General features: G+C 42.9%; 55 protein-coding genes (1 of these 55 running past the window's edge). 16 read left to right on the top strand and 39 right to left on the bottom strand.

The genetic code is table 11. The features are described from left to right. Window positions 1–638: the 3' portion of a helix-turn-helix domain-containing protein gene (locus tag IQ31_RS14410; RefSeq protein ID WP_145328416.1), read on the top strand. The gene continues 268 nt to the left of window position 1, outside the view; only the last 638 of its 906 coding nucleotides appear in the window; the start codon falls outside the window, past its left edge; the stop codon is at window positions 636–638. 182 nt (window positions 639–820) lie between these two features. Here the strand turns inward: IQ31_RS14410 and IQ31_RS14405 are convergent, their stop codons facing one another. From IQ31_RS14405 to IQ31_RS14325, 17 genes are all read right to left on the bottom strand, one after another. After that, complete coding sequence (locus IQ31_RS14405) at window positions 821–1,105, bottom strand: molybdenum ABC transporter permease (protein ID WP_145328415.1); 285 nt, start codon at window positions 1,103–1,105, stop codon at window positions 821–823. Between the two features lie 125 nt (window positions 1,106–1,230). Continuing rightward, a complete protein-coding gene (locus IQ31_RS14400; RefSeq protein WP_145328414.1) occupies window positions 1,231–1,677 on the bottom strand; it encodes a DUF3872 domain-containing protein in 447 nt (148 codons plus the stop codon). A 12-nt stretch (window positions 1,678–1,689) separates the two neighbouring features. Further along, on the bottom strand, window positions 1,690–2,250 hold the full coding sequence (locus IQ31_RS14395) for a conjugal transfer protein TraO (RefSeq protein ID WP_145328413.1): 561 nt from the start codon (window positions 2,248–2,250) through the stop codon (window positions 1,690–1,692). Window positions 2,251–2,273: 23 nt separating this feature from the next. Then, on the bottom strand, window positions 2,274–3,173 hold the full coding sequence (gene traN / locus IQ31_RS14390; protein WP_145328412.1) for a conjugative transposon protein TraN: 900 nt from the start codon (window positions 3,171–3,173) through the stop codon (window positions 2,274–2,276). Window positions 3,174–3,197: 24 nt separating this feature from the next. After that, window positions 3,198–4,454 (bottom strand): conjugative transposon protein TraM, encoded by a 1,257-nt coding sequence (traM, locus tag IQ31_RS14385; protein ID WP_244294494.1) that lies wholly within the window; start codon window positions 4,452–4,454, stop codon window positions 3,198–3,200. A gap of 55 nt (window positions 4,455–4,509) precedes the next feature. Continuing rightward, a complete protein-coding gene (locus tag IQ31_RS14380) occupies window positions 4,510–4,794 on the bottom strand; it encodes a nitrogen regulatory IIA protein (protein ID WP_145328410.1) in 285 nt (94 codons plus the stop codon). A gap of 20 nt (window positions 4,795–4,814) precedes the next feature. After that, a complete protein-coding gene (locus IQ31_RS14375) occupies window positions 4,815–5,252 on the bottom strand; it encodes a hypothetical protein (RefSeq protein ID WP_145328409.1) in 438 nt (145 codons plus the stop codon). 11 nt (window positions 5,253–5,263) lie between these two features. Beyond that, the gene (gene traK / locus IQ31_RS14370; protein WP_145328408.1) at window positions 5,264–5,887 is read right to left on the bottom strand and encodes a conjugative transposon protein TraK; all 624 of its coding nucleotides are present in this window, start codon (window positions 5,885–5,887) and stop codon (window positions 5,264–5,266) included. 24 nt (window positions 5,888–5,911) lie between these two features. Further along, window positions 5,912–6,904, bottom strand: a complete 993-nt coding sequence (traJ, locus tag IQ31_RS14365) for a conjugative transposon protein TraJ (RefSeq protein ID WP_145328407.1) — start codon at window positions 6,902–6,904, stop codon at window positions 5,912–5,914. A 2-nt stretch (window positions 6,905–6,906) separates the two neighbouring features. Next, complete coding sequence (locus tag IQ31_RS14360) at window positions 6,907–7,539, bottom strand: DUF4141 domain-containing protein (protein ID WP_145328406.1); 633 nt, start codon at window positions 7,537–7,539, stop codon at window positions 6,907–6,909. A gap of 26 nt (window positions 7,540–7,565) precedes the next feature. Continuing rightward, entirely contained in the window at window positions 7,566–10,070 is a 2,505-nt protein-coding gene (locus tag IQ31_RS14355; protein WP_145328405.1) for a TraG family conjugative transposon ATPase, read from the bottom strand. Further along, window positions 10,067–10,396, bottom strand: coding sequence for a DUF4133 domain-containing protein (locus tag IQ31_RS14350; protein WP_145328404.1), 330 nt, complete (start codon window positions 10,394–10,396; stop codon window positions 10,067–10,069). The genes IQ31_RS14355 and IQ31_RS14350 overlap by 4 nt, the downstream gene beginning before the upstream one ends. Window positions 10,397–10,407: 11 nt before the next feature. After that, on the bottom strand, window positions 10,408–10,713 hold the full coding sequence (locus IQ31_RS14345; RefSeq protein ID WP_002979435.1) for a DUF4134 domain-containing protein: 306 nt from the start codon (window positions 10,711–10,713) through the stop codon (window positions 10,408–10,410). Window positions 10,714–10,922: 209 nt separating this feature from the next. Further along, on the bottom strand, window positions 10,923–11,558 hold the full coding sequence (locus IQ31_RS14340; protein WP_145328403.1) for a conjugal transfer protein TraD: 636 nt from the start codon (window positions 11,556–11,558) through the stop codon (window positions 10,923–10,925). Window positions 11,559–11,561: 3 nt separating this feature from the next. Then, window positions 11,562–11,834 (bottom strand): DUF3408 domain-containing protein, encoded by a 273-nt coding sequence (locus tag IQ31_RS14335; RefSeq protein WP_145328402.1) that lies wholly within the window; start codon window positions 11,832–11,834, stop codon window positions 11,562–11,564. Between the two features lie 11 nt (window positions 11,835–11,845). Beyond that, window positions 11,846–12,256: a DUF3408 domain-containing protein gene (locus IQ31_RS14330; protein WP_145328401.1), complete on the bottom strand. Its 411-nt coding sequence runs from the start codon at window positions 12,254–12,256 to the stop codon at window positions 11,846–11,848. Between the two features lie 11 nt (window positions 12,257–12,267). Continuing rightward, window positions 12,268–13,035 carry a ParA family protein gene (locus tag IQ31_RS14325; protein WP_145328400.1) on the bottom strand — a complete coding sequence of 256 codons (768 nt, stop codon included), beginning with the start codon at window positions 13,033–13,035 and terminating at the stop codon, window positions 12,268–12,270. Between the two features lie 675 nt (window positions 13,036–13,710). Between IQ31_RS14325 and mobA the strand changes: the two genes are divergently transcribed. Continuing rightward, on the top strand, window positions 13,711–14,148 hold the full coding sequence (gene mobA / locus IQ31_RS14320) for a conjugal transfer protein MobA (protein WP_145328399.1): 438 nt from the start codon (window positions 13,711–13,713) through the stop codon (window positions 14,146–14,148). 2 nt (window positions 14,149–14,150) lie between these two features. Beyond that, window positions 14,151–15,437, top strand: coding sequence for a conjugal transfer protein MobB (mobB, locus tag IQ31_RS14315; RefSeq protein WP_145328398.1), 1,287 nt, complete (start codon window positions 14,151–14,153; stop codon window positions 15,435–15,437). 31 nt (window positions 15,438–15,468) lie between these two features. On the opposite strand, the gene IQ31_RS14310 is transcribed toward mobB, so the two are convergent. Next, entirely contained in the window at window positions 15,469–15,831 is a 363-nt protein-coding gene (locus IQ31_RS14310) for a DoxX family protein (RefSeq protein WP_145328397.1), read from the bottom strand. Window positions 15,832–15,934: 103 nt separating this feature from the next. Here IQ31_RS14310 and IQ31_RS14305 point away from each other — a divergent pair, with 103 nt between their 5' ends. After that, window positions 15,935–16,294 (top strand): winged helix-turn-helix transcriptional regulator, encoded by a 360-nt coding sequence (locus IQ31_RS14305; protein ID WP_145328396.1) that lies wholly within the window; start codon window positions 15,935–15,937, stop codon window positions 16,292–16,294. Window positions 16,295–16,459: 165 nt separating this feature from the next. Further along, window positions 16,460–18,460, top strand: a complete 2,001-nt coding sequence (gene mobC / locus IQ31_RS14300; RefSeq protein WP_145328395.1) for a conjugal transfer protein MobC — start codon at window positions 16,460–16,462, stop codon at window positions 18,458–18,460. 86 nt (window positions 18,461–18,546) lie between these two features. Here the strand turns inward: mobC and IQ31_RS14295 are convergent, their stop codons facing one another. Continuing rightward, the gene (locus IQ31_RS14295) at window positions 18,547–19,272 is read right to left on the bottom strand and encodes a LytR/AlgR family response regulator transcription factor (protein WP_145328394.1); all 726 of its coding nucleotides are present in this window, start codon (window positions 19,270–19,272) and stop codon (window positions 18,547–18,549) included. Continuing rightward, window positions 19,269–20,345: a sensor histidine kinase gene (locus tag IQ31_RS14290; RefSeq protein WP_145328393.1), complete on the bottom strand. Its 1,077-nt coding sequence runs from the start codon at window positions 20,343–20,345 to the stop codon at window positions 19,269–19,271. The genes IQ31_RS14295 and IQ31_RS14290 overlap by 4 nt, the downstream gene beginning before the upstream one ends. 170 nt (window positions 20,346–20,515) lie before the next feature. On the opposite strand from IQ31_RS14290, the gene IQ31_RS14285 reads away from it, so the two are divergent. The 6 genes from IQ31_RS14285 (at window position 20,516) to IQ31_RS14260 (ending at window position 26,606) form a co-directional block, all read left to right on the top strand. Further along, window positions 20,516–20,947, top strand: a complete 432-nt coding sequence (locus IQ31_RS14285) for a hypothetical protein (RefSeq protein WP_145328392.1) — start codon at window positions 20,516–20,518, stop codon at window positions 20,945–20,947. Window positions 20,948–20,988: 41 nt separating this feature from the next. Continuing rightward, window positions 20,989–21,957, top strand: coding sequence for a hypothetical protein (locus IQ31_RS14280; protein ID WP_145328391.1), 969 nt, complete (start codon window positions 20,989–20,991; stop codon window positions 21,955–21,957). A 3-nt stretch (window positions 21,958–21,960) separates the two neighbouring features. Beyond that, on the top strand, window positions 21,961–22,170 hold the full coding sequence (locus tag IQ31_RS14275; protein WP_145328390.1) for a hypothetical protein: 210 nt from the start codon (window positions 21,961–21,963) through the stop codon (window positions 22,168–22,170). Between the two features lie 110 nt (window positions 22,171–22,280). Next, the gene (locus IQ31_RS14270) at window positions 22,281–24,533 is read left to right on the top strand and encodes a patatin-like phospholipase family protein (RefSeq protein WP_145328389.1); all 2,253 of its coding nucleotides are present in this window, start codon (window positions 22,281–22,283) and stop codon (window positions 24,531–24,533) included. 112 nt (window positions 24,534–24,645) lie between these two features. After that, window positions 24,646–25,746: an adenylate/guanylate cyclase domain-containing protein gene (locus IQ31_RS14265; protein ID WP_145328388.1), complete on the top strand. Its 1,101-nt coding sequence runs from the start codon at window positions 24,646–24,648 to the stop codon at window positions 25,744–25,746. A 32-nt stretch (window positions 25,747–25,778) separates the two neighbouring features. Continuing rightward, window positions 25,779–26,606: an RteC domain-containing protein gene (locus tag IQ31_RS14260; RefSeq protein ID WP_145328387.1), complete on the top strand. Its 828-nt coding sequence runs from the start codon at window positions 25,779–25,781 to the stop codon at window positions 26,604–26,606. Between the two features lie 9 nt (window positions 26,607–26,615). On the opposite strand, the gene IQ31_RS14255 is transcribed toward IQ31_RS14260, so the two are convergent. The 11 genes from IQ31_RS14255 to IQ31_RS14205 form a co-directional block, all read right to left on the bottom strand. Further along, window positions 26,616–32,048, bottom strand: a complete 5,433-nt coding sequence (locus IQ31_RS14255; protein WP_145328386.1) for an N-6 DNA methylase — start codon at window positions 32,046–32,048, stop codon at window positions 26,616–26,618. Further along, complete coding sequence (locus IQ31_RS14250) at window positions 32,035–32,472, bottom strand: DUF1896 domain-containing protein (protein WP_145328385.1); 438 nt, start codon at window positions 32,470–32,472, stop codon at window positions 32,035–32,037. The genes IQ31_RS14255 and IQ31_RS14250 overlap by 14 nt, the downstream gene beginning before the upstream one ends. A 196-nt stretch (window positions 32,473–32,668) precedes the next feature. After that, window positions 32,669–33,550, bottom strand: coding sequence for an ORF6N domain-containing protein (locus IQ31_RS14245; protein ID WP_145328384.1), 882 nt, complete (start codon window positions 33,548–33,550; stop codon window positions 32,669–32,671). Further along, window positions 33,550–35,637: a type IA DNA topoisomerase gene (locus IQ31_RS14240; RefSeq protein ID WP_145328383.1), complete on the bottom strand. Its 2,088-nt coding sequence runs from the start codon at window positions 35,635–35,637 to the stop codon at window positions 33,550–33,552. The genes IQ31_RS14245 and IQ31_RS14240 overlap by 1 nt, the downstream gene beginning before the upstream one ends. 3 nt (window positions 35,638–35,640) lie before the next feature. Further along, window positions 35,641–37,104, bottom strand: coding sequence for a DUF3945 domain-containing protein (locus IQ31_RS14235; protein WP_145328382.1), 1,464 nt, complete (start codon window positions 37,102–37,104; stop codon window positions 35,641–35,643). Window positions 37,105–37,204: 100 nt separating this feature from the next. After that, window positions 37,205–37,486: a helix-turn-helix domain-containing protein gene (locus IQ31_RS14230; RefSeq protein ID WP_145328381.1), complete on the bottom strand. Its 282-nt coding sequence runs from the start codon at window positions 37,484–37,486 to the stop codon at window positions 37,205–37,207. Between the two features lie 26 nt (window positions 37,487–37,512). Continuing rightward, window positions 37,513–37,866 carry a helix-turn-helix domain-containing protein gene (locus tag IQ31_RS14225; protein ID WP_145328380.1) on the bottom strand — a complete coding sequence of 118 codons (354 nt, stop codon included), beginning with the start codon at window positions 37,864–37,866 and terminating at the stop codon, window positions 37,513–37,515. A 271-nt stretch (window positions 37,867–38,137) separates the two neighbouring features. Beyond that, entirely contained in the window at window positions 38,138–38,983 is an 846-nt protein-coding gene (locus IQ31_RS14220; RefSeq protein ID WP_145328379.1) for an RteC domain-containing protein, read from the bottom strand. A 403-nt stretch (window positions 38,984–39,386) separates the two neighbouring features. After that, window positions 39,387–39,578 carry a cold-shock protein gene (locus IQ31_RS14215; protein WP_070566563.1) on the bottom strand — a complete coding sequence of 64 codons (192 nt, stop codon included), beginning with the start codon at window positions 39,576–39,578 and terminating at the stop codon, window positions 39,387–39,389. Between the two features lie 665 nt (window positions 39,579–40,243). Beyond that, the gene (locus tag IQ31_RS14210) at window positions 40,244–40,495 is read right to left on the bottom strand and encodes a hypothetical protein (RefSeq protein ID WP_075992363.1); all 252 of its coding nucleotides are present in this window, start codon (window positions 40,493–40,495) and stop codon (window positions 40,244–40,246) included. Between the two features lie 201 nt (window positions 40,496–40,696). Further along, window positions 40,697–41,791 carry a S41 family peptidase gene (locus IQ31_RS14205; protein ID WP_145328378.1) on the bottom strand — a complete coding sequence of 365 codons (1,095 nt, stop codon included), beginning with the start codon at window positions 41,789–41,791 and terminating at the stop codon, window positions 40,697–40,699. Between the two features lie 284 nt (window positions 41,792–42,075). Here IQ31_RS14205 and IQ31_RS14200 point away from each other — a divergent pair, with 284 nt between their 5' ends. Next, entirely contained in the window at window positions 42,076–42,531 is a 456-nt protein-coding gene (locus IQ31_RS14200) for a DinB family protein (RefSeq protein WP_145328377.1), read from the top strand. A 386-nt stretch (window positions 42,532–42,917) separates the two neighbouring features. On the opposite strand, the gene IQ31_RS14195 is transcribed toward IQ31_RS14200, so the two are convergent. Continuing rightward, a complete protein-coding gene (locus IQ31_RS14195; RefSeq protein WP_145328376.1) occupies window positions 42,918–43,214 on the bottom strand; it encodes a hypothetical protein in 297 nt (98 codons plus the stop codon). Window positions 43,215–43,372: 158 nt separating this feature from the next. Next, the gene (locus tag IQ31_RS14190) at window positions 43,373–43,552 is read right to left on the bottom strand and encodes a hypothetical protein (protein ID WP_145328375.1); all 180 of its coding nucleotides are present in this window, start codon (window positions 43,550–43,552) and stop codon (window positions 43,373–43,375) included. A gap of 621 nt (window positions 43,553–44,173) precedes the next feature. On the opposite strand from IQ31_RS14190, the gene IQ31_RS14185 reads away from it, so the two are divergent. From IQ31_RS14185 to IQ31_RS14175, 3 genes are all read left to right on the top strand, one after another. Beyond that, window positions 44,174–47,530, top strand: coding sequence for a SusC/RagA family TonB-linked outer membrane protein (locus tag IQ31_RS14185; RefSeq protein WP_145328374.1), 3,357 nt, complete (start codon window positions 44,174–44,176; stop codon window positions 47,528–47,530). A gap of 332 nt (window positions 47,531–47,862) precedes the next feature. After that, window positions 47,863–49,569 (top strand): RagB/SusD family nutrient uptake outer membrane protein, encoded by a 1,707-nt coding sequence (locus IQ31_RS14180; protein ID WP_376747258.1) that lies wholly within the window; start codon window positions 47,863–47,865, stop codon window positions 49,567–49,569. Window positions 49,570–49,683: 114 nt separating this feature from the next. Next, window positions 49,684–50,793, top strand: coding sequence for a glycoside hydrolase family 88/105 protein (locus IQ31_RS14175; RefSeq protein WP_145328372.1), 1,110 nt, complete (start codon window positions 49,684–49,686; stop codon window positions 50,791–50,793). Between the two features lie 29 nt (window positions 50,794–50,822). Here IQ31_RS14175 and IQ31_RS14170 read toward each other — a convergent pair whose 3' ends face one another. The 5 genes from IQ31_RS14170 to IQ31_RS14150 form a co-directional block, all read right to left on the bottom strand. Next, the gene (locus IQ31_RS14170; protein ID WP_145328502.1) at window positions 50,823–51,230 is read right to left on the bottom strand and encodes a DUF6265 family protein; all 408 of its coding nucleotides are present in this window, start codon (window positions 51,228–51,230) and stop codon (window positions 50,823–50,825) included. A gap of 239 nt (window positions 51,231–51,469) precedes the next feature. Further along, a complete protein-coding gene (gene msrB / locus IQ31_RS14165; RefSeq protein ID WP_145328371.1) occupies window positions 51,470–52,111 on the bottom strand; it encodes a peptide-methionine (R)-S-oxide reductase MsrB in 642 nt (213 codons plus the stop codon). A 234-nt stretch (window positions 52,112–52,345) separates the two neighbouring features. Next, the gene (locus IQ31_RS14160; protein ID WP_145328370.1) at window positions 52,346–54,145 is read right to left on the bottom strand and encodes a chloride channel protein; all 1,800 of its coding nucleotides are present in this window, start codon (window positions 54,143–54,145) and stop codon (window positions 52,346–52,348) included. Between the two features lie 132 nt (window positions 54,146–54,277). Next, entirely contained in the window at window positions 54,278–55,453 is a 1,176-nt protein-coding gene (gene nhaA / locus IQ31_RS14155) for a Na+/H+ antiporter NhaA (protein WP_145328369.1), read from the bottom strand. After that, the gene (locus IQ31_RS14150; RefSeq protein WP_145328368.1) at window positions 55,437–56,894 is read right to left on the bottom strand and encodes an alanine/glycine:cation symporter family protein; all 1,458 of its coding nucleotides are present in this window, start codon (window positions 56,892–56,894) and stop codon (window positions 55,437–55,439) included. Before IQ31_RS14150 ends, nhaA begins: the two co-directional genes overlap by 17 nt. Window positions 56,895–57,073: 179 nt before the next feature. Between IQ31_RS14150 and IQ31_RS14145 the strand changes: the two genes are divergently transcribed. Continuing rightward, complete coding sequence (locus tag IQ31_RS14145; protein ID WP_145328367.1) at window positions 57,074–57,259, top strand: hypothetical protein; 186 nt, start codon at window positions 57,074–57,076, stop codon at window positions 57,257–57,259. A 97-nt stretch (window positions 57,260–57,356) separates the two neighbouring features. Here IQ31_RS14145 and IQ31_RS14140 read toward each other — a convergent pair. Continuing rightward, on the bottom strand, window positions 57,357–57,671 hold a 315-nt coding region (locus tag IQ31_RS14140), incomplete at its 5' end, for an integrase core domain-containing protein (RefSeq protein ID WP_145328366.1).

Genomic DNA, 57,671 nt, shown 5'->3' with positions numbered 1-57,671 from the left:
TGGAAGCAGGAAACTCATCAAAAATTGAAGGTTGGATGTTGGTTTTCCACCCCGATTTTATTCAGAACTATGAATTGGGAAAACGAATAAAGGAATACGGTTTTTTCTCTTATGCAGCGAATGAGGCATTACACCTTTCAGATAAAGAAGAAACCGTTATTTCGGGATTAGTGCATAATTTGCAACAAGAAATCGAAGCAATGATAGACAATTACACACAAGACGTTGTTGTTGCCCACATTGATTTATTACTGAACTATTGCAACCGTTTTTACAATCGTCAGTTCATCACACGAAAAAAAGCGTCAAATGATTTGTTCTTAAAGTTTGAAGAACTGCTCGTTGCTTATTTTCAAAATGAAACATCGGGCTTACCAACGGTTCAGTATTTTTCGGAAAAGTTGCTTGTATCGGCCCATTATTTAAACGATATGCTGAAAAACCTTACGGGGCAAACCACACAACAACATATCCAGAACCAACTCATCGAAAAAGCCAAAGAACTTTTATCAACGACAAATTTATCCGTTGCCGAAATCGCATATCAGTTGGGCTTTGAATATCCGCAATCGTTCAGCAAACTATTTAAGAACAAAACGAACCAGACACCTTTGGAGTTCAGACAATCGTTTAACTGACCAGCCGGCATAAAAAGGGCAGCCACCAAAATCGGTTTTGCGTAATGGCGGGTTATGTGCTAACTGTGGCAGCCGTTGACATTGAAAGGCAGTGTTTGGCGGTTTGCTTACGGCACAAACAACAAAAACGGATAACCTTTTGGGCTATCCGTTCTTTATCGAATACATTGGAAGAATGAGTTTCAGCGTTGGGCAGGCTGTTCGGTTTTTACTTCCTGTTGCTGTTTTTCCTTGTCTTTTTTCTCACGGGAATACACCCACAAAGATAGTAGCCCGAAAATAATCAGTGCATAAGCTATCCATTTGCCAACCCTTTCAATAAATTTAATGAAGACCGAACTTTCATAAGAGGAAAAACCCTCTGCTCCGGTGTCGCTTCTCCTGTAAAACTTTCGGCGGTTAATCCAGTAACGAAGTCCCAAGCCCGCAACCAAAAATATTATTCCTATAACCAATGACGAAACCATATTTTCACATATTTATTTTCACGAGTATAAATTTAAGAAATATTGATAACCCGGTAAAATGACACGCTGTAAATAAAAAACGGCTTATCATTGGGATAAGCCGTTTTTGCGAATTGAAATCCCACTCAATCACTACTGTTGAACTCAAAGCTCAATTGCTTTTCATTCCCGAAGTTGTCCGAAATCCACACGTCAAAGGATTGTGATACCGTTGATGTGGAAGTGTAATACAACCTGAACTGCGTGGAAGCCAACGGGTACAAATCATTGGGCAGGTACGGCGGTTCGCTGTAATACTGCAATGTTCCCGTACCATCGAACTGAAAGTAGCGGAGAGAATACGCTGTATTGGCATAATTTCCTGTCGGCTGTATGGTAATACGTATTTCCACCGTCTGTCCGTTTGCCACTTCGCCAGGTACAGGCATTACGCTTACTTCAAACGGAAAGTTCTGTTGTATTTCCAAATCGTCCTTGTCGCAGGACGTAAACAAAAATGCGCTTAACAAGACCGCCAGCAACGCCCATACGGATTTCAGGCGGGGTCTGTTGTTATCAAAAATTCGTTTCATTGTCGTTTGCTTTTAAAGGTTAAATCTTAATCCCACTCCGGCGGCAGGGCGGAACTTTTCCAAAGGAGTTCCCCACATCATTTTGGCACGGCCCTGTACAAAAAGCACAAACCTGTTGGACAGGTAGGCTTCAATGGAAATCCTGCCGCCTGCACCGTAAATGACCTCATCATCGTATGGTAATTTTGCACCGTCATATAATAGCTGTTCGCCACGGTTGACCGTTTCATAACCCACCACTCCGGTAATCCCCAGGTTTACCGAAACGCTTTTTACAGGCGTTCCGAAAAGGTAAATGCTGTAACCGCCCTCTGCCGTGTAGGTTTCCTGCGGAATGTTTATGCCTTTGTACCGATGATACTGGTGCATATATTCCAATGCCCATAGCTGGTAGTTGCCGTGCTTTCCGTTTACGGTCAAGCCGACATTCACGAAATAATTACGTGCCGGCTTTTCATCGGACAGTGTTCCGGTACTGATTTCAATTCCTTTTTGTCCGGGCAGCATCCTTTGTGCCTGTGCTGCTGTGATGCCCATTACAAAGAACATCACGGTATAGATATACTTTTTCATTTCTATTCTCTTTTAGTTGTTATTTAAAATTTCAGGTGCATATCGTTGATGACCTTTGCCCTTATCAGGTCGGAGTTTTCTACCTGAAGCGTTTGCTGACGACCGCCGTTTTTCTCGTAAATCTCAATCAAGAGTACCTTGTCATCGCTGATGGTAAACTGGTCCAGCAGGAACACATTCTGGTCGGTGGTCTGCCCCGAAATTTCCGTAAGCGGCTTGTAGGTGCGAAGCGGTATCATCGGTCGTTCCTGTACCACGGTGCGTTTGGCTACCTTTTTATCCACCACCTTGAAATTGACAAAATCAATCTGGAAAGGCACATTGGTACGGTTTCTCAATTCCGTATGGAAATAGTATTTGCCGTTGTGGATGTAAATGCCTTTCAGCGTGAACTGTATGCCGAAGCTCTTTGCCCCGATATGCTTTACAATACGTTTGTCTTTCTTGTAAATGGTTTCCAGAAGCAAGCCCGCCAATGACGGGGAATTGTTGCCCAGTTCCTCAAAAAGCACATCGTTACCGTTTGCTTTGTCCACTGCCTTTTGCATGGTCAAGAGGTCATAGCTCAACGCTTCGGGATATGCACTGTAATACACGTTGAAACTGTAAAAACGTCCGTCATTCGTGATAACGGAAAAGTTTGTTTCCGCTTCAAAATCCCTTACCGATGCTTTTATACGCAGCACGTTTTCCGCATCTTCCGCTTTTCCTGCAATCAGGTATTCACTTCCCAAGTCCACATAGCGTATGGCGGTAGGGAAAATCAGGTGCGAGGTTTTGTCGTAAGTTACCTGCATATTGTACGGTTCTATCTTACCCAGGGCAAGCGGTGTTTTTGTATTTGCATTGTCCTGTGCAAAAGCTGTTACGGCAAAGCCGAGTATCAAGGCTAAAGCCCAAAAGGTTTTTAAATGATTTTTCATTGTTCTATTTATTTGAGTTCAACATTATTGTTTGGAAACGAGGAAGACCTGATGCCCTGCCTTTAAGGTTACTTTCGGTGTTCGTATCTTTTTGGCGAAATACCCCGAAATACCCTGCACCACACCACGGCTAAGGTCTGCGGCAACCTGCTGTCCGGCAGACTGCGTAAGCATTACGCTTGTTCCACCTGTCTGGCTCATATTGCCCGCCATTTCGGTGAGGGCGTTCATTTCGGGCGAATACGGAACATACAAGCCCTGCTGTCCGTCCATATCGTAAATGGTTATATCCACCGGAATGATATTGCCCTCCAATTCGATAGAGGTAACTTTTAGCTGTAAACGTCCGCCCTGGTATTTGGCATTGGCGGTTACGACCGTTCCTTTCGGAATGGTACGCTGTGGTGTCTGGGCTTCTTCCAACAGGCGCAAACGCACCCCTGTTTCGCCGATGACGGTCTGTGTTTCGTAAACACTGGCTTTGATGCTGTTTTTCGGTTGTACCATCTGCTCTGCCTGACCTGCGGTATAAAAGCCACGGTTTTTGGACTGGCTCCAATCGGCCAAGAAAGCACTGTCGGTAGGTTCACGGTACAGGGCAGACACGGTGTTCTTCCTTGCAGGCGTGAACGCCACGAAATATTCTTTCTGCATATTGGAGGCAGAAGTCCGGGCTGCGCTGTCCGTATTGGCAGGTTGTGCGGGGTTTGTACCCGTAGGCAGATACTTTGCCGCCATTTGGTAGGACTTTTCCATCAATGCCAACTGGTCATCAACCGTTACAGGCTTGGGTACATCCTTTTCCGCCAATTGCTCTTTAAGCTCGTCCAACTGCCTGCGGAGTTCCATTGTTTCCGAATTGTTATCCTGATAAAAGGAACCCAATGTACTTTGGGCATTGCGGTAACTGTTCAGTGCGGGATTACCGGACGGTCTGCCGCCACCATAACCGTAGCTTTCTTCTTCTTCGGGAATATTCTCCTCACTGCCCTGTGTGCTGTCGGTGTTCCAATAATCGGAGAGCGTAGCCAGGGCATTGCGTTTTTCCTGCTCTTTCTTTTCCAGCATTTCCTGTTCGTATGCCTTGCCTTTATCATCGGGCATTCCTGCTCCGGTAGCCTGTGGCACGGCATCGTTCAGCCCGATGTTTTCGATTTCCTTTTTGTCTGCGGACGGTTTAAATATGAGGTACATACAACCGACGAAGACAATTCCCATCAAGCCGAATATGAGCGGTTTTTTGAGCTTTTCGGCTTTGTTCTGCGTGCCGTCTTGAAGCACATCAGCGGTTGCTTCCGGGGTACCTTCCGTTACCCGAACAACCTGTTTTTTATTCTCATTTTCTTTCATAAATCTGATTTTTTAAGATTGTTGATACACTGTCCTGCAACCTTGCAGGATTTTTACTTTTGAAGACAGGGTTTTCGATATGCTCGATGACCATACCGTTAGCGGATTTTTGGGTATCGTACCACACTTTGCCGATGACCCCTGCGGTTAGCAGCAGATAACCCACAAAAAAGTAAAGGGTATATTGGTGCTGTTTCCGCATAGGCAATGCCCGCCAGCGTTCGTCCAGCTTGTCAAAGTACCTGTCCATATTTGCTCTTAATTTTTTCATACCTTAATGATTATCGGTTATCACATTCTAAATCCTCTTTTGCGGGGAGCAACCTGTTCTTTGGGCTTTTCGGACACTTGGGCAATGGCTTCTTTTACGGTCGGAAACGAGCTTACCGAGAGATTGGTCAGCTTAGATTGCTTCATTAACCCTCCGTATTGGTCTGTCCTCCTGATATACATTTCTGTTTCCTGTAAATTGAATTTCCCGTTCTCGTACCTTACCCACATATTGCACTCAACCTTTGGCTTGTCCTCGCCGTTCCCTTCGAGGTAAGTAGATAAATGCAGATGATTGGCTAATAAGGGTGCTTCTTTACCATTGTTCCAAGCCTCCAAAAATTCGCTGATGCTGTCCTTTAGTTTGTCTGCACAACAGCTCTCCGTATGGAAATAACCGTCATATCCCTTGTCAGTAAGGATTTTGGCAAACGTGTCTAAATCAAATTGCTGTTCCATATACTTGGTTTTTAGCGTTCAATGACTTCAATGTCCCTGTTTTCCACCACCGCAAATTTTTCAATGTTGAAGCCCTGCGGGTTGTTGTCCGAACGGACAGAGTTCACGAGGAAGCAGGAGGTAACCAGGTTACGCCTTGTTACATTGCTTGACCGGATAATGAACTGCTTGGCGTAGGTGCGTACCGCATAGGGATAGTTATCGAAGTTGCACACCACACTATCTACCTCAATACGTTGCTGTACGTTGCCCGATATGATACGGCTGTAATAGCCCTTTTCAGACAGGTCTTTGTAATAATCGAAAGCACTTTTATCAGCAAGATTAAATGCCCTCGCCATATTGCTTTCAATAGCATTCTTGTCGGGAGCCAGCGTAAAGAACAGTTCGTGAAAACGTCTGACGTGCTCCCTTGCTTCAACAGGTCGGTTGATACTTGCATCTTGCGACAAGGCAAGCATCAGTGATTTGCCATTGTCCAGCACATAAATTTTTTGGCGTTGTTCTTCTGCAAAGCGGTAGGACTGCCACAGGGCATATCCTACCACGCTGGTGCAGAGAACCGCAAACACAATGGCATACAACCGTATCTGCCTAAAGCTGTTTTCGATATTTCTTAGCGTTTTAAATTCCATTTCTAAATGATTATTGGTTTTACATTATTTCAATAGCTGACCACCGATGTTTCCTGCTGCCGAACCTGCACCTGCCCCGGCAATGTTTCCGGCTTTCATGGCGGTCTGGTTTACGTTGCGTGTAAAGTTTCCTGCACCTCCGGCCTGGATAATCCAGCCTGTTACCGTTGGAATAGTGAAGTATCCCACGATACCGATTATCATAAAAATGATGTACACGGTGTTGCTCGTATCAGGGATAAAGGTTGGGTCAGACAACATCTGGATGTCCCTTTCGATAATCAGCGATTGTATCCTTGCCAGCATCGAGCTGAACAAATCCGAAACGGGAAGCCACAGGTAAACGCTTATGTATCTGGTAAGCCACTGCGTGAGCGTACTCTGAAAGCCGTCCCATACGCTTATCGCAAAGGCAATCGGCCCGAGTATGGACAGGACGATGAGGAAAAACGTCCGTATGGTATCAATGACGAGTGCCGCCGCCTGAAAGAGTATCTCCAGCAGATTGCGGAACCAGTCCTTTATGGCTTTTTCTGTCCGATAGGCAGCCCTGTCCATATACATTCCGGCCATTGTTCCAATGTCGGAGGGCGACCAGCCCAATTCGTCCAGCTTTTTATCAAACTCTTCGTCCGATACCATATAGGCGGTTTCGGGATTTCTGACCATTGCCTCGTATTCCAACTGGTCTTTCTGCTGTTGCAGTTCGTTCAGGTCAAGCACCTGGTCTTGGAGGATTTCGTGGGTTCCCACGACCACGGGGCTTAAAACCGCATTGATGGTTCCCAATACGATGGTCGGGAAAAACATAATGCAAAGCCCCAAAGCAAACGGTCGTAACAAAGGGAACACATCAATCGGTTCGGCACGGCTTAAAGCCTGCCAAACCTTTAATGCCACATAGAACAAAGCACCCAATCCCGCCAGACCTTTTGCCACTGCCGCCATATCCCCGGCAAGGGGCATCATATCGTCGTAGAGCGAACGCAGGAGTTCGTGAAGATTATCCCATTCCATTTTTACCAGTATTTTTGGTTAGCAGTTCCGTAGAGTTCAAGCACTCTTTGGGTGTCGTTTTTCTTTTTCGCCCGCAGGTAGCTTACGGAGATGTTCTTATTGGTATAGTAGCGTACCAAGCTGTGGTAGTCCTTTACTTCTTTGTACACACGGTCAATAATATCCATACGCTCCTTGTCGTTCAGCGAAAGGCTGGAAGCCGTTATAATCTGTTTCAGCTCTTTCAGCAGTTCGGTACTCTCATTGAGCAGTGCCGCATAACCGTTGCCGATGGCAACCAGTTCCTGCGGTTTGAAATTGGGGTCGTTCATCATCTTTCCGAAATTGGTTACATACATTTCGGACACATCGCCCACCAGCAAAACCGTTTGCTGCACCTTGCGGGCATCTTTCACAAGGTTGTTGATGGCTTGCAGCTTGTCATAATATTCCTTGCCCTGCTCATACACTTTCTTAACCTCGTTGAAGTTTTTAATCACATTGCTCACGGTGGAAGAAGTCTGCACGATTTCATTCGCACTGTTGAGAATACCCGATGCCAGGTTGGTCGGGTCGGTTACTACCCATTGGGCTTTTGCAGACGGTGCTACGGCAAATAGCAGTGCCGTACACACCATAAAAAGAAACTGTTTCATTGTTCTGAATTTTAAAATGTTAATGACTATTGATTTACTTTGTCCCGCCTTTGCATAGCGATATGCTTGATAGCGAGTTCTACGTTACCGTCGAGTTCTGATGCGAGCTGCATCACTTCCATCTTTTCGGTTTCTTCGGTTGTGTAGGCGAGGTATTCCTCCAAACTCACTTCGGTGGCATAGACTGCCGAGTGCGTACCACCTAAGCCAATCCAAACCTCTTTGTACAGTCGGCTTGGGTCATTGTTCATATTGATGGAAAGTACCTGCCCTTTCTCCTTGTCGGTCAGACCGAGCATCGCCTGTATATCATCGAACTTGTTCATATACTTGCGCTGGTCCAAGAGGATTTTACAGTCGGAGTTGTTGATGATACTTTCCTTGACGATAGGCGACTGGATTATATCATCGACCTCCTGCGTGACGACTATGGCTTCCCCGAAAAATTTTCTGACAGTTTTAAACAAATATTTTATGTATTCTGCCATTCCCTCTTTGGCTATCGCTTTCCACGCCTCTTCAATCAGGATGAGCTTGCGGATGCCTTTAAGCCGGCGCATCTTGTTGATAAAGACCTCCATAATGATAATCGTGACGATGGGAAAGAGGATTTTGTGGTCTTTTATCGCATCAATTTCAAACACAATGAAGCGTTTGGATAAGAGGTCTAACTGCTTGTCGGAGTTCAGCAGGTAATCATACTCGCCACCTTTATAATAGGGTTCGAGTACGTTGAGGAAATTGGCAATGTCAAAGTCTTTTTCCCGTACCTGTTTTTCTTCGAGTACCTTACGGTAGTCGCCCTGTACATACTCGTAAAAACCATTGAATGACGGGTACACATCGTTCGTTTTGATACGCTCGATATAACCGCTTACCGCATTGGACAATGCTACTTCCTCCGACCTTGTGGGCGGCTCGTCATCACGTTTCCACAGCGTGAGTATCAAAGTCTTGATACTTTCCCGCTTTTCGATGTCGAACACGCCGTCGTCCGTGTAAAAAGGGTTAAAAGCAATGGGGTTATCTTCGGTATAAGTGAAGTAAACGCCGTCTTCGCCTTTGGTCTTTCCCTTGATGAGTTCGCACAATCCCTGATAGGAATTACCCGTATCCACGAGCAGTACGTGAGCACCCTGTTCAAAATACTGTCGTACAAGGTGGTTTGTGAAAAACGATTTACCCGAACCAGACGGACCAAGAATGAACTTGTTGCGGTTCGTGATAATCCCACGTTTCATCGGCAAATCGGAAATATCCAAATGGATTGGTTTTCCTGTCAGGCGGTCAGCCATTTTGATACCGAACGGCGAGGGCGAATTGTGGTAGTTGGTTTCTTCCGTGAAGAAACACAACGCAGGCTCAATGAATGTGTAAAAACTTTCCTCACTCGGAAAGTCGCCCGCATTGCCGGGCATTCCTGCCCAATACAAGGTTGCCACATCCGTAGTATTGTGACGTGGCTTACACTCCATCAGTGCCAACGCGCTACCGCAATCGTTCTTCAACTGTTTGAGCTCCGCAGGGTCTTCCGACCAAGCCATAATGTTGAAGTGCGCACGGATAGAAGAAAGACCGAACGAATGTGCTTCATTCAGATACCGTTCTATCCACTCTTTGTTGATTTGGTTAGCACGGCTGTATCTTGCCAAAGAGTGCATATTCCTTGCGGACTTCTCAAACTTTTGCAGGTTGTCTTCGCTGTTGTCCAGAAACAGGTATTGGTTGTAGATGTGGTTACAGCTAAGGAGCAAGCCCACTGGTGCTGCAAACGACAAACGGCAGTCGCTCCGGTCGGTGGACAATTTTTCAAAACGGGTATCTGCCGATACGGTTCCGGGCAAATCGTCCGTGTCTGATAAGGTATGCAATGACAGCTTTTTGTTTCCGATACGGACTTCTTCCGCTCCCAACCCGATGTCCTGCATCGGAGTTCCGGCTTCCCTTGATAACGTAAGGTATTGTTCCAGCAATCCCTGTTTTTCATCTGTACCGATGATGTCATCTTCGGTCAGGCGTTGCAGGCTTACAAAGCCGCTGTCGTTTACGATACGCTCAAACTGTGCCACCGCTTCCATAAAGCGGTGTATCGTTTCCTTGTTCCTGATTTCCTTTGGTATCAACGTGCCTTTGCAAAGCGATGAAAAATTGCTTTGCATACGCATACGCTCTTTGGTGGTCTTGGTCAGGAACAAATAACAATAGTGGTTCAGGAACGGCCGCTCATTGAAATGACGTTGGTAGGACTTAGCCAAAAAGCTCTGGTCTTCCTTTGCCAAATCGGGAGCGTAGCTCTCTTTGATGTACCAATCTTGCTTATGGATTACCGTAAAATCGGGCAAGGTCTTGATAGCCTTGTGCCAGGCGGAGTGTATGGCTTCGTATTCGGCAGAAGCCACCGTAAACAATTCGGGCAAACGCACTTCAAAACAGGCGGTAATGTCCGCATCTTTGGAAAGGATGCAATTGTTCTCTACTGCCAGGAGTGGAAATTTACTTTCCAGCGTGGTGGTTTTAGATACATTTCTCATACGGCTTTCTGTTTAGGCGTGAATTTTAAATAGCGGTGTACAGACTTGCGGCAGATGATGTAGCGGGGATGCCGTTTATTGGCTGCGATTTTCATCAAACCGTGTTCACCGTACTTCCTGTTTAGCGAAAAGGTCTGCCACACAATGAGCGAAGCACCGCCCGCACCGAGCAGCAGGCAGATGTAAGAGTTTACGCCCGCCATATACAGTATCATCACGAGGATGAGTGTACCGAGCAGACCCCCTGCGAAGATGAACAGGTATTGTGCTTTTAAGCCTTTAAATTCCACAGTCCTGCCAATGCCTTTATTGATATTGTAATTCATAAGGCAAAGGATTAAAGGAAGAATGAACGCAGAATGGTAGCCGCAACAATCAGGAAGATACACGCACCGAACCAGCTTGCCGCCGTTTTGGAGGTGTCGGGGTCGCCTGAACTGAACTTGTTGTACACCTTAACGCCGCCGATTAACCCAACCACAGCCCCGATTGCGTAGATTAATTGGGTTGCGGGGTCGAAGTAGCTTGTTACCATTTGGGTAGCCTCGTTGATACCTGCCGAGCCGTTTCCCTGTGCGAACGCACCAATTCCTGACAGCATCGCTACGGCTGCCAGCAAAACTTTTTTTCTCTGTTTTTCCATAATTGAAACACATTAATTTGTTAAGTCAGCCCACACCTTGCGGGCTTTTCGCAACAAAGGTGTTCCGGAAAAAGAGGCGTTACCGTAAAGTGGCAGTCAAAGGAAGTGTTTGGCTTTCAGTGGCTTTACAGTGAATGTATAGGGCATAAAAAAACGCCAAACTTTTTAGGGTTTGACGTTTCATTGTTTGAGGATTTTATGGGTGGTTTTCATATAAACTCCCCAATGTCAAAATCACTCAAATCATTTTTCTGCAAGGTGGAAGAACCGGCTTCCGTTTCAGTAGAGAGTGTGCTGTCCAAAAGCTCGGCAATTTTTCGGGAAGCACCCTCAATGGAATTTTCCAGCAGGCTGAATAATTCGGTTCCCTGTAATCTTTGAACTATGGCTGCCGCTGTTTCCTTTTGGGCTGCTTCCAATTTTTCTTTTTGGAGCAACACCCCCACGGAGCTTAGTTCTTCAAAGGTAACCCCCTGGGCAAAACCGTCATCGCCACCGGATGTTCCGTACCTGTTCCATTCTTCTTCCTCTTCCTCAAAATCAGGCATATTACTGAAAACTTCGTCCAGCTCTTCCTGCGGAATTTGAATACCGACGTTTTCATTTTCGTCGTATTCGATGTCTAAATTAGCGGGGCCGAACGCCTGTTCCTCTATTTGGCGTTCATTGGCAGTGTTTGGCGGCGAAAGTCGTATTACGGGTTTGGGCTGCCCCATAATATCGGGCAGTTTCGGATTGACTTTTTCCTGTTTGGGCTTTTGTTTCGACCTTTTATGAATGACAATCTTATCCTGCAACAGCAGGGCAATGACTATCAGCAGGCATATCACGATTAGTATTTCCATAGCCTAAAAATTTAGCTTCTCTGAATTGTTATAGACTTCCCTCATTTCAGCCCCGAAATCATCAAAATGATGTTGTAGCAGATTGTGTAGATAATCCGCAAGCGTGAGCTTTCCGCCACCGAGCATAAACACGAGCTGGCTTAGTTTCTGATGAAATTCTTTGCTGATATATACTGTTTTTCCGTTCCGTGCCAAAAATGTTGTCGGAGTAAGAAATTTGGATTTGTATTGAGCCGTGCGTAATGCTTTTTCCAGCTTTTGCTTTGCATTTTTCATAATCGGATATTTTATAAAATGGGTTTAAAACGTTCGTTGAAATAATCTGTAATATCATCGCCAAACTCCCTGAAGTGGTGTTCAAGGATGTTATCAATGTACGAGTAGAGGGTTGTTTTTTCCTCCCTTGTCAATTGTACGATGCGGAGCAACCGTTCGTGGTATTCCGGACGAATGTAAACGACCTTGCCACTACGACCGGACGGAAACCGATTGACCAGAAATGTTTCCTCGTAGTCCGCTTTCTTTGATGTGCTACTTCTGATTTTTTCTTTGGGCTTTGCCTTGATTTCCTTTGGCTCTGGCTCTTGCTGATTATTTTGGATTGGAACAACAGGCTCATCGCCACTGATGATATTCATTAAATAATCCTCATCGACATCAGGCTTTTTAAAATCGTTGTTCTTGTTATCTGTACTCATAGTTATCGCTTTTATAGATGAGTGATTTTTAAAAATTCCTCCATAAACAAATCCATTTTCGTTGCTTTCAACAATTGCGGTTCGGCTGGCAGCAAACTTGACCTGAACACATAAGTTTCGGTGTCGTCCGTTTCCTTCCGGAAACGCTTGCTGTCCATTATCCTGGTTTCCATTATGGGCAGGTTGAGTTGTTTGATGACACTTTGATAAGCCTCATATAATCCCGTTTTTTCCCTGCCGTCCACCTGGTTCCAGAACAGCCATAACTCTTGCTCATCATTACCCTCAATGGTTTTCGGAAGTTCAAGAAAGGCTTTGGTAAAGCCCAATGTGCTTTCCACCACTAAGCGGTCGGCGGTTATGGGCGAAAAGATAAAATCCATCATTTTCAAGGTGGTCAGTACACCTTTGGTATTGGCAGTTCCAGGCAGGTCAAAGAAAATAACATCGGGGACAATAGCCGACTGTCCGATATACTCTGATGCTTTTTCCAAAGCATATTCGGCTTTGCTTTTGATAATCGGGTATGCCTTTTTGTTAATGGTCTGGAACTGCTTCATTGCAGCCTTTTTATGATACTCATTCTGCATTAAGGTCTTCTTATCCCGTTCACGCATATTGGTAAGGCTGTGTTGCGGAAAGTCGCAATCCATTACCAAGACATTATAACCTAACCGGTAGTGCAGCACACTTGCCAGCAAGGTGGTCATCGTAGATTTTCCCACACCGCCTTTTTGGGTGGAAAAGCTGATTTTTAAAGTTTTCTTTGTTGTTTCCATTATTTAAAAATTTATTGTTACATACTTTATTTGTTTAGCAGGTTTGAATATTCCTTTGTTCCAATATTCCTGCGTTGTTTTACAGGAATAAGCCTGCATGTTTTTTTGCTTTTCTTACAGTCTTGGCAGGTATGTTTTTGGGCAAATGGTAAACTTCACAAAAGGCAAAATGCTTTACCGCTTTTATGCTTTTATAGTTTTATGCTTTTAAAACCTTATGCTTTTATTCCACACTACCTGTACGCAAATCCTGCTTTATTCCCTGTTTAAATACATTTTTTCCTGCCTGCTCTAAAACTATAAGGCAAATAAAGCGAATGATTGGCCTGCTGCTTGAAGTGTGGCAGTGTTTGGCGTTCAAAGGCAGTGTTTGTCCGGGTATTGCCTTGCAATACTCTCTGGAAGAGGTCATTACTTTGTGTAATGAATTTAATTAACGGATTTATGCAAAGGCATCTTGACAAAATGGACACGAAACAGGACGGCATCGGGCCGTTTTTCCCTGTTACATTTAATCCGTCACGTAGTGCGGATTTTTGTGTTCACCGGAACACGGCAAGTTGTGTTTTGAGCATCTCGAAAAGATTTCCGATGCTCAAAACAACTTGCCCTTGCAGGGGGCAGAAAACGTCCTCCGAAGTCGGCGTTTTTGTATGAATTATAAATGGATTAGTGATGAATGATAACAGCAAAAAGCAGTTAAAAAAGACCGGACGTCCTCTTAAAAACGACCCTGCGAAAATCCGGTACACAATTTCCTTTAACGAGGAAGAACACGCCCGCTTTCTTGCCCTGTTTGACCAATCGGGTATGCAGGTTAAGGCACATTTTATTACGTCCTGCATCTTTGACAAGACAATAAAATCCATAAAAATTGACAAAGGAACGGTTGATTTTTATATGCGATTGACTTCGTTTCACAGCCAATTCCGCTCTATCGGGGTAAATTATAACCAGGTTGTAAAGCTGTTGTACAAGAATTTTTCGGAGAAAAAGGCATCGGCTTACCTGTACAAATTAGAAAAACAGACGGCTGAAATGGTAGAACTGTTCAAAGAAATTGTGGAGATAACAGCGGAATTTGATAAAAAATACCTGAAAAAACAGCCGTAGAAATGATAGCGAAGATTGGTAGAAGTGCAAATTTATACGGTGCGTTGGCGTACAACAATCTGAAAGTAGAGAATGAAAACGGGAAGATTTTGTTTGTCAATAAGATTATTGAAACCGCAAATGGTCAATATTCCGTAGCACAATTGGCTCAATCTTTTGCTACATATCTGTTGGCAAACCTCAATACAGAGAAACACACACTGCATATTTCGCTTAATCCCGACCCGAAAGACGAGGTTAGCGATGACAAGTTTCGGGAAATGGCACAGCAGTATATGCAGGAAATGGGCTACGGCGAACAGCCTTTTGTAGTGTTCAAACACACGGATATTGACCGAAGCCATATCCATATTGTATCGGTTTGTGTGGACGAGCAGGGCAAAAAGATTTCGGATAAATTCGAGAAAATGCGGTCTATGAACCTATGCCGTGAATTGGAAAGAAAGCACGGATTGTTACCCGCAACGGATAAAGAACATAACCAGACCGACAAGATTTTTAAACCTGTGGATTATCGGGCTGGCGATGTAAAGAGCCAGATTGCTTCAGTTGTTCGCCACCTGCCAAACTATTATCAATTTCAGACGTTGGGAGAATATAATGCCTTGCTTGCCCTGTTCAATATTACCACTGAAAAAGTGGAGGGCGAACTGCATGGGAAGCTCCAGCAGGGTTTGCTGTACATTCCCTTAAATGAAAAAGGCGAAAGAGCCGGACACCCATTCAAGGCTTCGCTTTTCGGAAAAAACGCAGGGCTTCCGGCTTTGGAACGGCATTTTGAGAAATGCAACACCGCTTTGAAAGACCACCCGACCAAACAGACCCTAAAAGCTGCCATTACCATTGCCCTGAAAACCACGAGCGATGAGCAGCCTTTTAAAAAGCAATTGGCAGAACAGGGTATTAACGTAGTAGTGCGCAGAAACGATACAGGTCGTATTTACGGTATGACGTTCATTGACCACAATTCCAAAACGGTGTGGAACGGCTCGCGATTGGCAAAGGAACTTTCTGCCAATACCTTTAATAACTATTGGAACAATAACATTAAGCCCGACATCAAAGAGCCTCTTACACTCCAACCGAAAATATCAATACCAAAAGATACGGACGATTTACCTGCCGAAGAACCACACCATTTATTTGACTTCTTACATACCGAAAAACACGAAGACGGTTTGATTGAAGCATTGGGCGGCTTATTGCCCGAAGCCCAGGGTGAAGATTACGAGGAACAGGACTTTGCCAATAAGATGAAAAAGAAACGAAAACACAAAAGAAGTCGATAGTAGCCAATTGGGCTGACCATTTGAAAGGAAATCATTTGATGTCAGACAGTTTACGATAGCTCAGGTATGACACTACCAGTATAGCCAATACCACAATGGGTGCAACGGTATGGAAAGCATTATCGCCAACCACGATATGGGCAATAATTGCTGAAACAAAACTGATTGCCAAACCAATGTAAGACACATCTTTCGCTAAGCGAAAAGGCAGCCAAATGGCAATTGCTGCAAGGAATTTGGCGATGGCCAATTCTATCCTGAAATAATCGGGAAAACCTAAATGCTCAAATGCCCATTTCAATTGGGGATTTGTCAGATAAGCATAAGTAGAAAAAAGCATAGCGAAAGATATAAGCCCAGTCGTAGCATAGTAGATAGTTTTTGTTGTCTTCATTTTTTATCTGATTTGATAATACAAATTTACGTATATTTACTAACTAAACATTAGTAGTAAACTAAAGGTTAGTAGTAATATTAAGGTTATTACAAATGAAATTATGGAACAAAAAATAATGTATTCAGATACGCAGTGTGCAAAAAATATAGACGCAGTTGAAGACGCCCTGTATGTATTGGGCGGAAAATGGAAATTGAGGATAGTGATAGCACTAATAAGCGGGCATAACCGATTTAATGAACTGCAAAGGATAATCAAAGGAATTTCGGCAAGGGTGCTTTCCAATGAGTTGAAGCAATTGGAATTGAACGGTCTTGCAAAAAGAGTGGTACAAGCCGACAAAACACCCGTTGTAGTAGAGTATGTTCCCACAGAATATGCGGAAACCCTCAAAGACGTAGTTGCTGCATTAGCCGATTGGGGTCAGAAACACAAAAAAAAAATTACTTCTCACGAATAAATGTAAAGTGAATGATGCCTCAATGATATTTTGAACTCACTTTATTGCTACGTTCAGTAGTAACATCAAGCCAAACACCGCCACTTACCGCCAATGACTGCCACATTCTTATAGTCGGACTTCTCAGCCCATAAATTCACGCCCGAACATTAAAAATTTATAGAAATGCAGGGAGAAGACGACATCAGAGGGCTTGCAAAGATTATGGCTTTTATGCGGGCAGTAAGCATCATTATAGTATTGATGCACTTGTATTGGTTTTGCTACGGGTTCTTTATACATCGTGGCTGGACATTGGAAATCATCAATAAGATTTTAGGGAATTTCAACCGGACGGCAGGCTTGTTTGAACATACCTTATATACCAAAGTTTTCGCTTTGGTATTGCTGGCTTTAAGCTGTTTGGGAACAAAAGGCGTTAAGAATGAAAAAATTACTTGGAGCAAAATATATGTGGCTTTGGCCATCGGTTTCGTCCTGTTCTTTCTGAACTTTCCATTATTAAAGCTACCACTCAACACGGCTACATTTCTTTATGTCCTGACCACAGGCTTAGGCTATATCGCTTTAATGGTTGCAGGGGTTTGGATGAGCCGTTTGCTCCGTACCAACCTGATGGACGATGTTTTCAACAACGAAAACGAGAGTTTCCAACAGGAAACCAAACTGATGGAAAACGAATATTCCGTCAACCTGCCCACCAAATTTTACTACAAAGGTAAATGGAACAACGGTTGGATTAACGTAGTCAATCCTTTCAGGGCATCCATCGTGTTGGGAACTCCGGGTTCGGGTAAATCGTATGCCATCGTAAACAACTACATCAAACAGCAGATTGAGAAAGGGTTCTCAATGTACATCTACGATTTCAAGTTCGACGACCTTTCTACCATTGCCTACAACCATTTGCTGAAGCACAGGGATAAGTACAAAGTACAACCCCAATTTTATGTAATAAACTTTGACGACCCACGCAAAAGCCACCGTTGCAATCCGCTCAATCCGGACTTTATGACGGACATTTCCGATGCGTATGAAGCAGCCTACACCATAATGTTGAACCTTAACCGTAGCTGGATACAGAAGCAAGGGGATTTTTTCGTGGAAAGCCCAATTATATTGCTTGCTGCCATTATCTGGTATCTGAAAATCTATGAGAATGGCAAGTATTGTACATTCCCACACGCCATTGAATTATTGAATAAAAGGTATTCGGACGTGTTCACAATTTTAACCTCATACCCTGATTTGGAAAATTATTTGTCGCCCTTTATGGATGCTTGGCAAGGTGGCGCACAAGACCAGTTACAAGGTCAAATCGCATCGGCCAAAATCCCACTATCAAGGATGATTAGCCCGCAACTGTACTGGGTAATGACAGGCGACGATTTTTCATTGGACATCAACAACCCGAAAGAGCCAAAGATTTTGTGTGTGGGTAACAATCCCGACCGCCAAAACATTTATTCGGCTGCATTGGGTTTATACAATTCAAGGATTGTAAAATTGATTAATAAAAAAGGACAGTTAAAAAGTTCGGTCATTATTGACGAGTTGCCCACAATTTATTTTCGGGGCTTGGACAACCTTATCGCAACTGCAAGGAGTAATAAGGTGGCTGTGTGCTTAGGCTTTCAGGACTTTTCGCAATTAACCCGTGATTACGGCGACAAAGAAAGCAAGGTTATCCAAAATACAGTCGGTAATATTTTCAGTGGTCAGGTTGTTGGCGAAACAGCAAAGAGCCTTTCGGAACGCTTCGGAAAAGTATTACAGAAACGCCAAAGTATGACCATTAATCGAAACGATAAATCTACCTCTATTTCCACACAGTTAGACAGCCTTATACCTGCTTCCAAAATTTCAACTTTAACACAAGGTATGTTTGTCGGTTCTGTATCGGATAACTTTGATGAACGTATAGAGCAAAAAATATTTCACGCTGACATTGTGGTGGATAATGAAAAGGTAGCAGCAGAAAGCAAAGCCTATCAGCAAATACCGCAAATCTTATCTTTTGTAAATGAGCAGGGCGAGGATAAAATGAAAGAACAGATTGAAAGCAACTACCGTCAGATTAAATCCGATATTCTGCATATTATTGGAACCGAAATCGAGCGTATCAAGAACGACCCGAACTTACAGCATTTGGTGCAACAGGAATGATATCAACAATTGCTTAGAATTATACTATCCACCAAAGTATGAAGTTGATTACATATTGATTAATTATGTAAACACACAACTTCATCTTACACCTCCGCATTCAGCGAACCATCAGAATATTTTTGAAAAAACTCGTTTTTGTAAACCGTGCCAATCGGAATTTCAAATTCGTCAATATAAATGGTGTGGTTGTCAAACGAATTGATGTGATTTTTATTCACCACATACGATTTGCTTACACGCATAAAAATATCGGCGGGAATTTTTTGATGAATGGTTTTTAAATTCATTGCGGTAATCAGCTTTTGGCTTTCGCTGTAAAGCACCACATAATCTTTTAATCCTTCAATGAATTTAATCTCATTGAAATTAATTTTGTAAAACCTTCTGTCCGATTTTATAAATAAAAAATGGTCGGTATTGGCTTCAATGGTGGTTTTTACTGTTTCTGCCGAAAGTAATTTTTGATACGCAACGGCTTTGTCAATGGCTTTTTTCAGTCGGTTTTTTTCAATGGGTTTCAGCAAATAATCTACGGCATCGAGCTCGTAACTTTTTAGTGCATATTGTGAATAAGCAGTTGTAAAAATAAGCAGCGTTTGCTCGGGAAGTAATTTGGCAAATTCTAAACCGTTGAGCATTGGCATTTCGATGTCGAGAAAAATAAGGTCGATTTTGTGGTTTTTCAAAAATTCGAGTGCGGTAACGGCATTAGAAAACTGTCCGACGATTTCAAGAGCCGATACTTCCTGTATCAGCGATTGCATTTCCTCTCGTGCCAAAGGTTCGTCGTCTATAATAATACTGTTCATACAGGAAGCGTTAAGGAAACAATGTACTTGTTTTCGGTTGAAGTAATTTCTAAATTGTAATTATTATTGTATAGCAATTCGAGGCGGCGTTTTATGTTAGCAAGACCCAAACCGCTATATTTTTCGTTAGGAACAAAATAATTTTCGCTTTTAGAATTGGTACACACAAAATACAGTTTTTTATCTTCAAATTTAAATTCAATATTTATAAACGCTTCTTTTCCACTGATGTCAACACTGTGTTTTACGGCATTTTCTACAAAAACCGTAAACAAATTTGGCGGAATTAAAATGGTGTGCAGCGTGTGTTGGTCAATATTATTTTCCAAAGTAACGATTAAATTATCACGGCGTATTTTTTCCAGATTTATAAAATTAGACAAAAAGTTAATTTCTGCCGAAAGCGGTGTTTTTTCTTCGTTGTTTTCGTACAATTGATACCGCAAAAATTCCGATAATTTCATAATTACGGTAGTTGCGGCTTCGGGATTGGCACGAATAAGTGCCTTTACATTGTTGAGCATATTAAACAAAAAATGTGGACTGATTTGGTTTTTTAGCTCGTTGAGTTCCATATTCAGCGTAAGTTTTTGCAGTTCGGCAATCTGCTCGTTATCTTTTACCCATTTCTGAAAGAGTTTTACCATAGTAGAAACCATAAGAAAAGGGGTGGAAATAAAAATAGCATTAAAATATTTAAAAAGTTCAGCATCTTCTTTGCGATGCATGTCTGTGACAATAGTGGGTTCTAACCAAACAAATGTTCTGGCTAAAATATCTATCCCAATAAAATTCACTCCAACCAACAGTATAAAGTAAATGATATATTTCCCTTTGAAAAAAAGCGGGACTAATAAATACATATTGATATAAAACATAGGAACAAATACCAAACACACACACAATACCCAAATATTTTCATTGTTGCTTTCCGGAATTTGTTTGTATTTAGAATTAAAAAGGAAGAAATAAAAAACACCTAAAAAGAGCAAATGTCGCCAGACCCGGTATTTTTTCAATACCAGAAAGTTGACAATTCGTTGGTCTTTGGTCTGTTGGCTGATGATGTTCATAGATTACAAAGTTAAGCGATTAGAAATTGTTACCGATAAACATTATACAAACCCTGCGTTTTATTATACCAATTTAGGTTTTGTATAAAAAATACGCTGTTTGGTATAAAAACAAAAGAGCGTACAAATATCCTGAGTTTCTTTGCACTTTAATTTTTAATCCTAAAAATATGGATTTAATAGCTTTTGAAAACTGGGTAAAACCAATTGAAAATTCCGAATTAAACGATAAGAAGAAAGATCGAAGAATAATTCAGATTGTAGATTTAGGTTGCTTCATTGAGGCGTACAATCCTTCGTTGGAAATTCTGGATTGTTCAAGTTATCAAATCTGCATCGTGAATGATAACGGAACGAAAACCGGCATTCTCTTTTGGGATTTGAAAGAAGTGAACCGAATTCATAAATCCTACACCCGATTTTTGGATTATTACAAACGCCAAACCGGTATAGAAAAACTCTGGCTCGTTTTTGTAGATGAACGGCATAGTATGAATGTGAGAACCATCAATCAATTTATTACGGAAAAGTACATCAAGCCTTTTTGCGATAAAATTTTGCTGCTCCGTTTTTCCCATTCTGCTGTTTATGAATTGGGGTAATTTAAGAACAATCGGAACAAAGTCAACTATAAAAAAAACAAATGAACAAAGTAAAAATTTCGCTGTTGGTATGTGTTTTAGTAAGCCAAATTTGTGTTGCTCAACAAGCCAAAAACGACAGTATCACACAAGGTGTTATCGCCTATCTTGCGGGCAAATTTGCCGCAGCACGTCCGTTGAATGTGGAATACACGCACACGTTTCCGCACGATTATTCACAGGGCGAAGCCAACCGTTTTTCGCAGGTTTATGCCAGCAGTACTTTTAGTTTTATTAAAAAACCAAAATGGGTTTTGGGAGCAACGCTCGAATACCGCTATCAAAATCTTGATGCCGATTATACCGATGAAACTTCGGGCATTTCCACTTCTATAAACGATGAATTTCATTATCATCAATCGTCGCTTAACTTTTTGTATTTCTCAAAATTGTTCAACAAAATGGTCATTTATTCGGCAAATGTTTCCGTTGACGGAAGCGATAAACATTTTGAACGCATCAAAGGGATGGCGGGTGCTACACTTTTGCTGAAAGCCGATGCACGAACCAAAATGGCAGTGGGTTTGATTGCTAACATCGACCCAAGTGTGCAATTTCCGGTAATTCCCGTTTTTACTTACGAGCGAAAATTGGACAACGGTTATGCGTTTGATATGACGTTGCCGCAACGTTTGTATATTCGAAAATATTTCCCGAAAAAAAGCCGGATTTCCATCGGGTCTGAACTTAACAAAGGAGCAGATTTTTATGTGTACAATCTAAATCCGGCCAATCCGAAACAAAAATTTGAATACCGCCAAATCGACTTATACAACGGTTTGGTTTATGAACGACTTTTGGGCGATAATTTTATTTTAACCGCCAAAACAGGAATGCGTGTAGCCATAGGAAGCGGACTTTTTGACAAGGAAGAATCGTTGGGAGATGCCGAGATAGAAACCAAACCCAAACCTGCTTTTTATGCCAATGTAGGTTTATCGTTTAATCCGTTCATTAAAAAGAAAAAATAGAAAATGGTAGCAGTTTTCAAAACAAATGTTAAGTATCAAAAAAAGGCAGAATTTGTATTGTTAGTACTTTTGGCAGAATTTCCAAATGCAAAAATTAATTTCGATTTAGAAGACTGCGATAAAATCCTCCGCATAGAAGGCACCGGTTTTTCGCCCAAAGAAGTGCAAAGGTTAGTACAAAACCTAAATTATACTTGTGAGGAGTTGGAGTAAAGTACGAAAAGAAAGGCTTTTGTTTTTATCATTAACAAATTAAGGTTTAAACTTAAATCCTTAATGGTTTTGGAATTTTATTAATATTGTTGCGATTAAAGGATAAAAAAATGAAAATACATCTGCTGATTATTTTATGCTTTGTAACCAATCTGTTGTTTGCCCAGCAGCAGGGAGAACGTCCCAAAATCGGGTTGGCACTGAGTGGCGGAGGCGCAAAAGGCTTGGCACATATCGGCGTTTTGAAAGCCATAGATTCCGCAGGTATCAAGGTTGATTATGTAGCCGGAACCAGTATGGGCGCAATTGTAGGCAGTTTGTATGCGGTGGGTTACAGCGGCAACGAAATTGAAGCTATTGCCCATAAGCTCGATTGGAACAAGATACTGTCCAACAAATCTTCTTATGATATGCTGATACTGCCGCAAAAAAGAAACTCCGGGAAGTATCTGGAAATTCCTTTAATTGAAGGAAAATTCTCTTTTCGTAAAGGTATTATAGAATCCAATGAACTTTGGCTGACATTCAACGAACTACTGTTTCCTTATCTCGCAACCAAGGATTTTTCCGACTTTAAAAGAGCATTCCGTTGTATGGCAGCCGACATCGAAACGGGAGATTTAGTGATTTTAAAAAGCGGAAATATCGCCCAAGCCATTCGGGCCAGTATGGCAATTCCGGCGGCGTTTACTCCTGTTACCATAGACGGCAGAACGTTGGTTGACGGCGGAATTGCAAGAAATTTTCCGGTTTCGGAAGCAAAAGAAATGGGAGCGGGTGTGGTCATAGGCAGTTCCGTGGCAAGTCCTTTGTTGAAAAGCAACGAAATAGACAATCCTTTTCAAATGGTGTCCCAGCTTGCATTTTACCAGGAGAATAAGGATTTTCAGGAACAGGTAAAGCTGGCTGGCATTCTCGTAAATCATCCGATAGAAGCATACAGTGCTTCCAGTTTTTCTTCTTCGGATGACATTATAAAAATAGGTATTGAACAAGGAAAAGCACTTTATCCCCGCCTTATAAAGCTCAAAGATTCGCTGGATGCGATTTATGGTAAAGAGCCATTGCAACCACATCCGGACACAGGTTTTAAAAAGAAAAATGAAGTTTTCGTTTCAAAATTTACCACAACCGGATTGAGTGAAAAGGAAAAGGGATTTTATCTGAATGTTTTGGGATTTTCAGACCATAAAATGTATTCCGCTTCTTTCTTATCCGACAGGATCAGGAAAGTTTTCGGTGCCGGAATTTTCCGGAAAATCAATTACGAATTAATTCCCGATGTCAACAGCGACAGCTACACAATTAATCTTTTATTTGAAAAAGACCCGCAGCATGTTTTAAAAACAGGCTTACACTATAATACAGAAACCGGAATTGCCTTGAAGCTCGCTTTTTCGATGTTTGGCGTATCCAATCCCTTTACAGAAACCAGCATTGAAACATCTATCGGGGAAGCGCCCCGTATCCGTATCGGGAATATTTATTTCTTTAACCACAGAAGAAGCTGGTATTTGGAATCTTCCGCAAGCGGTGCATTTACCGATATGTCTGCCTACAACGAAAAAATGGATAAAGTAGGGCTGTACAATCAAAGACACCTGAAAGTGGAAGCAAGTATAAACAACCTTGTTACCAATAATTTTTTGATAGGAGCCGGTACCCGATATGAATATTTGAAATACAAGCCTAAAATAAAAACCGTTTTGGAAGCAGAAGGCGAACTGGGATTTGTAACCTCTTTTGCTAACCTGCGTTTCGACAATCGGGAAAATAATTCTTATCCGAACAGCGGCAATAAAATAGATGTAGAAGTTGGATTTAATTATGCGCAACATGCTGATTTTACGTATGACGATGGAACGACGTCAGGTACACAGCATCAAGACAGCTTTGGTAAAAAGCCTTATTTCAGTCTTCGCTACTATTCATCACATCATCTTCCCGTAGGCAAACATTCGTTTTTTCTGAAGCTCAATTCCGGGATTCATTTCGGGAATAAACAACCTGTGCTAAACGATTTTATCATCGGAGGTAACAATGCCGTGATACGCAACCAGATACTCTTTGCCGGATTCCGAGCCAATGCGGTGTCCAGTTCCAGCGTTATCTCGCCACAGTTGGGATTTCAGTACAATTTCGGTGCAAATTTAGTTGCCAACGCCATCGTTAACTATCTGAAATACGATTTTGTGAAGACCAATTACATCATAGATGCAAACAGAAAAAACGCTGTGTTAGGAGCCGGTCTTGCCATTGGTTACAAATCGTTTATCGGCCCGTTAGAAGCGGTGTTTATGTACAATAACATTAGCGATAAAATAGTCCCGAGTTTCAACATCGGTTATGCTTTGGATTTTTAATCAACTAATTACCTGATAAGATTAATAACACAGTGAAACGCCTATGTAAACATTTAACAAAAAGTGATATGTGCATTATGGTGTTCCATTCGACCAAATAAAAAATATACGAATGAAAGGCAAATTAATGTTTAACCATATAAAAGAAGTTGTTTATGTAGCCGTGGTCTGGATACTGATTACCGCTTTCTTTCTGTTTATAAAATTCAATGACCTGCCGGACGGTTGTCTTTATGAAATGTATGCTGTGCCGGAAGCTTTGACTAAGACCTCCCGCCACCAATACCAAATTACTTTTTTCATTGTTGTGCCATTGGGAATCATATTCGGAATCCTGCATACATTCGTATATCCAGCATTCAGGCGAAAAAAACCATTGGTGGTTGCATTGCTGCGGCTTTTGATTTTTGCCACGCTTACTACACTGGTATATTATATTGCTCTTTTCTTCTCCGGGCAAGATGCGATGATGCACAGCAAAAGTCTTTTTGATGTTTTCAGGCGGAACACTACGGAAACCATCATTATTTATATGCTGTCAACAGAATACATAGCTGGATTAGTAATTTTGTTGAGACGTAGTTTGGGAGGAAATTATCTGTACCATATCGTGAAAAATACATACAACAATCCAAAAGAAGAAGAACGTGTATTTATGTTTCTCGATATGGAAAATTCTACTCCGTCAGCACAACAACTGGGGCATCTTAATTTCAGTAAATATGTGCAGGATTGTTTTTGGGATTTGTCGGACATCGTATTGAAGTACAACGGAGAAATATATCAGTATGTAGGAGATGAAGCGGTCATTACGTGGAAAGTAGCAAATAATTTTAAATTCAAACAATGTATCGACCTGTACTTTGCTTATAAAGATTTACTCAAACACAGAGAAAGTTTTTACCAAAAGAGATATGGCATTCAACCTGCGTTTAAATGTGCCATTCACAGCGGAAAGGTATCTGCCGTAATGGTAGGAAATTATAAACGGGAAATCGCTTATCACGGTAATGTTTTAAATCTCTGTGCCAGATTACAGGCCGCCTGCAAAGAAAATGAAGCAGATATGCTATTGTCTGAAAATTTTTACAACCATATAAAAAATCAGAGCGAATACACCATAGACACCGTAGAATTACTCAACCTAAGAGGGATTGAAGGGCTTCAAATGGCGTACAAGGTTTTTAAAAGCAAAAATACTCAAGAGTGCTAAATTAAATATTATACAATAAACCGAATAACTAAATGACAGAATATTTTCAACAAGTAGTTGATGAATTGGAAGTACAGTTAAAAGACCTAACCTATGAAGAAGATAATTTTATAGTATGCTACGAAAAGGCCATATCCACGATTTTAAAGGAGATTGTTGGGCTCAAAAAATATATTTTAGAAAAAGGCTTTATGAACGAACAGGAAGAAATCCTTTTCTTTAAACGGTTGAAACCTGTTCTTCTGTCAAAACTTATCTATTATAACACAATTTATAAAATAGAAACCAAGAAGCCCTTCGGTGGCGACAAAACAATAAAGAAATACCTGCATAACGAACTTGCGAAGCTCAAAAGATATTTTGACAACAACCTTGATTTTTACAAGTATTACAGAACGAACAGCACCTATCTTGACCATAAATATTTTTTGCGGGGTAAGCACGATATTAAATTAAGTTTAGACACTTTTTACTTTGAAGCAGACCACTACTTTTCTACTTCACACGATTACAAAGTTGCCAAAATACTTGCCAACGATTTGATACAAGTCTATTTAGAAGACCAGCTCTACAATACGAACAGGAGCAAGAAGCAAGTGCCGGCAATATTGAACTGGACCGGAAGCAAAACGGCTTTAACCGAGTTGATTTATGCCCTGCATTCACAAGGCGCATTTGACAACGGGAATGCGGATATTAAAGTTGTTGCCAAAACATTTGAAACGGTCTTTAATGTTGATTTAGGAGATTTTTACCATACGTTTATGGAACTGAAATCCAGGAAGATAAATCGTACCAAATTCATTGACAGTTTGCGTGATGCTCTAATCAGGAAAATGGACGAACTGGACGAGCAATAACTATTGTGATTACAATATCCCTCTCGGTAGATGGATACCTTTTGTCCGTACAATACTATCCGAAATCTGCGGAGCTTCTTTCGGTTTTTCCACTTGTTCCGTAGGTTCTTCCTTGGTTTCGGGCGTGATAGATAGCTGTATTTTCCGCTCCACGGAAGCCAGTTCTGTTTTGAGTTCGCTCAACCGGTTTTCCTTAGACCAGGTTCCATTAATCACTTCCTGAAGAATGGGTACATCCTTTTGAATTTCGGTTATTTTCTTTTGCTCCTGTTCGATATAGCCCGGTATCTTTTCCAATGCGTTAAGGAAATTCATAGAAGCCAATTTTTCATCTTTGGCAATGATACCGTTATTGTACGTGTATTTGATGTTGCCTTCGCCCTGTACCAAAAAACGGTTCACCCGAATATCCACGCCCTCTTTTTCGGACGTTTCCGTTTTTACCAAAAGCTGGAAACCGTAGAGGCTACCGATTTCTTCATAATCCCCACCAGTGCGGGCTTTGTCCGCAAGCTGATTGAGCTTTGCACCGATTTGTTTGATGTCCGCATTAGGCGGCAACCCGTCCAACTGAACAGGATTGGCAATAGTACCGTCAGAATGTTTTTGGATACGCCCTTGCAGGTTGTTCCAGTCGAGGCTCATTCGGTCAAATCGGGATTGAGCCTTTTCCAGTTCTGCGGTATAGTCTTCCAATTTATATTTAGCACTGAATTTAGAACGGTTGAATGCCTGTTTTTCGCTTTCCAGCCCGGCAATCTGTTTTTCCAATTTCGCTTTGTCCAACAAATCCGTATTTCCCGAAAGGATAGCCACATATTCCGAAAAATTCATTCCCGATTTTTCGTCCATACTGCCCTCGTCAATGGTTCGTTTGCCGAGATTATTGGTTTTTAACTGGTCTATAAATAACTGTTTATTGTACAGCAGGTTGAACTTATAGCTATCCAATGATTTTTCTACGGCATAGATAATCACATCTACTTTGTTATCGGCAAAGAATTTGGCAATTTCATTGCCTTTGCGGATTGCCCGACCGTCCCGTTGGGCAAGGTCGGACGGTCGCCACGGCGTATCGAGATGGTGAACGGCAACGGCTCTTTTCTGTGCATTGACACCTGTACCTAACATACTCGTTGAACCGAACAGTACACGGATTTTGCCATCGTTCATTCCTTTAATCAGTTCCTTGCGTTGCTTGTCGTTTTTCGCTTCCTGTATAAACCGGACTTCGTCTGCGGGTATGCCGTGGTCTTCAACGAGTTTGCGTTTTATTTCAGAGTACACGTTCCATTCGCCGGGCTTATAAGTTCCCAAATCGGAGAAAACGAACTGCGTTCCTTTCTGTGCGTTGTATTGGTTGTAATATCGGGCAATGTTATTGGCACAATGCGAAGCCTTGTTGTCGGGGTGGTCTTCGTACCTGCCGCTAACCATACGCATATCGAGCGACATCTTACGGGCGTAATCCGTGGCGATGAGCATTTTTGCTTTTTCTTCGCTTTGCGATAAAGGCGGTCTGCCGAGCAAGGTAGCGTTGCCCGATTTGGCAAACTCCATTAGCTTTTGGATAAACACTTCCTGGTCGGGCGTAGGCGGTATGTTATACAGCACCTCGTTCTTAATGGGGCGGTCAATGCCTATATCCTTTGCCGTGCGGTAATCCGTGATTTCGGAATAGAATTGGGCAAGCTCCGGTACTTTGATAAAGTATCGGAAACGTTCTTTTGCCACAATATTATTCGCCACCGAAAACTCATAATCGGTCGTTTTCCTTGCATAGATAGCCGCCCACGCATCGAAAGAATGGATACCTTGCTTTTCCATTGCCCGTGGTCGCAGGTATTTGAACAGGAGGTACAATTCCGTTAATGAGTTACTGATAGTTGTACCCGAAAGAAAGGTTGCTCCCATATCCGCATTGATGCGTTCCTGAATGGTACGGATTGCAAAAAGCAGGTTCATTGCCTTTTGGCTGCCGTCCACATTGCCCAACCCGGCAACCCGTGTATGCCTTGTGTTGAACATCAGGTTTTTGAACTGGTGGCTTTCGTCCACAAACAAATGGTCTATACCCATCATCTTGAAGTCCACCACATCATCTTTGCGGTTTTCAATGTCGTGTTCAAGGGTTTTGAGCTTTACTTCAAGGTTTTCTTTCCTTTTGATTACTCCGGTAAGCATTCCCCTGGTTACTTCTTTCCCTTGTGCTTGGAGGGCATCGAGGTTACGCTCCACGCTGTCCAATTCTATTTCGAGGATTTCCTTTTGGATTTCGGGCGACTGCGGTATCATTCCGAATTGGTCGTGGGTCAGTATAACACAATCCCATTCGTTGTTTTTAATATCCCCGAAAATGCGCAGGCGTTTTTGGGGCGTAAAATCTTCTTTGCCCGGAAACAGGATTTTTGCGTGTGGGTAGGCGGTGCGATAGGCTTCCGCTATTTCGTGGACATTGCTTTTCAGCCCTATAATCATTGGTTTGTGTGCCAGACCCAAACGCTTCATTTCCTGTGCGGCGGTACACATTACAAGTGTTTTCCCTGCACCTACTTCGTGGTCGCAGATAGCACCGTTGTTCAGCTTAATCATCCAAACGGTGTCCTTTTGGCTTGAATACAGGTCTTCAATGCCTAATGCTTTCCGGTCTAATCCCGGAAAGTCCTGATGCGTTCCGTCATAGTTCGGGCGGACGAAGCAATTAAACGTGTCATTATATTGGTCGGTCAGCCTGGTTTTGAACTCATCATTTTGGGCGTGAAGCCAGTCGGTAAAGGCGGTACGGATTTCGTCAATCTTGGTATTCGCCATTTGTATGGCTTCCATATCCCGCACCTTTACTTCCTTATCATCAATCGTGATTTTTTTAGTAATATCAGGTACGGTATTGACAAGGGCATGTTTAAGCAGGGCAATCCCGTCAAACGTCCGGCTTTCGGCTTTGACGGCATATTTATCCCATATATGCACATTCTTTTGGTCACACTTAACGGAAAAATCATCGGCGCTTTCTGAATAATGGATATTTACGTTCGTATCAAACAGATGCGAAGCAAAACGGGCATAAATGCCTGTGGGTATCCACCGTTCGCCCAAATTAAAATCCAGTTCCTCAAATTCGATACGTCTTGGTCGGGCTTCTTCCAATACGATAAGGCTCGCTTTGGCTTCAGCATCATCGGGATTGTTTTCAATGTAGTTTCTTACCTCTTGGGCTTTTTCTACGACGTTTCCCGCAATCCAGCGTTCGGATATTTCGTATTCCTTTTGGAGCGGATTGTAGAAAATACGACCGTGCAGGGCATCTTTCAGCGAATCAGCGGTCATACCGCTGATTTCGGACATATAGCCCAAATCCACACTTCCGTATTTGTTCAGCGATGCCGCCAACGCTTCTTCGGGATTATCGGTTGCTATGGTTGCGGTAGAGAAACTTACGGGACGGCTGAATATATCTGCCTTGTGTACCACGCCACCAACCACACGCTCCAGATAAGGCATTTCCTTGCCCGCACTATCCGTCTTGATGAGCTTGATATTGTCGGCACTGTTGAGGTTGCCGTAACTTTTGACAAAGGCATCGTACAGGCGGTTAAGGGTTTCCCGTTCTCCTTTATGTTCAACCTGTTGCTCGGCTTCTTTGGTGTAAAGCTGTTGGTAAACATCACGCACACCAATATAGGCTTCGGCTCTTGCTTTCTGTAAGGGAGGTAATTGCAAAGGGTGGAAAACCGCCGTACCGTCTGCTGTATCTACATCTTGCAAATGACCGACCCAACCGTTATCCACTACAAGGCAGTCGTTACGGTGGAACGGTTGCAGTTCACCACTGTACGGAGCAGGTTCAGGAATAATATCGGGAACGGCTGGTTGAGCAATCTGGCCATTCCCATTTATTGCAGAAAACAGGTCGCCGATGACTTCCTGTTTTTTGCCATTAGTTGCCGCAACCCCATTAGTGGTTCCGTTAGAAACCGGAGGTGTATAAGGTTGCTGCGTTGCACTACTGAACAGGTCGGGCTGGCGACCAATATTGGCTCTTGATTTATTCGTGTTTTGCCTTTTGGCTTGTGTGCTTCTTTTAGGCGCAGCAAGAACTGCCACAGGTTCGTCCATATTTTCAAACAGGTCGAAAATGCTCAACTGTTTTAGTTCCTGCGGGCTTTCCTGAATGATTTTCGGAGTTGAAAGAAGTTGTGATTGTGGTTCCGGCTGAACGGTCACAGGTTCTATGACCGGAGCTGTAACCTTTGGCTCAACCGGAATTTGGATAACAGGCTCATCATTCCGTTCGCCTTTGTATAAACCCAAATTCAGGTATTTTCCAAAATCTTCGGAAAGCATTTGCTTCAAATCTTTGCCAATGCCGTCCACTCCGTTTTTGTGCGTATAGATGAGTGCCGGTTGCCCGTAAGGGTCAGTATCTAATTTACTATCGGTATGTACAACCCGGGCTGGATTTTCGAGAAGCACATTAACTGAAATGTTGTTGGGGTTGATATAGGTTTCACAAAAGCGGTTTTCTCTCCACGAGAGCATTTCCTTTCCTGTATTTTTTTGCAGGATAATCAGGTCGCTGCCGACCTCTGTGCCTGCATATTCCGCAAACAGGTTATTGGGTAAGCGTATAGCGGCAACCAAATCATTATCCTGCATCAACGCCCTGCGTATCGGTTCGTTCTTCGGACTGTTGAGAACGCCCTGTGAAGTAATGAAAGCCAATATACCGCCCTCACGGAGCATATCCGTTCCTTTCAGAAAGAAGTAATTGTGTATGCTTCGGGCAGCCTGCACACGGGCTGGGTCTTGTCCTCTTGAATAGGAAAGGTCAAATACAGACGTATCGCCAAACGGGATATTGCTGGCAATAACATCATAGCTGTTTTGTTCCTTTTCGGGTATTTCCTCAAAACCGCTTACACGGATATTGCTTTCGGGGTAAAGTTGTTTTAAGATTTTACCTGTCAGCAAATCCTTTTCATAGGCGGTAATATTGGCATTCTGATTTTCGGAAAAGGATTGTATGAACGTACCAATACCTGCGGAGGGTTCGAGAAATTTCTGAATATTGACACCGCTTTCACGCAAGGTTGTAGAAATCGCATATATGACCTGTGGCGGGGTATAAAATGCCGTCAGTACGGAACTTTTCATACTGTCCACATAACGGCGGTATTGCTTATCGTCCTGGGCGTTTTCTTTGAGTAGCCGGTGGAGTTCCTGCGTGAGTGGGAAAAGGTCGTGTTCCGTCTTTCTCCAATGGTTGATGTCTATATCTTCGGCTATGGGGTTAAGGACGAATTTAAGACCACCAAATCCGCTGTATTGCATCATTAGCAGTCTTTCGCCTACGGTGGCTTGTCGTTTCTCCTTTTCAAGTTTAAAAGCAATTCGCAGGGCATCAATGTTCTGTTGGAGATGTTGCTTTTTACTGAAGCCCATTTTCTTCTATCCATATTGCGATGGCTCCGGTTATTTCGGTATAGAGTAAATCAAACTCATAACTGTATGCGAAATCATCGGTTAGTGTATATCTTGAAAAAACAGGCTCGCAGACAGGGAACATTTTAAGGGCGAACGGTCGCAGTTCCTCGTCTGCCATCAGGGTGTCAAACTCATTGCATACTACCTGGAAAACGGTGTCGAATTTGGAGAAATGCAAGCCCTCGAAAAGAATGTAATTGGCTATCTCGTTGCATTGCTCAATGGCGTTTCCCGAACGGAACGCACCCTCGTATGCGTTGGCAGCCCACGAGGAACGCTGGTCGATAAATTTTTGGTCGTGTGCCTTTTCGGGGAAGCTGCTGCTTAGTAATTCTTGCAATCGTAATCTGAAATACGATAGGTCTTTTTGCTGTGTACTCATACTATAATTTTGTTTAGAATTTCACTTGAACCCTAAAATTATAGCGGTAGATAAGAGCCTTTGAAGAAGTGGTAGTGTTTGGCTTTGAGAGGCAGGATTTGGCGTGATAGAATGATTGTGAAAAAATCTGCTTACTAAAAACAAAAACAACGGCGATAAACGCCGTTGAAAACAGTATTCATAAATAAAGAGAGTGTCAGTGGTTTAAAATCTGAAGCATTTTGCCAACCTCAATATCCATTCTTGAAAAGGCAAACCATTTTTTGCCCAGGTCTTTGAGGGATGCCCCGATGTGGTACAAATCTGTCCCGTCTATAATGAGAAACCTGTCGTGTGCCTGTATAAAAACGTGAATGTCGATAGCCGGGTATTGGCTGTTGTAACGCTGTAAATCCAGTTGTAGTTGGTTGCTGATACTTTTGGTATAAATCGTTGCTGATACGGATTGCCCACGCTTTCCGAGCAGGGTAAGCACCGTATCGTCCACGTAATTATCAATCAGGATAATTGACCTTTGCGCATTTCGTATAATATCTGAAACAAAGGCATAGGCATCAAATATCTGCCCGTCATAGAAAATCCCTTTGTCGCTGTGGAGCTTGTCGCTTTCCAGAGCCTTAAAGATTTCCTCAAACTTTTGGTCGGCTTCCAATTGCTTCAATTCAATTTTATCCAAACGATGAAACAGGGATGCGTTACTAATCAACATTTTCCGCATTTCTACGAAAGCATTCATTATTTCGATGCTTACCTGTATCGCAACTGCACTTTTCAATACGCCGGAAAGCATCGCCACGCCTTGTTCGGTAAACACAAAAGGCAGGTATTTTCGGTGCTGGCCTCTTCCTGCGTTTAAGGTCACAATTTGTGACCTTAAAACTTCCCACTCTTCGGGAGTGAGCTGAAAACAGAAGTTTTCAGGGAAGCGTTCAGCGTTACGTTTTACTGCCTGGTTGAATACTTTGGTTTCTACCTGATAAATACCTGCGAGGTCAGTGTCCAGCATTACCTGTTTTCCCCTTACATTGTAAATCCGGTTTTCGATTTCCTTACTGGTAACAATGAGTTTATTTTCCATTACTTTTTGTAGCTTTTATTTTTCTGAAATTCAAAAGAGGTATTGCAATCCTCATTCAATACGATATAGGCATCGAATTTCTTTCCGGCTTTGCTGGTCATTCTTTTGATGAGTGAGGTTTTACCTTTATTGACAAGATTTTCAATATCGGATACACTGACTTGTACACCACACACATTGCGGAACTGTACCCAGCTACAAACTTCATCGGGGCATTTAACAATCTTGTCACGGATAATCAAATGTTGGCTTTTGCACTTCGGGCAAAGCAATTTCAGCAGGTTACTATTGGCAATGGAAGTCTGCAACAATTCTTCGGTAATGGAGGAAGCGTAGGTTTCCATTTCCTTTTGGAACGCTCCGGCATCCGCTTCGCCCGTTTCAATTTTCTGCAATGCCAGTTCCCATTCGGCTGTCATTGCCACATCTGCAATTTTCCGGTCTTTGACGAGTTCATACACCTGCAAACCCTTTTCGGTAGGGATTAAGGATTTCTTTTCCCTTTGGATATAATTTCGGGTAAATAGGGTTTCAATTATGGATGCTCTTGTAGCAGGGGTGCCGATACCGATATTTTGCAGTGCCTTCCGTTCTTCCTCATTTTCGATTTCTTTTCCGGCAGTTTCCATTGCCGATAAAAGCCCGGCCTCGGTATAAAGCACAGGCGGTTTGGTTTTCTTTTCCAGAACGGCAGCTTCCTTTATTTTAAGTTCATCGCCCTTTTTCAGTTCGGGCAAATCCTGTATCGGTTCGGTATCATCGTCCGTAAAACTGCCTTTAATGGTGCGCCAGCCCGGTTCCGTAACCTTACAGCCTTTTGCCGCAAAATCGTAATGCGATGCCTGTAAACCGACATCGGTAATCTCTTTGATGCAGGCTTGTGATATGGCTTCGAGTAACCGAAAGGCAATCATATCATAAACCGCATTTTCCTTTGCATTCAGATCTGACGGCATTTTATCGGTAATCAACAAACCGTGGTGGTCGGTAACTCGCAAATCGTTTACAATACGTTTATTGAAGCGTCCCCATTTCATATTGGATACGGCTTGCTTACAGGTTTCCCGGTCCTGCAAAGCCCTTACAAGGTTGGGGATTTCCGCCCACATATCTTCGGGAATGTATTTGCTTCCGGTGCGGGGATAGGTAATAAACTTCTTTTCGTACAGGCTTTGGGCAATGTTGAGGGTTTCTTCGGCAGAAAGGTTGAGCTTTTTGTTGGCTTCCTTTTGCAGACCTGTCAGGTCAAACAATAAAGGCGGTTGCTCTGTAACACTTTTGGTTTCTACCGATGTAACGGTAATCGTATTCCCGTTCCTTTCAATAGACCTAAGCGTATCTTCTGCCTGCTTTTGGTTTTCCCATTTGGTTTTGGAAAGACTTTTAAAATCAATGAACTCTTTGTTATGCAACAACTTTATCTGCCAATATTGTTTTATCGAGAAGTTTTTGTTTTCCAGATAGCGTTTGCAAATGAGAGCGAGTGTAGGCGTTTGCACCCTGCCAAGCGAATAAATGCCGTTTCCTGCGACTATGGAAAGTGCCTGTGTCGCATTGATACCTACGAGCCAATCGGCACGGCTTCTACCTTGTGCAGCCTGGTACAATCCGTCAAATTCCTTTCCGTCTTTCAGGTTGTCAAATCCCTGTTTGATGGCTTTTTCGGTAAGGGAGCTTATCCAAAGGCGTTCAAACGGTTTGCTGCATTTCAGGTGTTCGTAGATATAGCGAAATATCAATTCGCCCTCACGTCCGGCATCGGTTGCTACAATAATGCTATCGCTTTTATTGAATAGTTCTTTGATGACTTTCAGTTGTTTTAATGCTCCTGCATCAGCAGTATAGCCTTTGTCTTTTTTAACCTTGTGGACGGTCAGCAAAAACGGGTTGGGCAATATTGGCAGGGCTGATTTGTCAAATCCAGATATGCCGTAATCTTCGGGCATTCCCAACCCGATAAGGTGTCCGAATGCCCAGGTAACAAAATAGCCGTTGCCCGTCAGGTAGCCGTCCTTTTTATCGGATGCCCCCAACAGGCTGGCTATTTCCCTTGCTACGCTTGGTTTTTCTGCAATGATTGTTTTCATACTTTATCTTTTTACGCCTCTTGATTTTGCAGGGGCTTTTGGCTTTTCCTGTTGTTCCTGCTGCTTTTTGTCTTTCGGGGTTTGCTGACCTGTCTTCAAAGGCTCTTTGATATTTTTGGTCGCTTCGTTGGTCTTGCCCTCCGAATTGACTGCCGTCTGCGTTTTGTTGGCTTCGGTAGGTTTCGTCTGCTCTTTGAGCTTGTTCGGATTTTGAAAGGAGAACTCCGTTCTATTGGTATCCTTGTTGAGCGTGATATAGCCCTGGTATTTCTGACCTTTCTTATCTACCAAACCATCAACATAGACGGTTTGCCCGGCCTTGAACTTATCGTATTGTTCATCGTTGAGTTCCTTGCCCCTGAAAGTTCTCGGAATTTCATTGGATTGGCTTTGTTGGTTATTTTGCTGGTTGCTTTGCGACTGCTGATTATTGTTGCTCCTGTCAAACAGGAACTCCACATAGCGTTTGTCTGCATTGAACTGTACGTTTGCATTGAACTCCGTTCCTTTCGCGGAAATCATTCCCTCTAAATAAAGCGGTTTGCCCTCCATTAAAGTTTGCTTTTGCCCGTCATTCAGTTTTACGCCCTTTATTTCATCGGGAATTTTGATGAAATCTGTCTTTAATGCAATCAGCTCATTGGTCAGCCTGTCCACGCTGACAATGGACGGCATCATTTCCCCTGTTTTGGTGTTTTTCAAATCGACAATACGCCCCATATTGCCCGTTTGGAGCAGATTTTTCTTATCCTCATCGGTAAACTTGTGCCCGAAAAATTCCATATTCAGGTTAGGCTCCCTGCGTACACCGTGTATTGCCGCCACGACCTTACCGTCTTCGGCAAGCTGTAATGACAATCGTGCATCGGTACGGACAATGGCAGTGTCAAGGTTTACACCGATAGGCACAAGCTCATTGGTTTTGTAACCCCTCAACAAGGGGTCGAGCAGGTTTCTTTTTTCCAGGTACTCCTTGCTTAATCCAAGATTGTTCATTGTTTCCCAATCAATCTGTTCCGGCTTGAAGCGGTATTCGCTCGTTTCCGGCGTTGTCTGTGTTGTTTCCATATCTTTTTTATTTTCTTGTTTCTGTTCTTGCGGGGTTTCCGGTTTTACCTCGTGTTCTTTCATCAGTTTTTCGCCATCGGGAGTAGGGGTATTTACCTGCTTCTGCATTTCGGTTGCCGTATCAACAGCGATAGGTGCAGGCACTTTGAAAAATGAAAAGTTGGTGGGGTTCTTCAACTGGCTGAAAAAGTTGGAGAAGAAATTGGAAAAGAAATCGCCGTGCTTGTCCACACGCATAAACTGGTTTTCGTTTTTCTTGGTGGGGTCAACGGTTTCCATTTTACCGTTCTCATCAATGCTTTTTACGGCTTGGATTTTCTTTTTTTCCTTATCCAGCACCAGCAATATGTCCGAAAGCTGTTCGGGCATTTCCTGCTTGTTTGTTGTTTCTTCGCTCATAATCTTAAAAATTTAAAGTTTACCGCCGAAAGTAGTGGAAGCGTTCACTACACTGCCCGAAGTGGCACTCAAAGGCAGTGTTTGGCGTTCATTGGCATTCTTATTTGTTGAAACTTTCCCTTATGAACTGATGCACGTCGGACAGCTTGTAATACAATTTTCCGCTAATGGTATAGTAAGGCAGCTTCCCGATAGAGCGATACCGTTGCAGGGAACGGTTGCTTATTTTCAGCATTTGAAGCAAATCCTGATTGTCAAGCAATACCTCTCCGTCAATGCTGTTGTGTTTCTTTTTCAGTTCTTCAATATGGTCGCTAAGCATATCAAAGCGGCTCATTATGCGTTCCATCCAAGCCAGGAAATCCATTCTGTCAATATTCATAGGGATATACTTTTAAGGGTTCATACCTATTTTTTGCCTGTGTTCAGCTTTCTGCCTTTTTCGATATAGCTTTTGCCTTTCGCCATAAGCTCTTGCACATATTCATCGCTGCTTTGTATGGCATTGGCATTGAGCATATCTTGGATAGCACCAATGGTATAGAAGTATTGCCCATAAAGTTTTGAATAGGCAATCTCGCCGTTGGTACGCATACGCCACAAGGTCTTTTCGCTGATATGTAGGTACTGGCAGACCTCGTGGTTATTAAGCCACAGGTCGTCATAGCTGGTATCTTCCAATCTTTTCAGATAATCCGCAATGGCATTGATGCGGTTGTTGAGCTGTATCCAGGCTTCTTCTTCAATTGTTATTATTTTCATTGCACAAGTATTTAATCTTTACTGTGCAAAGTTGCCAAGGGTGGCAGAGTTTGTCCGCCAACCCTCGCCAATTGGTTTTGCAGTTTTTTGAAGATTTTTGCAATTCGTATAAAGCCTTATGGATTATGGATTTTGTTGAAATAGGACAAGAAAAAACTTGTAAACAGGTAGGCTTCGCCAATTGGTAGATATTGGCGAAGCGTGAATAACGAAGCAAAAAAAAGCAGCACACAAAAATGTACTGCTCCTGATGTATGATGATTTACCCGGATTAAAGGTCTTTGTCCATATATTCTTCCAGTGCGGTTTTAAGCTGGTCTAAAAATGCAGTCCGGGAACCGCTTCGGGTTTTCATCCTATGAAAAGCGTGATGTATGTCATTCAATGGCGTTCGGAACAGCACTTGAAAAATCAAAGCCAGTTGCCGGATACCGATATTGCCGTGGGAAACAGATGCCGAAGCATACAGGGCGTATATCAGTTCAATAAGTGCATTCTGTGAGTTAGTCCACGAAATATCTTTGTTGGTATCTACGTTCGCCAAGACCATATCGGGACTTTCTTGGGGATTGATTTTGGTAAGCAGGTAGGTGTAAAGCATTTCATTGGCAACGATACGGGCTATCTTGTTGTCATAATAGGTGGAAAAACTAAGGTCTATTTCAAATACACCGCTTTTTAATCCATCGTGATAGTTGATTTGTCCAAGCCTGAAATAAATATGGTCACGGTCTGTCCTGCCGGAACGGTAATACCTGTAAAAATCCACGTTGCAGACACTTTCCATATATTCCGATTGCAGGACTTTGAGTTGGTTCTCATAATAGCTCTGGTGTATCCTTGCATTGTTTATGGGGCAGGTAGTTTCGATGCGGAACACCTTATTATAGTAGATGAGTTTTCCCATTATCTGCGGTTTGATGTTCTTGAAAAAGTCTATCTCTTGTTGCTCATCTGTAAAGCCGTTTTGTAAGACCTGGGCTTTTATGGCACACAGCATTTCATTCAGGAACAATGTCATTTGATAAGCCTCTTCCGCAGGCGGCATCATTTGGGAAGAAAGTTTGTCTTCCTGACGGCGGATTTGCGATAATATTTTGCTCAACACGATTTCCATAGCCTTACCATTTTGAGGTTACTGCCTATTGTTTCGTAGCTACATCTGGGGTTGCTATGGCAAAATTTGGAAATAATGTTGAGGTAAATTTCACAGGTTTACCCCATTGTGGGAATTTTTCTGAAATTTTATTTTTAACGAAGACACGAAAAAGGGCAAAGTAAGACAACCTACTTTACCCTTTAATTTATTATATTTGCACCAATGATTTACAAGGTAATCAAATGAAAGTCAGTGCAGCAAGCACCATTACTAAATCGTTACCGATAGAGTTTCTCGCTCTTGTAAACTACTCTTAATGAACCTATTTTGGTTAAACTAATCTTTTTTAACAAAAAAAACAGATAACATGAATGTTATCTGCTGAACTTAACTTAAAGAAGTTTTTAAACTTCCTACTTAATTATGCTATTCGCACATTAACTGCGTTAATGCCCTTTTTACCGTTTTCTAGATCGAATGTTACAGTATCGTTTTCACGTACATGATTGATTAAACCTGACGAGTGTACGAAAACATCTTGACCGCCATCTGTTGGTGTAATAAAACCAAAACCTTTGGTGTCATTAAAGAATTTTACTGTTCCTTGTTGCATTGTATATATGTATTAAATTATGTATTTATTAGAACGCTTTTGCAGCATACCTCTCCTTTAACCATACGCGTTGGTAAAGGATAAATCGATCTGTCAACAAAAAATGAAGTTTGTAATTTTTCGTATTGACACTATCAATCTGAAAAAAGGTAATTAACTTCATATGTTGATAACAAAATAGCAGCTGGAAAAACGAAGACTGAGAAGAAAGAGTAAACTCAAAAGTGTCAGAAGAAGTAATGGCAGAAGCCTGATTATTATTCAAATGTAGTTATAAATTATTGAAAAACAAAGTTTTTTATTTTCTTCTGCCAATGTCAGTAAGCGCTAGAGGGGAAAGAGTTGCCGTCGATGCGGAGCAGATGTTTTGCTGGCAGAGCCATTTCAACTTGATGATCGCAATGATTTAGTAGAGAAAGCGATCTAAGCTTAGTTTTGATTTTAAGGTTGAATCAAGCTACTAGGCGATTGAATGAGTTGGAAAAGCAGAAATAGGAAGCGGACCAAACTTAAGGATAGTTTGGTCCGCTAGGTTAAAAAAATATCATGCTTTAATAATTCTTACGCATGTTTCACAGTAATCCTCTTTGTTATGCATTAGCTCACCTACTTTATGAAACAATACATGCTGCTGATTGTGCATGGGATAATGTATTAATCAAGCGCTATGAATGGCTTAGCTGTAACTTTCCGATGAAAGGGCGATTATCAATCGTCAGAATAGCTTCTTTAATGGAATAGCATAGCTGGTAGCTTTCGCTCAGCGCTTTTTTGCTAGCTTCTATTTTGTCGTTTTCAACTTTATCGACAATCCAGGTTGGGTTTAACGGATCTGAACTAAATTTGGTGATTAATACGGTAAATCCTTCTTTCTGAGCACTGATTAAAGTGTCTTTTGTGATGTCTACTATTTTCATAGTGAGATAATATACGAAAAAAATACGAAAGAGGATGTACTAAGTTTAAATGATAACCTGGTCCACTTGCGGACAATTTTAATAGAAATGTTGCTTCTTTTATGGATCCGGCGCTAAAATTGAAAAGTTTAGAGCCGGGAATATCCGCTGTGATGCAGATTGCAAAAAAAAATAAATGTAACTAAACTTTTTATCTTAATCTTATTTTCCATTGAGATGGTCGCGCACAAAATCTAGCCAATTCGAAGGATCAATGGTTTTATCAATATATACGTCAGGTTGTAATCCAATGTCGTCTACAGGAAAGTCCGGAATACGATAACTTTTAGATAATCCATAGTACAGTTCAATATCGCCACAAGGTGATGTCACGATATTTACATTCGAGATATCAAGCATCCCTTTGGTTGTTCTACCGTATAATTTTACCTTTTTACTTTGCATGGCGGTCAATAGAAATTGCTCTGTCGTGCTCCCGTTATTTTCATTGATAACGATCCCTATGTTTTTGGGATAAGGCTGAATGGTATCCATCTTGGTTATGTTTACTTTTTTATTGAATAAATCGACATACTCACCTTTATTGGCCTGCAATTTTTCGTAGTAGTTTTTGAACGTTTTTTTAGACTCCTCGTCAAAATCGGGGTTTTGACTCAGCTCCAACATGCGTTGATTATTTAAATCTGTCGAATAAAATAATGCACCTACGGTTCTAATCGGCTGCGTGTATAAGAAGGGGATAAGGCTACTATAACTCGCATCACTTCCGCCTGGATTATTTCTGACATCAATAATAAAATTTTCGGTCGATAAGATGGTTGCTCGGTTGGCTAATACAATGCTGTCAATTGCTTTTTTTTCTGTTATTTCAAAATCAGGAATTCGGAGGTAAACCGTGTTTTCATTTATTTTTTCGAATAATGGCTTTGTGGCCTTTAATGGATTTAAGTCCTTTTCAATAGGCTGCTTATTTTGTTCGCTAACCTTTTCGGCCTTCTTTGTTTTTCCAATATAATTTACGCCGATATGTCCATTACGAAAGAAACGGATCCATTGATTGAGTAATGTAGCACATTCCTGATTATTGGACAGGTGTTTAACTTTTTCGAGATACATTTTATTGTGCAATTCATAGGCATCCTTGCCCTTCTTGCTGATGGTATATTGAAAACCGGCATCATTTTCTTCAAAAGTTTTTTTTACCCACAAAAAATTGGATTCACAATTGCAGTTTTGGGCGTAATTTAAAATAGGCAAACTTAGCAATAGCCATAAAAATAGGACGCGTCTGTTCATTTGTATTATCAGAAATATTAATAATTGTCGATTGCACAAATATAGACTAAAAATGGAAAATACCCTCGTAACCGAACAAAAGATTATTCAGGATGTCAAGGCCCCATTTTTTAGGTATATTTGCACCAGATCGAAGCTTTGCCATTAGAAAAAAGCTGCAAGAATTATTGAAAAATACAAGGCAATTCCTGCTGCAGGTCCTAGCGATAGAAAGGGCAGCAATAAGCTTAAAACAACTCAAAAATAGGGGATTAATAATAACTCAGCTAAATGTAATGCACGATATGGAATCACTCTTTAACGCATGGAAAACGAGCAGAATGGCTTACCTCAAGTTTTTTGAAAACTATTCATTGGAACAGCTCAATCACATTCCGGAAGGATTCAGTAACAACCTGATATGGAATATTGGGCACATCATTGCCACACAGCATAAATTGATTCATATCGGATCTGATGTAAAAGGGCATATTCCCGAAGAAATTTTTAACAATTATCAGTCGGGAACAAAGCCGACAGTCCCCGTATCCCAACAGGAGGCAGACTTACTGAAAAGACTGCTCCTTGAACAAATTGAGCCAACTATCCGTGATTTTAATAGCAAAAAATTTGTCACCTATCAGGAACGGACAACCGGGACAGGATTTCATCTCACTTCAATATACGACACCTTCGAATGGAACAATTTTCATGAAGGACTTCATCTAGGCTATATGATTCGCTTTTTACCCATAGCATGATCAATATGGCAGCTGTCATTCCAGAAGCTAACCCTACACTATTTATCGCAGTAAAACCTTTATTCTTTCATAGATGACGAAAGGCTATTTTAAAATAATTCGCAAGCATAGTAAATTGTTATGGATTAACCTTTGCCAATTCATTGCCAATAAATTAAAGTGTTGAAAATAAGGTGTTAAAGTTTTTTTCTAATGAGTTGCATGTTCGAACTCGAACGGTCTTTGTTCGAAAGCGGACAATTTCGGGCAAAAGTTTCGTAGGACTTTATCTACCCCCACGGATGTAGTTTGGGGATTGGATTCGTGTCCAAAAGTAGCGCAGTTGTATGCCGTCCTGGTAGTTATTTATGATTGTGAGGTATCAATGAGGTAGTTGTAAGACTACCTTATTGATGTCTATTGCCTTTATGGTAATAAGCGATATTTTTGTTAATCCCTTGCGCCGCATCATTTTTATCCGGTGATGCCATTGCGGGAGCATATTGCAATGATACAATATCAGTGCTGTCCATTTCGGGCATTTTAAGCGGGCGGTACCAGGAAGGTGGGTTCGTGAGGTTGCCCGTGTTTTTGCGATCTGTCTGTTCGGTTGATTCTTGTACAGAACGTTGTTTCCAGCGTCTATATACGAGCAGTGCTGCTCCAGCAACTGCCGTGATAACGAGTCCGATTTGTGCTTTCATTTCTTCTTTTTTAAGAATTGAACAAAGTTCCCTTCAAAAAAGTTCAACAAAAAACAAATCAGCTATTTCTGGCGTAGGTGCCAGAAATAGCTTTTTATAAATCATCGTCATCAGGCAAAGTGATGACAGCAACTTCGGCAATGACGACGACCGCTTGATCACAGTCCCATGAATTTAAAGGGTTCTGCTTTTTTAAGGTGTCCATTGCTCAGTCCAGTGTAAGTTTTGTTTTGCTCGACATCAAGTTTGAGAACCTTACCTTTCTCGCTCAGATCCAAATCTTTTAGATTGATCCAGAAAGTCCCCGGACTAGTCACTGTTTCAAAATAGTAAACCAAATCTTTGTGATCGGCTACCGAGCGCCATCTTGTCGTGGAGATATTGGGTTCTTCTTCGTTATGGAGTCTGTGCTTGTGTCATTAAGAAAAATGAAACTGAGTTGGCCACAAGGACTTCGTAGTGCTATTGGCAAAAACAAGGTTTTTGGAACTGGCGGTTAAATTGAGCGGTGTAGAAACTTCAATAAAGGGAATCACTCCTTAGCTTAGAGAAAACGAATAGAAAGGCTAAACTCAAGTTTTAGGTTTGCAGCTGGGGTATATGATGAGCGGTAGAGAGTTTCTTACAGCGTACTCATGCGGGAGAAAAAAGGTGGGCTAAAGCAGATGTATTTCTGTAATATAAAAAATACGAAAACGTTATAGTTAAATTACGAAAACGTTGTAGTTAAATTTTGGCTCCTGTGCTTTTTAGAAGTTTTTTAGCAACTCTGTCGCCAACATCATTCAATTGTTTATTTTTTTATATCGAAAATCGTGTTATTGAGACAAAATAGCACTTTTTTGATACGATCTAGTTCTGTTTTTCTAATTGCTAATATTCAATTTTACAGTTAAAATTCCTTTATCAAAGGAAGCCAATTATAAAATTACTAAATCACCCATAGTGAATATTTCTTTATGAGAAACAATTGTAAACTAAAACAAAGCCGCTTTTATGGCTTCGGCGCAGGCAAATGGATACCCTGTTCCTGCCTGCTTTGTCTGGTCGCTCTGGCTAGTCCTGCCGCTGCATTAAAAGCCAATGTACCCCTGATTTCGACGGCAAACGGGACGGTACAGAACCGCGAAATCACAGGTAAAATATCGGACGGCAATGGGCAGCCGCTGGCCTCCGTGACAGTCAGTGTGCTGGGCAGCAAGGTCAGCACAGCCTCAAAAGCTGATGGTACGTATACCATTTCGGTGCCGCTCGAAGCAAAAAAACTGGTGTTCAAACTGTTGGGCTACAAGAGCCAGGAAGTCGACCTTACCCCATCCAAGGTCGTTAATGTGGTCCTTAGTTCGTCCGCCGATGAGCTGGACGAGGTAGTGGTGGTGGGCTATGGTACCATGCGCAAAAAGGATCTGACAGGTTCCGTGACCCAGATCCATCCAGACCGCATTGCCAATGAAAACCCAAAAACCGTACAGGATATCCTCCGCGGATCGGCAGGACTGAATATCGGTTACGATGCCTCGGCAAAAGGGGGCGGCTCCATTGAAGTGCGGGGTAAACGCTCGGTCTACGATAGCAACAGCGGGCACAACAACCCCTTGCTGGTACTCGATGGTATGATTTTCTACGGCGAGCTTTCTGAAATCAATCCGGATGATATTGAGCAGATCGATGTGCTGAAAGATGCTTCGGCCGCCGCTGTTTACGGCTCGAAAGCAGCAAGTGGTGTGATTATTATCAGTACAAAAAAAGGGAAGCAGGGCAAACCGACGATCAATATGACCATGAACGCCGGAGCAACACAATTGAGTGAATATCGCAAAAGATTCAGCCCGGAAGCTTACCTGCAACACCGCGAGGATTGGTATACCAAGAATACCTACGGCATCAATCCGACAACGGGTCTATATGAGGCTTATCAGATACGGGATGATAATGGGAACCTTACTGTGCCTTACGGTTTTTACCTCAATCCGGGGCAGCTGCCTTCGTCATTATCGCTGGATTCCTGGCGCGCGCAGTCGACCAACGAGGACGGGGAGTCCGACCGAAGTATCTGGGGCCGCCGCCTGGGCCTGCAGGGAAATGCCCTGCAGAATTTTTTGGATGGGAAAACGGTCGATTGGGCCGATCATACCTTCCGAACGGGCTTTAACCAGGATTACAACGCGAGCATCAGTGGCGCGAGCGACCGCGTCAATTATTACTTGTCCATGGGATACCTGAAAAATGAGGGAACCGTTGTCAGCGATACCTACAAGGCTGTGCGGGCAAACATGAAAATCAATGCGCATGTGACCAACTGGCTAGAATTGGGCGCCAATGTGAATTTTCAGGATCGCTCCGACGGCAATATTGATATTGATATCGACCAGACATTGCGCAACAGCCCTTACGCCGATTATGCCGATGCCAGTGGCAATCCTTTACAATATCCGCTCAGTGAGCAGTTTAGCCAGCGCGGGTATAATTATGATTTTCAACGGAAATACCTGGAGCTGGACAAGGGCTATTCGGTCTTCAATTCCATTTTTAATGCGAAAGTCAAGCTGCCCTTTAACATTACCTATTCCTTTAACGCTTCGCCGCGGCTACAATATTTTCATGACCGTTATTTTATGTCGGCCGAGCTGCCGGGTTCTAATCCGGCCGATCGCGGTGCAAACCGCGAGCAGACCAAACGTTTTGACTGGTCGCTCAACAACACCATCAGCTGGGAACAGAGCTTTGCGGATAAGCACCGCCTGATGGTAACCTTGGTACAGGAGGCGGAGGAACAGCAGTCCTGGAAAGATCGTATTGAAGCGCGCAATATTTTGCCTTCGGATGCACTGGGATTTCACAATACCAAAAATGGATCAAAGGAGAATAGCAGCTTTGATAGCTACGATACGCACCAAACGGCGGATGCTTTGCTCGCCCGTTTATTTTATTCCTACGATGACCGCTATATGCTCACGACCTCGATTCGGCGGGATGGCTATTCGGCTTTTGGTACCTCCAATCCCTACGCGACTTTCCCTTCTGTGGCCCTGGCCTGGAATTTTACCAAAGAGAAATTCTTTAAATGGACCGATGTAATGGATTATGGTAAACTGCGTGTTTCCTACGGTAAAAATGGGAACCGGCAGCTGGCAGATCCCAATCTGGCGCTCGCCAACTTGTATTCGGGCAGCGGCAAGATGCATGGCTACCTCAACTCGGCTGGTGAACTGGTCCAATACCGCTACCTGATGGTAGACCGCCTGGCCAATCCGAACCTGCAATGGGAAAAAACCACGGCATGGAATTTTGGACTGGACTTTGGATTCTTAAAAAATCGCATTTCGGGTACCCTGGAATATTACCTGATGCAGACCCACGACATGATCATGGAGCAAAAACTGCCCAATTTTACAGGATTCAGCAGCATCACCACCAATCTGGGGCAAGTGGACAACAAGGGGATTGAATTGACCTTAAATACCGTCAACTTGAAAAAGGAAAATCTGCAATGGTCTACCACCTTTAATTTTTCGTACAATAAGAATCAGATTGTACATCTCTATAAGAACTACCAGGATGTACTGGATGCCGATGGAAATGTGGTTGGCCGCAAAGAAATGGACGAAATTTCGAATGGCTGGTTTATCGGGCAGCCCATCGGCACGATCTGGAATTATCAGGTTACGGGCATCTGGCAGGCCAATGAAGCTGCAGAAGCCGCTAAATATGGGCAGGCTCCAGGTGACCCGAAAGTGGCCAATGTATATACAGCAGATGATGCCGTGAATGGGGATAGCAGAAAGCCTGTGTATAATAATAACGATAAGGTCTTTCTGGGGCAGACGGATCCGCGTTTCCGCTGGTCGATGCGCAATGAGTTTACGCTATGGAAGGACCTCAGCTTTTCGTTTAATATTTATTCATACATGGGGCACAAAAGCTTGTCGGGCAATTACCTGAATAACGACGATGATGGCGGGCGCATGGCTTATGGGCTGGCCAATCTGCCAGCAAAGGAATATTGGACGCCGGACAACCCAACGGACCGCTACGGCCGTATCGAGGCTAAGGGACCGATCGGCGCGGAGGGCGCTGCGCGGCTGTATGACCGCTCGTTTATCCGGCTCGACAATATCTCGGTAGGCTATACATTACCAACGGCCTTGACCTCCAAGTATAACCTCAATCGGGTGAAGCTGTATGGGACGGTGCGGAATGTGGCCACCTGGACCAAAGAATGGGAATACGGCGATCCGGAGACTTTCCATCCTGACAACAACCCGAGCGGATGGGCCTCAAGGGTCTTTACTTTCGGTGTGAATTTATCTTTATAACCTGATTAATTGTGATGTATATGAATAATACACTAAAAAAATCCAGATCCGCAGGCAGAAGCATCGCTTTTTTGCTCGCCGGTACGCTAGCGATAAGCAGCTGCTCGAAGGAATTTCTGCAGCCCGATCCGCTGTCGATCTATATCCCTAACGAAACTTTTAACACCGAATCGGGCCTGCTGTCGGCCATGGCCATCTGTGACCGCCATCTCAAGGGGTATTGGGCCACAGATCATAACGAGATGCTGACGCTAGGCACAGAGTATGTCTTTTCCGAACTGATGGTGGCTAGTAATACCGACAAACGCAGCATGCTGGCGGATGTCGCCAACATGCTGACCCCGACAAGTGACAACTCTACGCATCAAAACCTCGACCGCTCCAACAGCCTCTGGTATCTGTGGGACGAAACCTACAAGGGGATCAGTTATGCCAATACCATTATCAAATATGTAGACCAGGTACAGACCTTGAGCGAGCAGGATAGGAATGCCTACAAAGGGCGGGCGTATTTCCATCGGGCTTTCCGCTATATGGCCTTGGTCTTTGAATACGGCGATGTACCTTTGGTGACGACCATCATCGACGTACCCAAACAAAATTACCGGAGCACCAAGCGTGATGCCATTCTGCAGATGATTACTAAGGATATGGAGTTTGCTGTACAATGGGTGCCTGATCAGAAAAATATGAACCTGATCGGCCTGATCAACAAGGGGGCCTGCCGCATGCTTTTGGCAAAATGTTACCTCGCCATAGGGGAGTATCAGAAAGCCAAAGAGCAGACGGATATCCTGATTGACCAGTCAGGCTATGCTCTGATGACCGAAAGCTTCGGAACCTTTAACGATGGAGGGGAGGCGCAGACCTGGCCCATCACACGTAACGTGATCTGGGATATGCACCGCCCCGAAAACAAGCTGATCGCCAGCAACCGTGAGGTGATCATGGGGATGCCCAACCGTGGTGCCGATGCGGAGTCTTTCGTTAAAATGCTTACCATGAGAATCTTATATCCCTTTGTCTTTGACAGCCGCATACAGACTGCCGATGGTAAACAGGCTTTGTTGAACATCAAACGGAACAGCGGGGATTACAATGCAAAATATGACTATATGCGCGCCTTTGGCCGCGGGATCGCAACGTTCCGCCCTACATCATTCCAGACGCAGGGCGTATGGTCTGTCAATGGCAAGCCGGATGAAGGCGACCTGCGCCACAGTTCAAAGATGGGTAACTGGGTACGGATGGAAGATTACAAAGTGAACAACAAAGCTTCCAAAGATTTTGGGAAACCGGTCACACTGAAAGATCCCGCAACGGGCAAACTCCTTTGCAGCGATACCATTCGTCGCTGGTACGATGTGCCGCATTATAAATTTTTCTTGGATGATCCTGTAAGTGAAGCCAATATCAGCGGTTCAGACGGTTCACGGGGTGCTACCAATGGGGGAATCGCCGACTGGTACCTCTATCGCCTGGCAGAGGCTTACCTTTTGCGCGCCGAAGCGAAATATTATATTAATCCGGCCGATGGAACGATAAAAGATGATTTAAATGCCGTCCGCCAGCGCGCAAAATGTACCGAGCTCTACCAGGGAGCGGTAAGCATTGGGGATATTATGAACGAGAGGGCCCGTGAGCTCTACTGGGAGGAGTGGCGCAATGTGGAATTGAAACGGGTGTCCCTCTGCTTGGCCCGTAGTGGTAAACCGGATGAATGGGGGAATGCGTACAATCTGGACAATTTTGATAAGCAGAGCGGTACAGATGCCAATGGCGGAAGTTACTGGTACCAGCGCATCATGCATTATAGCCTTTACAATAAAGGTATTATTCATGTCAATGCCACTGGGCTAAGTGATATCAAATACACGATGGATAAAAAGAATATGTACTGGCCGATTCCCAATGTCGCGATTACCTCCAATATTAAAGGGCAGCTAAAGCAAAATTACGGCTACGACGGTTATAATCCTGCTACTCCAGTATGGGATAAATGGGAGGATGCCGTAGCGGATGAAGCCAAAGCAGAATAATCCGTTTAATAGGTCCCCAACCGATATTTAATAGAGAAGATCGGTTCGGGATTTCTTTGAACATCGTATTTTATAAGATAAAACCAGTTCGTAATTACATAAAAACCAGTTTGTATGATCAAGAAAATCTTTTTGTTTTTATTGTTTCTCCCGGTTCAATTTTTAAGTGCACAGACAGACCTGGCAAATTTTCCTGCTGGGGCGGATCCCAAGGAGGTCGGCCATCGCATTGCACACCGCTTTATCGCGGGCAAACATATGCTGCATGCAGGGAAATGGATCAGTTATCCCGAGACCTTCTATTGGACGGGAGCCATTAATTACGCCCATTTAATGGGCGATCAGCAGTTGATGCAGGCTATGAAAGAGCGATTCACCAAATTAACAGTAAGTGAGCCGCAGCTGCTGCCTATTAAAAACCATGTCGATTTGAATATGTTTGGCAGCCTGCCTTTGCGGCTTTACCAGCTGACCAAAGAGAAAAGCTATCTCGACCTGGGCTTGCCCTATGCCGATACGCAATGGGAACTTCCGCAAAATGCCAGTCAGGAAGGGAAGGCCTGGGCGGAAAAAGGATACTCCTGGCAGACCCGTCTCTGGATCGACGATATGTACATGATCACGATCGTGCAGGCCGCTGCTTTTAAAGCAACGGGCAAAGCCGAATACCTGGACCGTGCAGCCCGGGAGATGGTACTTTATCTGGATGAGCTGCAGCGTCCAAACGGACTGTTCTACCATGCACCCGATGTCCCTTACTACTGGGGGCGAGGCAATGGTTGGATGGCCGCGGGTATGACTGAATTGCTGCGTATGCTTCCGAAGGATCATCCCAGTCGACCCCGTATATTAAAGGGCTACCTGACGATGATGAAGAGCCTGAAAAAACAGCAGCGCAAGAGCGGTATGTGGAATCAGTTGATAGACGAGGCAGACTGCTGGGCAGAAACCTCCGGTTCGGCGATGTTTGCCTATGCGATCATATCGGGTGTAAAGCAGGGCTGGCTAAGTGATAATCAGTATGGTCCCGTTGCCCGCAGGGCTTGGCTGGCGCTTGCAAAATATGTGGACGATCAGGGGGCAGTGTCGGAAATCTGCGTAGGTACCAATAAAAAGAACGATAAACAGTATTATTATGACCGCCCTCGCCATACTGGTGATTATCATGGGCAGGCGGCCTATATGTGGTGTATCAATGCATTGCTGGAGGGAAGCACCCCTTAGGTTTTTGACCGGCTGGCAGTTTGAACAGATTATTTTTTGATTTTGCTGAATTCAAAAGGAATCTGCAGGCTGTCGCCGGCTACATTTGCCTTTAGCTTTTCGCCATCCCGCCAGTAGGTAATCTTTTTTGGGAAGGGTAGGGAGTCATTATTGCATTCGAATAGCCCGTCTTTCTGCATGGTCATTTCAAAGGCGATGAAATCCTTTTCATCGGTTGTTTTCACTTTTAATTGCCAGTTTCCATCGGATTTCAGTAGCGCCATTTTTTCCTGATTGACCGTATCGTTGTTGTGTAGCGTAAAGGCCAAGCCTGCATATTCAGCATCGTTAATTTTGACCCAATATTCAAAGGTCTTTTTACCTGGCGTTTCGTTGGTACGCTGCCATTTGCCCAGTAACCAGTCGAAGTTCTCCGAAGGGTCATGTTCACTGCCCATACATTGTACAAAAACAAGGAAAATGGATAAGAGGACTAGCACTTTACATAATTTTATCATCTGGAGTTATATCAAAAGGCTTAAAAATGATTGCTGTTACCGCTGGGTGAAAGCTTTAAAAAGGTTACCATGCGGCGATAATTAACTAAATTTAATAAAAAATTTGCACTCGCAGCGCACAAAAAAACTGATGCAGACCTGCATCAGTTTTTTGCTAAGGTTCGTTTAAGCGATTATTTTTATTTCTTGTCAAGTAAGGCCAGATATTTTTCATACCCCTTGGCCTTCATTTCTTCTTTAGGCACAAATTCAAGAGATGCACTGTTGATGCAATAGCGTAGACCGCCTTTGTCGGCAGGGCCATCATCAAAGACATGTCCCAGATGAGCGTCTCCGGTTTTACTACGCACTTCCGTGCGACGCATGCCGTGGGAGTTATCAACTAATTCGTCGACTAAGTCTGGATTAATCGGTTTGGAAAAGCTGGGCCATCCACAGCTTGATTCAAACTTGTCGGTCGAGACAAATAGTGGCTCTCCTGTAGTAATATCCACATAAATGCCATCTCTGAACTCAACATTATATGCGTTATCAAAGGCACGCTCGGTTGCCTGATGTTGCGTTACATCATATTGCAGGGGTGTAAGTTCTTTTTTGAGTGTGCTCTGGTCCTTTCTTTTGTAAGTTGCTGACACAACTGTATCTTTTGTGGGGGAAGGATTGGCTTTGCGTGCCATATAAATAACCTGATCTTTCTCGCCAGTAGGGTTCATAGCTTGTTTTTTAATTATTTTGGAATCACCAGTTTTCTGTGAAAAGCCAAATTTGCTGAGCATAAATAAGCCTAATCCTAGTAATAATAATAAAAATACCTGTTTCATAGCGTTTCTCCATTCTTGTTTTTTAATATACGATGTAAAGGTCCGAATTGGTTTTTGATCAATTTAAAATTGAGGATCTTTGCTTCGTTATTGGTAAGATATGTCTAGAGATGGAATTCCATAAACATCCATGGAGAATTTTTAGACAGCGGTACTTTTTTACCTGAAGCAGACAATACAATAAAGTTACCGAAAGAAATCTATTGTTAAACTTAATTGGACGGTTATTGTTTCCTATTCGAGGTAATGCCCTTGGCGGATTAGCAGTGCTCGGTATTTATTGAATACACTAGATTTGGATACAAAGCCCAGATATTTTTGCTCAGGTCCAAGCACCGGAAGGATCCAGGTGTCTTCTTTGTTCATTTTTGACATCACAGATTCCATACTTTCATGAATAACAACGATATCATTGGGCTTTTGAGCCAATTTTTCAAATGTTGTATCCAGACCATCCAATTCACCAAGTAGAATCGAGAATAAATATTCGCTGTTGACTATTCCGATGAATTTGCCATCGTGGCTCACAATGGGAAATATATTTCTTTTGCTATGAATAATATCGTGCTGTCTAGATTTAGGGGTTTCATCAGGACGCAAAATCACAAAGTTCGTTTCCAAAACGTATTTGATGCGCATCATGCTTAATACGGAACGATCTTTATCTTCATAAGAGATCAAATCACCTGATTCTGCGAGCACTTTGGTATAGATCGAATGCTTGAGCATTGTTCTATTGATGAGGTAAGATATCGAGCAGACAAGCATCAAAGGGACCATCAATGTATAGCCACCGGTCACCTCCGCAATAAGGAACATACCGGTCAAAGGCGCATGCATAATGCCGCTCAGGGCGCCGGCCATACCAGCTACAACAAAATTAGGAACGTTTAGCTCTGCAAGCCCTGTCAGATTGATCCCATAAGAAAATGCAAACCCCAAGAGTCCTCCCATCACCAAGCTTGGACCAAAAACGCCACCATTGCCACCTCCATTAAGAGTAAAGAGTGCGGCAAATGATTTTCCGAAGAGCGTCAATAGCGTGTATCCAAAAACAACGAAGCCGATATTATGGTATTCGGAGAATAAACTATTTTTGACAATTGCGTTGAACTGCCCATTCAAAATTTGCTGTATGGTCAGATAGCCCTCGCCGTATAGCGCAGGAAATATTAGGATCATAAGACCCAAAGCAACACCGCTCACCCATACCTTGTTATAAGGATTTTTGATTTTCCGAAACCATTGGTTTACAACAACAGATACGCGCGCAAAATATACGGTGTATAAGCCTATCAGTACAGCCATTAGCAGGTAGAAGAATAAGGCGGATACCTGCCAGTAGGAATTAAAGTTCGTAAATAGGGGTTCACTGTAGAGCAGCCGCGAAACCACCGATGCCATTGCAGAGGAAATTAGCAGTGGAATAAAAACAGGAATGGAAAATTCGGGTAGCAGAATTTCAATGGCAAAGATCATTCCTGCCAAAGGACTATTAAATGCACCAGCAATACCTGCAGCTGCACCGCAGGCCAGTAGCATGGTCACTTCTTTATATTGTAATCCAAAAAAACGCGCAATATTTGAACCAATAGAAGATCCGCCCAAGGCAACGGGAGCCTCCAAACCACAGGAACCTCCAAAGCCAACGGTGATGGCTGAAGTCACCACCTGTGAATAAATATTACTGGGATCCAGTCGGCTTCCTTTTCGGCTGATCGCATAAATAATCGGCGTTATACCATGTTCTATTTTTTTGCCTTTGATAAATTTTCGGACAAATAATACACTCAGCAGAATACCGATCAACGGAAAAACCAGATACAAAGAATACTTTAATTTCCAGTCAATATCGTTCTGGATACTTGTCGCAATAAAATGAGTCAGTCTTTTTAAAACGGATGCCATCAGCCCCCCAACAATACCGACCAAAAAGGCCAAGATGATGATAAAGTTCCGATTCGAAACTTTTCTCATACGCCATTGGTTGATATGGTCTATTTTTTTATAGAAAGTCTTTTTAAAATTTGCCATTTTTGAACTATTCAGCACACTAACTTACGGACAGATGAAGTAGCGTGCGCCAATATAGTCATTATTGCAAGCAAACAATTTGTATCGTCTTATAGTAGGTATTAATACTAACGTTTTGTTACATAAATAGGCTTATACACGACTTTTTTTGCCGAACACCGACAATACCAAATAACCTAAAATTCCCGCCAGCAGTGAGGTCAGCAGAATCGATAACTTCGCTTCTTTGATATGCAGCGCGTCGCTGAAGGACAGGATGGAAATAAATATAGACATCGTAAAGCCAATTCCAGCCAATAAGCCTACACCCAGGATATGTTTGAATGAGCTTCCTTCCGGGAGACTACTAATCCCCAGTTTAGAGCAGACAAAAGTCATGATTAAAATGCCCAACGGCTTGCCTAGTAATAAGCCAAGGCTAATACCCAGGCCCATCGGAGCGACCAATCCTGTAAGCATCTCGCTTTCAATGCTGATATTGGTATTGGCAAATGCAAATAAGGGTATAATAAAAAAATTGACAGGCTTGACAAGCGCATGCTCCAGACGTTCTAAGGGCGACTCAAGGTCCGTATCATTGGTCGGAATAGTCATCGCCACCATCACACCAGCAATAGTAGCATGTATACCCGAATGATGAATAAAATACCAGATAAATACACCTGGTATCAGATACAGATAGGGGTTTTGTATATTCATGCGGTTCATGACAAAGAGAATAACCATACCGATACCTGCATACAGTAAGTAGGTGGTTTCAATGCCCGACGAATAGAAAAAAGCAATCACCAAAATGGCGATCAGATCGTCCACGATAGCCAAAGCGGCCAAAAATACCTTTAAGCTTGCTGGAATCCGGTTACCTAGCATACCGATTACGGCCAATGCAAAGGCGATATCTGTCGCCATGGGTATACCCCAGCCACCTGCTGTCGCCTGCCCTGAATTGAAGCTTAAAAAGATGATCGCCGGTACAATGGCGCCACCAATAGCGCAAAGGATCGGGAGCGATGCTTGTTTAGGCGAGGAGAGTTCGCCTTCCACGATCTCACGCTTGATCTCCAGTCCCACGAGCAGAAAAAAGATAGCCATTAATCCATCATTGATCCAAAGCAGTGTGCTATATTTTAAATGTACGGTGTCAGAATCGAAACCAAAGGGTGTATCCAAAAATGATTGCAGCCCAGGACCAGCTGCGGTATTGGCTACGATGAGGGATAAAATGACGCAGATAAATAATAAAATGCCGCCAGCGTTACTTGACTTGAAAAAATTTTTGAATACGGTAAGATTAATCAATTGGCTCATCGTGTTGCGTGTTCTTTTTGGACCATAGGTCCATGTTCGGAAATTGAAATTTGGAATTGTCGAATACAGGGTCTTTCTTGGACCTCTGCTGCTCCTGATAGTCTGTATAGATGGCGACAACTTTTTTGTGAAGCAGGAGTATTGCAATCAGGTTGAGCCAAGCCATGAGACCGACACCAATGTCGCCCAGGGTCCAGGCAGATTTGGCTGTACTGATACATCCGACATAGGTAGATACTAATATGAGCAGTCGCAGAATCCAGATAAGTACGGTTTTATGTTGTTTTTTTCGGCTAACGAAGCTGATATTGGTTTCGGCGATATAGTAATAAGCCATAATAGTCGTGAACGCAAAAAAGGCCAATGCCAGCGCGACGAAAGCATTTCCAATGTTGGGGAAATGATGTGACACAGCCTGTTGGGTGAAAGCTGGTCCCATTTCCGTTGCCGGAAGATGTTGAACGAGAAATCCTCCGGCTGGATTTTCAACATTGTACTGGCCGGTAAAGAGAATCATTAAAGCTGTGGCGGTACATACAAACATGGTATCCACATACACCGAAAATCCTTGGACCAGGCCTTGCTTGATCGGATGGGATACTTCTGCAGCGGCTGCTGCATGTGGTGCTGTGCCCTGGCCGGCCTCGTTGCTGTAGATACCCCGTTTAACACCCCACGAAATTGCCATGCCGGCGATAGCGCCGAAAGTAGCTTCCATGTTCAAAGCCGATTTTACAATCAGGGCGATAACGCCAGGGATCTCCGTGAAGTTGAGGGCAATAATAACTAAAGCCATCAGAATATAGGCGCCCGCCATAAACGGCACAACATATTCGGCAACGGTGCTGATCCGCTTTACTCCACCGATGATAATAATCGCCAGTAGCCCGGCAATAGCCAATCCGGTGATACTCGGCGACACATGGAAAGCGGACTCGACCGCTGCGCTGATACTGTTGCTCTGCACACCGGGCAATAAAAATCCGGTACTGATGATCGTCACGATTGCAAAGGTCCAGGCAAAAGTCTTGGATCGTAACCCTTTCAGGATGTAGAATGCAGGTCCGCCCCGGTATTCGCCATCGTTTACCTCCTTGTACATCTGACCAAGGGTAGCTTCGACAATGGCCGACGCACTGCCTAAAAACGCAATTACCCACATCCAAAAAATAGCTCCTGGGCCGCCCATAGCAATCGCTGTAGCGACGCCAGCGATATTGCCTGTGCCAACACGCCCCGAAATAGCAAGTGAAAAGGCCTGAAACGAAGAGATGCCTTTGTCGGAACTGTTTCCATTAAAAAGCAATCGCACCATTTCTCTTATCTGCATAAGCTGCGGGCAGCGAAATCGTACCGTAAAGTAGATGCCCGTCAGCAGACAGAGGTAGACAAGTGCATCACTCCAGATGATATCATAAATTTTATTGATTATTACGTCCATGTTGTATCATTGAATTCGTAGGCTGGCTAAAAGTAGGGAAAACCAGCCAAGGCTGCTTTAAATATCGAATAGATTTTGTTTATGTATTATGAATGTGTTATATGTATTATTTATATACGTGTAGGATTGTGTGTTTAAGGTGTTTTCGTGTTTGAAATTCTTCCTTTAATGATCAATTTATGTCGGACAATTTTTTTTACGGATCACCAAAATCCACCGGTGGGAGTATAAAGACGAGTACTTTTGCACTTTCTCGCCCGGATAAGCAATTGCAGGAAGGAGATATTTTGGTGGTTTATGGTTACAACCATCATATCAAAGCGTTTCCCCTAATGCTATCTTTTAAGCTGCGCCCGTTTGTTTAGACAGAAATTTCTAATTTTTATATAGTATTTTCTGTTTTAGGGCTGAAAATGGAAATAACTTTTTGGCTCTTGAAAGCCTAAAAAAGTTATTCTATTTTTATGCCGCATCCGCTTGCAAATACATGCTTTGCGGAGTATTATAGTTTATTCCCTGATGGAAGCGTTCCTGATTGTAGAATTCAAAGTAAGACCGTAACCCAGCACGGAGAGACCTTGGACTATCGTAGGCCTGTAAATATACGTTTTCATATTTTACAGACCGCCATAATCTTTCATCAAAAATATTATCCAAGGCCCTGCCTTTTCCATCCATACTGATAGATATATCGTTATCTAACAGTTCTTTGGTGTGCAGGTCACTCGTGTATTGACTACCTTGATCGGTATTGAATATCTCCGGTTTACCATGCAT

This window comes from Sphingobacterium siyangense (assembly GCF_007830445.1).
Classification (GTDB): domain Bacteria; phylum Bacteroidota; class Bacteroidia; order Sphingobacteriales; family Sphingobacteriaceae; genus Sphingobacterium; species Sphingobacterium siyangense.
This window is presented reverse-complemented; position numbering and strand designations above follow the sequence as displayed.

Coding starts and splice junctions, on each gene's coding strand:
- IQ31_RS14170 (WP_145328502.1), bottom strand. CDS start 51,230: ATGGGCAGTGAACATGACCCTTCGGAGAACTTCGACTGGTTACTGGGC.
- IQ31_RS14405 (WP_145328415.1), bottom strand. CDS start 1,105: ATGGTTTCGTCATTGGTTATAGGAATAATATTTTTGGTTGCGGGCTTG.
- IQ31_RS14270 (WP_145328389.1), top strand. CDS start 22,281: ATGAAAATACATCTGCTGATTATTTTATGCTTTGTAACCAATCTGTTG.
- traJ (WP_145328407.1), bottom strand. CDS start 6,904: ATGGAATGGGATAATCTTCACGAACTCCTGCGTTCGCTCTACGACGAT.
- IQ31_RS14285 (WP_145328392.1), top strand. CDS start 20,516: ATGGATTTAATAGCTTTTGAAAACTGGGTAAAACCAATTGAAAATTCC.
- msrB (WP_145328371.1), bottom strand. CDS start 52,111: ATGAAACAGGTATTTTTATTATTATTACTAGGATTAGGCTTATTTATG.
- IQ31_RS14260 (WP_145328387.1), top strand. CDS start 25,779: ATGACAGAATATTTTCAACAAGTAGTTGATGAATTGGAAGTACAGTTA.
- traN (WP_145328412.1), bottom strand. CDS start 3,173: ATGAAAAATCATTTAAAAACCTTTTGGGCTTTAGCCTTGATACTCGGC.
- IQ31_RS14230 (WP_145328381.1), bottom strand. CDS start 37,486: ATGAATATTGACAGAATGGATTTCCTGGCTTGGATGGAACGCATAATG.
- IQ31_RS14240 (WP_145328383.1), bottom strand. CDS start 35,637: ATGAAAACAATCATTGCAGAAAAACCAAGCGTAGCAAGGGAAATAGCC.
- mobC (WP_145328395.1), top strand. CDS start 16,460: ATGCAGGGAGAAGACGACATCAGAGGGCTTGCAAAGATTATGGCTTTT.
- IQ31_RS14210 (WP_075992363.1), bottom strand. CDS start 40,495: ATGAAAATAGTAGACATCACAAAAGACACTTTAATCAGTGCTCAGAAA.
- IQ31_RS14175 (WP_145328372.1), top strand. CDS start 49,684: ATGATCAAGAAAATCTTTTTGTTTTTATTGTTTCTCCCGGTTCAATTT.
- IQ31_RS14235 (WP_145328382.1), bottom strand. CDS start 37,104: ATGAGCGAAGAAACAACAAACAAGCAGGAAATGCCCGAACAGCTTTCG.
- IQ31_RS14220 (WP_145328379.1), bottom strand. CDS start 38,983: ATGGAAATCGTGTTGAGCAAAATATTATCGCAAATCCGCCGTCAGGAA.
- IQ31_RS14290 (WP_145328393.1), bottom strand. CDS start 20,345: ATGAACATCATCAGCCAACAGACCAAAGACCAACGAATTGTCAACTTT.
- IQ31_RS14375 (WP_145328409.1), bottom strand. CDS start 5,252: ATGGAACAGCAATTTGATTTAGACACGTTTGCCAAAATCCTTACTGAC.
- traK (WP_145328408.1), bottom strand. CDS start 5,887: ATGGAATTTAAAACGCTAAGAAATATCGAAAACAGCTTTAGGCAGATA.
- IQ31_RS14195 (WP_145328376.1), bottom strand. CDS start 43,214: ATGAAAGCACAAATCGGACTCGTTATCACGGCAGTTGCTGGAGCAGCA.
- nhaA (WP_145328369.1), bottom strand. CDS start 55,453: ATGAGCCAATTGATTAATCTTACCGTATTCAAAAATTTTTTCAAGTCA.
- IQ31_RS14265 (WP_145328388.1), top strand. CDS start 24,646: ATGAAAGGCAAATTAATGTTTAACCATATAAAAGAAGTTGTTTATGTA.
- mobA (WP_145328399.1), top strand. CDS start 13,711: ATGAATGATAACAGCAAAAAGCAGTTAAAAAAGACCGGACGTCCTCTT.
- IQ31_RS14225 (WP_145328380.1), bottom strand. CDS start 37,866: ATGAAAATAATAACAATTGAAGAAGAAGCCTGGATACAGCTCAACAAC.
- IQ31_RS14160 (WP_145328370.1), bottom strand. CDS start 54,145: ATGGCAAATTTTAAAAAGACTTTCTATAAAAAAATAGACCATATCAAC.
- IQ31_RS14200 (WP_145328377.1), top strand. CDS start 42,076: ATGGAATCACTCTTTAACGCATGGAAAACGAGCAGAATGGCTTACCTC.
- IQ31_RS14250 (WP_145328385.1), bottom strand. CDS start 32,472: ATGAGTACACAGCAAAAAGACCTATCGTATTTCAGATTACGATTGCAA.
- IQ31_RS14305 (WP_145328396.1), top strand. CDS start 15,935: ATGGAACAAAAAATAATGTATTCAGATACGCAGTGTGCAAAAAATATA.
- IQ31_RS14180 (WP_376747258.1), top strand. CDS start 47,863: ATGCTGACCCCGACAAGTGACAACTCTACGCATCAAAACCTCGACCGC.
- IQ31_RS14335 (WP_145328402.1), bottom strand. CDS start 11,834: ATGAAAAATGCAAAGCAAAAGCTGGAAAAAGCATTACGCACGGCTCAA.
- IQ31_RS14360 (WP_145328406.1), bottom strand. CDS start 7,539: ATGAAACAGTTTCTTTTTATGGTGTGTACGGCACTGCTATTTGCCGTA.
- IQ31_RS14350 (WP_145328404.1), bottom strand. CDS start 10,396: ATGAATTACAATATCAATAAAGGCATTGGCAGGACTGTGGAATTTAAA.
- IQ31_RS14345 (WP_002979435.1), bottom strand. CDS start 10,713: ATGGAAAAACAGAGAAAAAAAGTTTTGCTGGCAGCCGTAGCGATGCTG.
- IQ31_RS14215 (WP_070566563.1), bottom strand. CDS start 39,578: ATGCAACAAGGAACAGTAAAATTCTTTAATGACACCAAAGGTTTTGGT.
- mobB (WP_145328398.1), top strand. CDS start 14,151: ATGATAGCGAAGATTGGTAGAAGTGCAAATTTATACGGTGCGTTGGCG.
- IQ31_RS14245 (WP_145328384.1), bottom strand. CDS start 33,550: ATGGAAAATAAACTCATTGTTACCAGTAAGGAAATCGAAAACCGGATT.
- IQ31_RS14295 (WP_145328394.1), bottom strand. CDS start 19,272: ATGAACAGTATTATTATAGACGACGAACCTTTGGCACGAGAGGAAATG.
- IQ31_RS14380 (WP_145328410.1), bottom strand. CDS start 4,794: ATGAAAAAATTAAGAGCAAATATGGACAGGTACTTTGACAAGCTGGAC.
- IQ31_RS14355 (WP_145328405.1), bottom strand. CDS start 10,070: ATGAGAAATGTATCTAAAACCACCACGCTGGAAAGTAAATTTCCACTC.
- IQ31_RS14275 (WP_145328390.1), top strand. CDS start 21,961: ATGGTAGCAGTTTTCAAAACAAATGTTAAGTATCAAAAAAAGGCAGAA.
- IQ31_RS14340 (WP_145328403.1), bottom strand. CDS start 11,558: ATGGAAATACTAATCGTGATATGCCTGCTGATAGTCATTGCCCTGCTG.
- IQ31_RS14330 (WP_145328401.1), bottom strand. CDS start 12,256: ATGAGTACAGATAACAAGAACAACGATTTTAAAAAGCCTGATGTCGAT.
- IQ31_RS14185 (WP_145328374.1), top strand. CDS start 44,174: ATGAGAAACAATTGTAAACTAAAACAAAGCCGCTTTTATGGCTTCGGC.
- IQ31_RS14150 (WP_145328368.1), bottom strand. CDS start 56,894: ATGGACGTAATAATCAATAAAATTTATGATATCATCTGGAGTGATGCA.
- IQ31_RS14400 (WP_145328414.1), bottom strand. CDS start 1,677: ATGAAACGAATTTTTGATAACAACAGACCCCGCCTGAAATCCGTATGG.
- IQ31_RS14205 (WP_145328378.1), bottom strand. CDS start 41,791: ATGAACAGACGCGTCCTATTTTTATGGCTATTGCTAAGTTTGCCTATT.
- IQ31_RS14280 (WP_145328391.1), top strand. CDS start 20,989: ATGAACAAAGTAAAAATTTCGCTGTTGGTATGTGTTTTAGTAAGCCAA.
- IQ31_RS14395 (WP_145328413.1), bottom strand. CDS start 2,250: ATGAAAAAGTATATCTATACCGTGATGTTCTTTGTAATGGGCATCACA.
- IQ31_RS14325 (WP_145328400.1), bottom strand. CDS start 13,035: ATGGAAACAACAAAGAAAACTTTAAAAATCAGCTTTTCCACCCAAAAA.
- IQ31_RS14255 (WP_145328386.1), bottom strand. CDS start 32,048: ATGGGCTTCAGTAAAAAGCAACATCTCCAACAGAACATTGATGCCCTG.
- IQ31_RS14145 (WP_145328367.1), top strand. CDS start 57,074: ATGTCGGACAATTTTTTTTACGGATCACCAAAATCCACCGGTGGGAGT.
- IQ31_RS14310 (WP_145328397.1), bottom strand. CDS start 15,831: ATGAAGACAACAAAAACTATCTACTATGCTACGACTGGGCTTATATCT.